The 56,647-nt window shown below is 70.3% G+C and carries 49 protein-coding genes, 2 tRNA genes, 1 rRNA gene, 1 other RNA gene and 1 pseudogene (1 of these 54 cut by a window edge); 21 read left to right on the top strand and 33 right to left on the bottom strand.

The window, feature by feature from the left end; all coding sequences use genetic code 11:
• The 3 genes from ACYQ77_RS06050 to ACYQ77_RS06040 all read left to right on the top strand — a co-directional run.
• Positions 1 to 851: the 3' portion of a BTAD domain-containing putative transcriptional regulator gene (locus ACYQ77_RS06050; protein ID WP_459708260.1), read on the top strand. It extends 2,038 nt beyond the left edge of the window; the window shows 851 of its 2,889 coding nt (coding positions 2,039–2,889); the start codon falls outside the window, past its left edge; its stop codon occupies positions 849 to 851.
• Between the two features lie 9 nt (positions 852 to 860).
• Complete coding sequence (locus tag ACYQ77_RS06045; protein ID WP_459708258.1) at positions 861 to 2,387, top strand: bifunctional 3-(3-hydroxy-phenyl)propionate/3-hydroxycinnamic acid hydroxylase; 1,527 nt, start codon at positions 861 to 863, stop codon at positions 2,385 to 2,387.
• 229 nt (positions 2,388 to 2,616) lie between these two features.
• On the top strand, positions 2,617 to 4,263 hold the full coding sequence (locus ACYQ77_RS06040; protein ID WP_459708256.1) for a family 43 glycosylhydrolase: 1,647 nt from the start codon (positions 2,617 to 2,619) through the stop codon (positions 4,261 to 4,263).
• Between the two features lie 4 nt (positions 4,264 to 4,267).
• Here the strand turns inward: ACYQ77_RS06040 and ACYQ77_RS06035 are convergent, their stop codons facing one another.
• The gene (locus ACYQ77_RS06035; protein WP_459708254.1) at positions 4,268 to 4,696 is read right to left on the bottom strand and encodes a nuclear transport factor 2 family protein; all 429 of its coding nucleotides are present in this window, start codon (positions 4,694 to 4,696) and stop codon (positions 4,268 to 4,270) included.
• Positions 4,693 to 5,781 carry an epoxide hydrolase family protein gene (locus ACYQ77_RS06030; RefSeq protein ID WP_459708252.1) on the bottom strand — a complete coding sequence of 363 codons (1,089 nt, stop codon included), beginning with the start codon at positions 5,779 to 5,781 and terminating at the stop codon, positions 4,693 to 4,695. Before ACYQ77_RS06030 ends, ACYQ77_RS06035 begins: the two co-directional genes overlap by 4 nt.
• 111 nt (positions 5,782 to 5,892) lie before the next feature.
• Here ACYQ77_RS06030 and ACYQ77_RS06025 point away from each other — a divergent pair, with 111 nt between their 5' ends.
• Positions 5,893 to 6,354 carry a MarR family winged helix-turn-helix transcriptional regulator gene (locus ACYQ77_RS06025; RefSeq protein WP_459708250.1) on the top strand — a complete coding sequence of 154 codons (462 nt, stop codon included), beginning with the start codon at positions 5,893 to 5,895 and terminating at the stop codon, positions 6,352 to 6,354.
• Here the strand turns inward: ACYQ77_RS06025 and ACYQ77_RS06020 are convergent.
• On the bottom strand, positions 6,342 to 6,554 hold the full coding sequence (locus ACYQ77_RS06020) for a hypothetical protein (protein ID WP_459708248.1): 213 nt from the start codon (positions 6,552 to 6,554) through the stop codon (positions 6,342 to 6,344). The two genes, ACYQ77_RS06025 and ACYQ77_RS06020, sit on opposite strands and share 13 nt — an antisense overlap.
• Before the next feature lie 188 nt (positions 6,555 to 6,742).
• On the opposite strand from ACYQ77_RS06020, the gene ACYQ77_RS06015 reads away from it, so the two are divergent.
• Entirely contained in the window at positions 6,743 to 7,282 is a 540-nt protein-coding gene (locus ACYQ77_RS06015; RefSeq protein WP_459708246.1) for an ArsR/SmtB family transcription factor, read from the top strand.
• On the top strand, positions 7,279 to 9,060 hold the full coding sequence (locus ACYQ77_RS06010) for an MFS transporter (protein WP_459708244.1): 1,782 nt from the start codon (positions 7,279 to 7,281) through the stop codon (positions 9,058 to 9,060). The genes ACYQ77_RS06015 and ACYQ77_RS06010 overlap by 4 nt, the downstream gene beginning before the upstream one ends.
• Here ACYQ77_RS06010 and ACYQ77_RS06005 read toward each other — a convergent pair.
• Positions 9,052 to 9,124 (bottom strand) — tRNA-Ala (locus ACYQ77_RS06005). The genes ACYQ77_RS06010 and ACYQ77_RS06005 overlap by 9 nt on opposite strands.
• Before the next feature lie 91 nt (positions 9,125 to 9,215).
• On the opposite strand from ACYQ77_RS06005, the gene ACYQ77_RS06000 reads away from it, so the two are divergent.
• The gene (locus ACYQ77_RS06000) at positions 9,216 to 10,541 is read left to right on the top strand and encodes a phenylacetate--CoA ligase family protein (RefSeq protein ID WP_459708242.1); all 1,326 of its coding nucleotides are present in this window, start codon (positions 9,216 to 9,218) and stop codon (positions 10,539 to 10,541) included.
• Here ACYQ77_RS06000 and ACYQ77_RS05995 read toward each other — a convergent pair.
• The 4 genes from ACYQ77_RS05995 to ssrA all read right to left on the bottom strand — a co-directional run bounded on the left by ACYQ77_RS05995 (position 10,530) and on the right by ssrA (position 12,947).
• Positions 10,530 to 11,315: a DsbA family protein gene (locus ACYQ77_RS05995; RefSeq protein ID WP_459708240.1), complete on the bottom strand. Its 786-nt coding sequence runs from the start codon at positions 11,313 to 11,315 to the stop codon at positions 10,530 to 10,532. The genes ACYQ77_RS06000 and ACYQ77_RS05995 overlap by 12 nt on opposite strands.
• Positions 11,316 to 11,363: 48 nt before the next feature.
• Positions 11,364 to 11,876 (bottom strand): MauE/DoxX family redox-associated membrane protein, encoded by a 513-nt coding sequence (locus ACYQ77_RS05990; RefSeq protein WP_459708238.1) that lies wholly within the window; start codon positions 11,874 to 11,876, stop codon positions 11,364 to 11,366.
• 23 nt (positions 11,877 to 11,899) lie between these two features.
• Positions 11,900 to 12,262 carry a hypothetical protein gene (locus ACYQ77_RS05985; protein WP_459708236.1) on the bottom strand — a complete coding sequence of 121 codons (363 nt, stop codon included), beginning with the start codon at positions 12,260 to 12,262 and terminating at the stop codon, positions 11,900 to 11,902.
• 310 nt (positions 12,263 to 12,572) lie between these two features.
• Positions 12,573 to 12,947, bottom strand: a transfer-messenger RNA (tmRNA) gene (gene ssrA, locus ACYQ77_RS05980).
• 165 nt (positions 12,948 to 13,112) lie between these two features.
• Between ssrA and ACYQ77_RS05975 the strand changes: the two genes are divergently transcribed.
• The 3 genes from ACYQ77_RS05975 to ACYQ77_RS05965 all read left to right on the top strand — a co-directional run bounded on the left by ACYQ77_RS05975 (position 13,113) and on the right by ACYQ77_RS05965 (position 15,696).
• Positions 13,113 to 13,829: a sensor domain-containing protein gene (locus tag ACYQ77_RS05975; RefSeq protein ID WP_459708234.1), complete on the top strand. Its 717-nt coding sequence runs from the start codon at positions 13,113 to 13,115 to the stop codon at positions 13,827 to 13,829.
• 152 nt (positions 13,830 to 13,981) lie between these two features.
• Positions 13,982 to 15,064, top strand: coding sequence for a sensor histidine kinase (locus ACYQ77_RS05970; protein WP_459709730.1), 1,083 nt, complete (start codon positions 13,982 to 13,984; stop codon positions 15,062 to 15,064).
• Positions 15,052 to 15,696 carry a response regulator transcription factor gene (locus ACYQ77_RS05965; RefSeq protein ID WP_459708232.1) on the top strand — a complete coding sequence of 215 codons (645 nt, stop codon included), beginning with the start codon at positions 15,052 to 15,054 and terminating at the stop codon, positions 15,694 to 15,696. Before ACYQ77_RS05970 ends, ACYQ77_RS05965 begins: the two co-directional genes overlap by 13 nt.
• A 20-nt stretch (positions 15,697 to 15,716) precedes the next feature.
• Here the strand turns inward: ACYQ77_RS05965 and ACYQ77_RS05960 are convergent.
• Positions 15,717 to 16,589, bottom strand: a pseudogene (locus tag ACYQ77_RS05960) (IS982 family transposase).
• Positions 16,590 to 16,671: 82 nt separating this feature from the next.
• On the opposite strand from ACYQ77_RS05960, the gene ACYQ77_RS05955 reads away from it, so the two are divergent.
• Positions 16,672 to 16,935, top strand: a complete 264-nt coding sequence (locus ACYQ77_RS05955; protein WP_459708230.1) for a DUF1883 domain-containing protein — start codon at positions 16,672 to 16,674, stop codon at positions 16,933 to 16,935.
• Between the two features lie 69 nt (positions 16,936 to 17,004).
• On the opposite strand, the gene lon is transcribed toward ACYQ77_RS05955, so the two are convergent.
• The 7 genes from lon to ACYQ77_RS05920 form a co-directional block, all read right to left on the bottom strand.
• Entirely contained in the window at positions 17,005 to 19,374 is a 2,370-nt protein-coding gene (lon, locus tag ACYQ77_RS05950; RefSeq protein WP_459708228.1) for an endopeptidase La, read from the bottom strand.
• A gap of 48 nt (positions 19,375 to 19,422) precedes the next feature.
• Positions 19,423 to 20,340 (bottom strand): amidohydrolase family protein, encoded by a 918-nt coding sequence (locus tag ACYQ77_RS05945; protein WP_459708226.1) that lies wholly within the window; start codon positions 20,338 to 20,340, stop codon positions 19,423 to 19,425.
• Positions 20,337 to 20,813, bottom strand: coding sequence for an SsrA-binding protein SmpB (gene smpB / locus ACYQ77_RS05940; protein ID WP_459708224.1), 477 nt, complete (start codon positions 20,811 to 20,813; stop codon positions 20,337 to 20,339). Before smpB ends, ACYQ77_RS05945 begins: the two co-directional genes overlap by 4 nt.
• A 32-nt stretch (positions 20,814 to 20,845) precedes the next feature.
• Positions 20,846 to 21,748 carry a permease-like cell division protein FtsX gene (ftsX, locus tag ACYQ77_RS05935; RefSeq protein WP_459708222.1) on the bottom strand — a complete coding sequence of 301 codons (903 nt, stop codon included), beginning with the start codon at positions 21,746 to 21,748 and terminating at the stop codon, positions 20,846 to 20,848.
• 48 nt (positions 21,749 to 21,796) lie between these two features.
• Entirely contained in the window at positions 21,797 to 22,486 is a 690-nt protein-coding gene (gene ftsE, locus ACYQ77_RS05930; RefSeq protein ID WP_396112647.1) for a cell division ATP-binding protein FtsE, read from the bottom strand.
• 424 nt (positions 22,487 to 22,910) lie between these two features.
• Positions 22,911 to 24,014, bottom strand: coding sequence for a peptide chain release factor 2 (prfB, locus tag ACYQ77_RS05925; RefSeq protein WP_459708220.1), 1,104 nt, complete (start codon positions 24,012 to 24,014; stop codon positions 22,911 to 22,913).
• 51 nt (positions 24,015 to 24,065) lie between these two features.
• Positions 24,066 to 24,566 (bottom strand): PadR family transcriptional regulator, encoded by a 501-nt coding sequence (locus ACYQ77_RS05920; RefSeq protein ID WP_459708218.1) that lies wholly within the window; start codon positions 24,564 to 24,566, stop codon positions 24,066 to 24,068.
• A gap of 2,779 nt (positions 24,567 to 27,345) precedes the next feature.
• Between ACYQ77_RS05920 and ACYQ77_RS05915 the strand changes: the two genes are divergently transcribed.
• Both ACYQ77_RS05915 and ACYQ77_RS05910 read left to right on the top strand, forming a co-directional pair.
• Positions 27,346 to 27,422 (top strand) — tRNA-Met (locus ACYQ77_RS05915).
• A 342-nt stretch (positions 27,423 to 27,764) separates the two neighbouring features.
• Positions 27,765 to 28,172, top strand: coding sequence for a histone-like nucleoid-structuring protein Lsr2 (locus tag ACYQ77_RS05910; protein WP_459708216.1), 408 nt, complete (start codon positions 27,765 to 27,767; stop codon positions 28,170 to 28,172).
• Between the two features lie 311 nt (positions 28,173 to 28,483).
• Here the strand turns inward: ACYQ77_RS05910 and ACYQ77_RS05905 are convergent, their stop codons facing one another.
• A complete protein-coding gene (locus ACYQ77_RS05905) occupies positions 28,484 to 31,426 on the bottom strand; it encodes a UPF0182 family protein (protein ID WP_459708214.1) in 2,943 nt (980 codons plus the stop codon).
• A 138-nt stretch (positions 31,427 to 31,564) separates the two neighbouring features.
• Between ACYQ77_RS05905 and ACYQ77_RS05900 the strand changes: the two genes are divergently transcribed.
• A complete protein-coding gene (locus tag ACYQ77_RS05900; protein ID WP_459708212.1) occupies positions 31,565 to 32,089 on the top strand; it encodes a PPA1309 family protein in 525 nt (174 codons plus the stop codon).
• 284 nt (positions 32,090 to 32,373) lie between these two features.
• Here the strand turns inward: ACYQ77_RS05900 and ACYQ77_RS05895 are convergent, their stop codons facing one another.
• Complete coding sequence (locus tag ACYQ77_RS05895) at positions 32,374 to 33,489, bottom strand: YlbL family protein (RefSeq protein ID WP_459708210.1); 1,116 nt, start codon at positions 33,487 to 33,489, stop codon at positions 32,374 to 32,376.
• A gap of 80 nt (positions 33,490 to 33,569) precedes the next feature.
• Between ACYQ77_RS05895 and ACYQ77_RS05890 the strand changes: the two genes are divergently transcribed.
• Complete coding sequence (locus ACYQ77_RS05890; RefSeq protein ID WP_459708208.1) at positions 33,570 to 34,898, top strand: zinc-dependent metalloprotease; 1,329 nt, start codon at positions 33,570 to 33,572, stop codon at positions 34,896 to 34,898.
• A 188-nt stretch (positions 34,899 to 35,086) separates the two neighbouring features.
• Here ACYQ77_RS05890 and ACYQ77_RS05885 read toward each other — a convergent pair whose 3' ends face one another.
• The gene (locus ACYQ77_RS05885; RefSeq protein WP_459708206.1) at positions 35,087 to 35,617 is read right to left on the bottom strand and encodes a M48 metallopeptidase family protein; all 531 of its coding nucleotides are present in this window, start codon (positions 35,615 to 35,617) and stop codon (positions 35,087 to 35,089) included.
• Between the two features lie 122 nt (positions 35,618 to 35,739).
• On the opposite strand from ACYQ77_RS05885, the gene ACYQ77_RS05880 reads away from it, so the two are divergent.
• The 3 genes from ACYQ77_RS05880 to ACYQ77_RS05870 all read left to right on the top strand — a co-directional run bounded on the left by ACYQ77_RS05880 (position 35,740) and on the right by ACYQ77_RS05870 (position 39,139).
• Positions 35,740 to 36,858, top strand: coding sequence for a TOMM precursor leader peptide-binding protein (locus ACYQ77_RS05880; protein ID WP_459708204.1), 1,119 nt, complete (start codon positions 35,740 to 35,742; stop codon positions 36,856 to 36,858).
• Entirely contained in the window at positions 36,848 to 38,155 is a 1,308-nt protein-coding gene (locus tag ACYQ77_RS05875; RefSeq protein ID WP_459708203.1) for an ABC1 kinase family protein, read from the top strand. Before ACYQ77_RS05880 ends, ACYQ77_RS05875 begins: the two co-directional genes overlap by 11 nt.
• A 102-nt stretch (positions 38,156 to 38,257) precedes the next feature.
• A complete protein-coding gene (locus tag ACYQ77_RS05870; RefSeq protein WP_459708201.1) occupies positions 38,258 to 39,139 on the top strand; it encodes a hypothetical protein in 882 nt (293 codons plus the stop codon).
• Between the two features lie 119 nt (positions 39,140 to 39,258).
• Here ACYQ77_RS05870 and ACYQ77_RS05865 read toward each other — a convergent pair whose 3' ends face one another.
• From ACYQ77_RS05865 to ACYQ77_RS05835, 7 genes are all read right to left on the bottom strand, one after another.
• Entirely contained in the window at positions 39,259 to 39,450 is a 192-nt protein-coding gene (locus ACYQ77_RS05865; RefSeq protein WP_459708199.1) for a hypothetical protein, read from the bottom strand.
• A 16-nt stretch (positions 39,451 to 39,466) separates the two neighbouring features.
• Entirely contained in the window at positions 39,467 to 39,868 is a 402-nt protein-coding gene (locus tag ACYQ77_RS05860) for a hypothetical protein (protein ID WP_459708197.1), read from the bottom strand.
• Complete coding sequence (locus ACYQ77_RS05855) at positions 39,811 to 40,353, bottom strand: methyltransferase domain-containing protein (protein ID WP_459708195.1); 543 nt, start codon at positions 40,351 to 40,353, stop codon at positions 39,811 to 39,813. The genes ACYQ77_RS05860 and ACYQ77_RS05855 overlap by 58 nt, the downstream gene beginning before the upstream one ends.
• Positions 40,354 to 40,377: 24 nt before the next feature.
• Entirely contained in the window at positions 40,378 to 41,010 is a 633-nt protein-coding gene (locus tag ACYQ77_RS05850; protein WP_459708194.1) for a DUF742 domain-containing protein, read from the bottom strand.
• 1,596 nt (positions 41,011 to 42,606) lie between these two features.
• The gene (locus tag ACYQ77_RS05845) at positions 42,607 to 42,834 is read right to left on the bottom strand and encodes a hypothetical protein (protein ID WP_459708192.1); all 228 of its coding nucleotides are present in this window, start codon (positions 42,832 to 42,834) and stop codon (positions 42,607 to 42,609) included.
• Positions 42,831 to 43,202 (bottom strand): WhiB family transcriptional regulator, encoded by a 372-nt coding sequence (locus ACYQ77_RS05840; RefSeq protein ID WP_459708190.1) that lies wholly within the window; start codon positions 43,200 to 43,202, stop codon positions 42,831 to 42,833. Before ACYQ77_RS05840 ends, ACYQ77_RS05845 begins: the two co-directional genes overlap by 4 nt.
• A 448-nt stretch (positions 43,203 to 43,650) precedes the next feature.
• A complete protein-coding gene (locus ACYQ77_RS05835) occupies positions 43,651 to 45,741 on the bottom strand; it encodes an ATP-dependent DNA helicase UvrD2 (RefSeq protein WP_459708188.1) in 2,091 nt (696 codons plus the stop codon).
• Between the two features lie 98 nt (positions 45,742 to 45,839).
• Between ACYQ77_RS05835 and ACYQ77_RS05830 the strand changes: the two genes are divergently transcribed.
• Positions 45,840 to 46,568, top strand: a complete 729-nt coding sequence (locus ACYQ77_RS05830; RefSeq protein ID WP_459708186.1) for a DUF4191 domain-containing protein — start codon at positions 45,840 to 45,842, stop codon at positions 46,566 to 46,568.
• A gap of 63 nt (positions 46,569 to 46,631) precedes the next feature.
• Entirely contained in the window at positions 46,632 to 47,225 is a 594-nt protein-coding gene (locus tag ACYQ77_RS05825) for a Uma2 family endonuclease (protein WP_459708184.1), read from the top strand.
• On the opposite strand, the gene ACYQ77_RS05820 is transcribed toward ACYQ77_RS05825, so the two are convergent.
• Both ACYQ77_RS05820 and ACYQ77_RS05815 read right to left on the bottom strand, forming a co-directional pair.
• The gene (locus ACYQ77_RS05820) at positions 47,203 to 49,215 is read right to left on the bottom strand and encodes a sensor histidine kinase (protein WP_459708183.1); all 2,013 of its coding nucleotides are present in this window, start codon (positions 49,213 to 49,215) and stop codon (positions 47,203 to 47,205) included. The genes ACYQ77_RS05825 and ACYQ77_RS05820 overlap by 23 nt on opposite strands.
• Positions 49,216 to 49,289: 74 nt before the next feature.
• Entirely contained in the window at positions 49,290 to 49,766 is a 477-nt protein-coding gene (locus ACYQ77_RS05815) for an RDD family protein (protein WP_459708181.1), read from the bottom strand.
• A gap of 174 nt (positions 49,767 to 49,940) precedes the next feature.
• Here ACYQ77_RS05815 and glnA point away from each other — a divergent pair, with 174 nt between their 5' ends.
• Positions 49,941 to 51,365 carry a type I glutamate--ammonia ligase gene (gene glnA, locus ACYQ77_RS05810; RefSeq protein WP_459708180.1) on the top strand — a complete coding sequence of 475 codons (1,425 nt, stop codon included), beginning with the start codon at positions 49,941 to 49,943 and terminating at the stop codon, positions 51,363 to 51,365.
• Between the two features lie 69 nt (positions 51,366 to 51,434).
• On the opposite strand, the gene ACYQ77_RS05805 is transcribed toward glnA, so the two are convergent.
• From ACYQ77_RS05805 to rrf, 5 genes are all read right to left on the bottom strand, one after another.
• Positions 51,435 to 51,854, bottom strand: coding sequence for an acyl-CoA thioesterase (locus tag ACYQ77_RS05805; protein ID WP_459708178.1), 420 nt, complete (start codon positions 51,852 to 51,854; stop codon positions 51,435 to 51,437).
• A gap of 9 nt (positions 51,855 to 51,863) precedes the next feature.
• Positions 51,864 to 54,827 (bottom strand): bifunctional [glutamine synthetase] adenylyltransferase/[glutamine synthetase]-adenylyl-L-tyrosine phosphorylase, encoded by a 2,964-nt coding sequence (locus ACYQ77_RS05800; protein WP_459708176.1) that lies wholly within the window; start codon positions 54,825 to 54,827, stop codon positions 51,864 to 51,866.
• Positions 54,828 to 54,831: 4 nt separating this feature from the next.
• The gene (locus ACYQ77_RS05795) at positions 54,832 to 55,581 is read right to left on the bottom strand and encodes a type 1 glutamine amidotransferase (RefSeq protein WP_459708175.1); all 750 of its coding nucleotides are present in this window, start codon (positions 55,579 to 55,581) and stop codon (positions 54,832 to 54,834) included.
• Positions 55,578 to 56,474: a GNAT family N-acetyltransferase gene (locus tag ACYQ77_RS05790; RefSeq protein ID WP_459708173.1), complete on the bottom strand. Its 897-nt coding sequence runs from the start codon at positions 56,472 to 56,474 to the stop codon at positions 55,578 to 55,580. The genes ACYQ77_RS05795 and ACYQ77_RS05790 overlap by 4 nt, the downstream gene beginning before the upstream one ends.
• A gap of 61 nt (positions 56,475 to 56,535) precedes the next feature.
• Positions 56,536 to 56,647: ribosomal RNA gene (gene rrf / locus ACYQ77_RS05785) — 5S ribosomal RNA — on the bottom strand; the annotation flags it as partial.

Genomic DNA, 56,647 nt, shown 5'->3' with positions numbered 1-56,647 from the left:
TGTGGGCGCTGGGCGAGGTCGCGTGCAACCACGCCGACTTCGCGGTGGCCGACGACCTCGCCACCCGGCTGTGCGCGGCGACCGACGACGGCACCGGCCTGGTCGCGGTCGGCGGCCACTACCTGCGCGGCGTGGTCGCCTACTTCACCGGCGGGCTGGCGGCCGCCGAGTCCTTCCTCGACACCGCGCTGGACCTGCTCGCCGAGGCCGGCCCGGTCCCGCCTGCCCGCACCCCCACCTTGACCGTGCACCACTTCCGCGCCCTCGTCCGCTCCCTGCGCGGCGACCGCACCGGCGCGGCGGCCGACCTCGCCGAGACGCGCGCCGCCGTGGACCCGCACGGCCGCGCCAACGCCGCCCTGTTCGCGGGCTGGGCAGCGCTGCAGGAACGCGACGGCGACGCGGGCCGCGTCGCGGGCGCGCGCTGCCACGCGGTGGGCGTCGAGGAGAACATGCCGCACTTCGTGCACACCGGCGCGTTCCTCACCGAGTGGGCGGCGGTCCGGCGCGGCGAGGTGGGCAGGCTGGCGGCGATGCGGGCGGCAGGCGATGGCGTGTACCGGCTTGGCCTGCGCTCGACCCGCACGATCACGGCGGCCGCCATGGCCGACACGTACCTGCTGGCCGGTGACACCGCGACCGCTGCCGGGCTGGCGGACGAGGCGCTGACCTGGGCGGACACCACCGGTGAGCGGGTGCTGGCCGCCGAGCTGCACCGGATCCGGGGCGTCGCCACCGGTGACCACGCCGCCCTGCGCACGGCCGCCGGGCTGGCCGCGGCGCAGGGCGCCCGCCTGCTGTCGGCACGGGCGGCGGCCGACCTCAACAGGATCTCCACAGCCGCGGGCTGAACTGGCGGCATGCACACGGAAGACGTTGACGTACTGGTGGTCGGCTGCGGTCCGGTCGGCGCGCTGACCGCGAACCTGCTGGGCGTGCGCGGCGTGCGCACGCTGGTGGTGGAGCACAGCACCGAACCGCACGGGCAGCCGAGGGCGTTCTCGTGCGACGACGAGGCGCTGCGGATCTACCAGCAGGCGGGCCTGCGCGACGAGGTCGTCGCCGACATGCACGTCCCGTCGGCCGCCGAGTACGTGAACGCGAAGGGCAGGGTGTTCGCGCGCATCGCACTGGACGAGATCGACTTCGGTCTCGGCGCCCGCCCGCTGTACTTCTTCGACCAGCCGAGGCTGGAGGCGACGCTGCGCGCGGGCCTGGACCGGTTCGAGCACGTGACGCTGCGCACCGGCGTGACCATGGCGGCGCTGTCCCAGGGCAGCTCGACCGTGACGGCCGTGCTGCGCGACCGGGCGACGGGCACGGAGAGCAGGGTCCGCGCGCGGTACGTGCTGGGCTGCGACGGCGCCCGCAGCGAGACGAGGCGCGCGGCGGGCATCGCGCTGACCGGCTCGTCCTACGCGGAGCAGTGGCTGGCGGTGTCGGGCACGGTGCCGACGGCCGCGGTCCGCGTCGGCACCACGCGTTTCGTGTGCGACTGGCGCCGCCCGGCGTTCGTGTCGCCGGGCGCCCACGGCACGTACCGCCTCGAGTTCATGCTGCACGCGGGCGAGACCCCGGAGGCGATGGACGTCGCGGCACTGGTCGCCCCGTACGTGGACCCCGGCCGCTTCACCGTGACCAGGTCCACCGGCTACACCTTCCACCAGCTGATCGCGTCGCGCTGGCGGTCGGGCCGGGTGTTCCTCCTCGGCGACGCGGCGCACCAGATGCCGCCGTTCCTCGGTCAGGGCCTGTGCAGCGGCCTGCGCGACGCGGCGAACCTGACGTGGAAACTGGCGCTGGTGCTGGCAGGCGACGCGGACGAGGCGCTGCTGGACACCTACGAGGTGGAGCGCAGACCCCACACCGAGGAGATGGCGGCCACGAGCGTGCGCATGGGCCACGTGTTCCTGGTGCGCAACAGATTCGCGGCGGCCGCGCGTGACCTGGCACTGACGACGATCCAGCGCATCCCACGAGTCCACCGCTTCATCAGCCGGTTCGAGTTCAAACCCGTCCCCGCCCACCGCGAAGGCCTCATCGCGGGCGGCCACCGCACAGGCGTGCTGGGCACGATGTTCCCCCAGCCGAGGGTCGGCGGGCAGCCACTGGACGACCTGCTGGGCCCGGGCTTCGCCGTCCTCGGCCCGGCGGTCACCCCGTCGACGGCCGCTGGCTGGGCAGGCCCACCCGCGACCTTCCACCACGTGACCCCGGCCCCGACCGGCGCGGCAGGCGAACTGGCGGACGAGACATTGGCCGCGTGGTTCACCCGGCACGGCGTCGACATGGTCGTCCTACGCCCGGACCGCTTCGTGTACGCGACCTCGGTGTCCGACGTGACGGCCCCGCTGACCACCTGTCCACACCGGACACCAACGCCCTAGACAACGCCCCCTTTGTTACGCGATGCCCGACGCGGGCGACTCCCTGTACAGCGGGGCAACCTCCTGGTCATCACCGAGGAGTTCGGCGATTTCGAGGGCAGCGAACGACTTCTGCTGGACGTCACCCAGCTCATCTCGTTGCCCGAGGCGGAGGAGTTCACCATCCGGCAGCGCCGTAGCCGGCGCTGCCGTTCCCCGCGCACGCCGTCCCGGCGGCAAGATGGAACGCATGCGAAGGAACGCCCTGCTCGTCCTCGTCGCCGCCCTGGTGCTGATCCCCGCTCCTCAGGCCACGGCCCATCCCGGACGCACCACCGACGCGACCTACCACAACAACGCCGCCACCCCCGGCGCCGACCCGCACGTCCTGTTCGACGCGGCGAGCGGCTACTACTACGCCTACTCCACCGAGGGCGCCGACCCCGGCCACCACTTCGGCATCTACCGCTCCCCCGACCTCGCGACCTGGGAACACGTCCCCGGCGGCGCGCTGAAGGCCGGGCAGGACGGCGACTGGGCGCACGACTGGTTCTGGGCGCCGGAGGTCTACCACAACACCGACACCGGCCTGTACTTCCTGTTCTACGCGGGCCGCATGAACCGGAACGTGGCGGCGCACTTCCGGTACCCGGACTTCGAGGAGGCCAGCAAGGTCGGCGTCGCGGTGTCGCGGTCGCCCGCGGGGCCGTTCCACGACATCGCCGAGGCGCCGCTGGACTACTACCCGTACGACCCGGCCTACCACGACGTCAACCTGATCATGGACGCCGAGCAGAAGAAGCCGCCCGCCACGTTGGAGGAGGGGCGGACGGCGCCGCTCGGCACCTACCTCCCGTTCATCGACCCGAACGTGTTCTTCGACGCCGACGGCCGGATCTACCTGTACTACTCGCGCAACGCCTACCGGAACTGGGTGTGGGACGCCGAGCTCGGCAAGTACATCGAGGAGTCCAACATCTACGCCGTCGAGCTCACCGGCGACTGGTGGCGCGACCCGGCCGGGCGGACCATGCCCGCGATCGCACCCGCGTACCGCAACGCGAACCTCGCCCCGGGCGACCCGGCGGGCACGCGCAAGGACGGCTTCGTGCCGATCCTGAACTACGGCGCCGACCCGCAGGACTGGGAGAACGCGCACGTCGACGACTACGCGAAGAGCGGCGGCGCGAAGAAGGACCGCCGCTGGGCCGAGGGCTCGACGACGCTGCGGACCGTCGACGCGCAGGGCAAGCCGCTCTACTACCTGACCTATTCGGCGAACAACTTCGAGAACGAGTTCTACGGCGTCGGCTACGCCACGTCCCGCGGCCCGCTCGGCCCGTGGCGGAAGAGCCCGGCGAACCCCGTGCTGTCGCAGGACCCGGCGCAGTCGCTGTACTCGACCGGGCACGGCAGCGTCATCGCCTCCCCGGACGGCAGCCGGCTGTACTACGTGCACCACGGCAGGCCGTCCACGACGTCGCCCCGCGCGCTCTACACGTCGGTCATGTCCATCGGCCACGGGCTGTCGATCCACGCGACGACGGCGGACCAGCCGCTGCCACCCGGCGTCGGACCGCTGACGATCAGCGCGGCCGACCGCGTGCTGCGGACCGAACCCGGTGTGCCGGTGACGACGACGGCACACGTGCGGAGCGCACCCGGCGCGGAGTTCGACCTGGCGAACCCGCTGAACCGGGTGCGCGCCACGCTGCGGCCCGCGACCGCGGGCACCGTGACGGTGACGGGCAACCGGGTGACCGTGACCATGACCGGCCACGGAACGGCGCGGCTGACCATCGTGTACCAGCGGCACCTGGCCGCCGGTGGCTACCGGGACGTCACGAACACCCCGCACGTGCCGGTCGCGGTCACGGTCCCGGTGATCAGCCGGTAGCCGCTCAGAGCGCGCGCTCGAGGGCCCCGGTCAGCGCGACCGGGGTCACCACGAGGTGGTCGAAACGCCACCCGTGCTCGGTGCGGCGCGCCCGGTAGTCGTGGCGCCCGGCGGCGACGGCCTCGGTCGCGTCGTCGATGACGAACACGGCGATGTCGTGCGCCCGCACCGCGGCGGTGTCCCCGTCGAGGTCGATGACGACGTTGGACTTGCTGTGCAGCGTGCGGACGTACCGGTCGTGCCCGGCCCGCACGAGCGCGACGAGCGCCTCGATGCCCCGGGCCTCCCCGCGCGGCGAGCTGACGACCACGTCGTCGGTGAACAGCAGCCGCGTCTCGTCGTACCGGCGTTCGTCGATCCACAGGCTGTGGCGGGCCACGAGGTCGGCGAGTTCGGCGCGGTCGGCGAGGTCGCGGACCAGGATGTCGGTCATGACGGCTCCAGGTGGTCGAGGAAGAAGTCGCGGATGTCGGAGGCGAGCAGGTCCGGCATCTCCATGGCGGCGAAGTGCCCACCGCGGTCGAACTCCGACCAGTGCCGGATGTCGTAGCGGCGCTCGGCCAGCGGCCGCACCGCCTGCGTGATGTCGTGCGGCAGCACCGCCACCCCGACGGGCACCGGGCACGGCTCCGTCCGCCGCGGCGCGTCGTGGTGCAGCCGCGCGGAGGAGGCGGCGGTGGCGGTCAGCCAGTACAGCGAGATGTCGGTGAGCATCCGCTCGTCGCCGATGTCCGAGCGCGGGTCGGTCCACTGCGCGAACCGCTCGGCGATCCAGACCAGCTGCCCGACCGGCGAGTCGGTCAGCGCGTAGCCGATCGTCTGCGGCGTGAGCGCCTGCAACGCCTGGAACGGCGGCCTGTCGGCCATCAGCTGCCGAACCTTGGCGAGCCGTGCTTCGTCCTCTGCGGAGAGTGCGACGTCCGCGTCCGGATCCGGCCGCGTCGGCAGGTAGTTGACGTGCACCCCGACGACGTGTGCCGGCGCCACCGAGCCGAGCGCCAGCGAGATCCCCGCCCCGAAGTCACCCCCGTGGGCGCCGTACCGCTCATACCCGAGGCGGCGCATCAACTCGGCCCAGGCCCGCGCGATCCGCACGACGTCCCAGCCGCGCTCGTGGGTCGGCCCGGAGAAGCCGTAACCGGGAATGGACGGGATGACGAGGTGGAAGTCCCGCGCCAGCAGCGGTATCACGTCGAGGAATTCGAGGAACGATCCGGGCCACCCGTGGGTGAGCACCAACGCGAGCGCGTCGGGTCTGGCGGAGCGCACGTGCACGAAGTGGATGCGCTGCCCGTCGATCGAGGTGGTGAAGTGCGGCAGCTCGTTGAGCGCGGCCTCGTGCGCACGCCAGTCGTACCCGGTGCGCCAGTACTCGACCAGCTCCTTGGCCCTGGCCAGCGGAAACCCGTAATCCCACCCGGCACCGGTGACCTCGTTGGGCCACCGGGTCCGCGAGAGCCGGTCGGCGAGGTCGTCGAGGTCACCCTGAGGGACGTCAACACGAAACGGCGTGATCATGCCAGCACACTCCCAAGTCCGTTCGACACCAAAACGTTCGTACGTCGAACGTTTATGACCCGAACGATACCACGGTCGTTAGTCCGACCAACGACTTGTTACGCTCCCCCCATGGAGACCCAGCCCGGGCCGACGGCCTGGGAGCACCTGCCCAGCTGGCTGCTCACCCAGACCGCCGCCCACGCACACCGCCTGGTCGGCGAGGGTTTCGCGAGCGCGGGCGCCCGCGGCTACCACTACCGCCTGCTGGCGACCCTGGAGGAGCACGGCCCGGCGAGCCAGGCGGCGCTGGGCCGCCGCAGCGGCATCCACCTGAGCGACATGGTCGCCGCGGTCAACGAGCTGGCCGACCAGAACCTGGTCGAACGCACCCCGGACCCCACCGACCGCAGGCGCAACATCATCTCCCTGACCACCGCGGGCAAACGCAGGCTGCGCCGCCTGGAAAAACAACTGAGCAAGATCCAGGACGAACTACTGGCCCCCCTGTCCGCCGAGGAACGCCGGCAGCTGACGGCACTGCTGTCGACACTGCTGGCCCACCACACCACGAACGCCGGTCACAGCGGATAACGGCCGAGCAGCCGGTCGGCCTTGCGCAGCACCTCGTCACTGCGCCGGTCCCACGGCAGCAGGTGACCGAACGCCCGGTCGACCACCGCCCGGATCGTTCTCGCGGGCACACCGGGCAGCAGGTCACCCCCGGTGCGGTAGACCTTCTCGCCGATCGGCCCGTCCGGGCCGGTGGCCTGGACCAGGATCTCGAGGTCCACCGCGGCCCCGTCCGCGATGCCCTGCGCCAGGATCGGTCGCCGCGAACGGCGAGTGGCCCCTGCTGGCGAACCAGGTGTCCGCCCTGCTGTTCCGGCACCTGGCCGCCCGCGCGCACCACCACGACGCGACCGGCTGATCTCCGGCAAAGGATTTGCGCAATGGTCAAGAATCGTTGACCATTGCGTCCGTGCCCACCGAAGATCGCCCCGAGACGTTCCACGTCACCACTGACGAGCAGCTGCGCGCCGTCTCCAACCTCACGCGTCACCGGATCATGGCGATGCTCCGCTTCGAGCCGGCGACGATCACGCAGATCGCCAAGCGGGTGGGCCTCGCGAAGGGGAGTTCCAGCTATCACGTGCGGCTGCTGGAGCGGGCCGGCTTGGTGAAGGTGGTGCGGACGCGGAAGGTCCGGGGGGTCACCGAGCGGTACTACGCGGTGGCCGCGGGGTCGATCGAACTGCCGGATCCGGGGCCGGGGCAGCCGGACGTGCTGCTGCGCAACGCGGTGGCGGACCTGGAGGCGTCGCCTGCCGATGGCGAGCGGCACGTGCGGATGGCGCACCTGCGGCTCACCGACGAGCAGTTCGCGGAACTGGGGGCGCGGCTGGACGCGCTGGCGGACGAGTACCGGGCGCTGTCCGATCCGTCGCTTCCGGACGCGTCGCTGGTGTTCGCGCTGTTCCAGCCGGCGCAGCGCACGCGGGCCGACGAGGAGGCGGAATGACCACGACGCCGGTGCGTGCCGTGGCAGGGTTGCCGACCGGCTTCGGGCGGTTGTGGACAGCGCAGACCGTGTCCTCGCTGGGTGACGGGGTGACGCATGCGGCGCTGCCGCTGATCGCGTTGACCCTGACGCGGGATCCGTTGGCGCTGGCGGTCGTCACGGCGGCCGGGACGCTGCCGTGGTTGCTGTTCGGGGTGCTCGGCGGTGCGCTGGTGGACCGCTGGGACCGCCGCCGCACGATGTGGATCGCGGACACGGTGCGCGCGGTGCTGCTCGTGGTGGTGGCGGCCGCGGCCGCGCTCGACGTGCTGACGATCGCGCTGCTGTCGGTGGTCGCCTTCCTGCTCGCGCTCGGCGGGCTCTTCTTCGACACGGCGGCCACGGCCTACCTGCCGGATCTGCTCAGCCGTGACCCGGTCCTCCTGGAACGCGCCAACTCCCGCCTGCGCGGCGCGCAGACCGCCGCGTCCGGTTTCGCCGGCCCGCCCGCGGGCAGTGCGCTGCTCGCGTTGGGCCGGGCGGTCCCGCTGCTCGCCGACGCGGTGTCGTTCGGGCTGTCCGCGCTGCTGGTGCGGTCGTTGCCCGCGGTGCCGGCGCGTGCCGCGGGTGGCCGGGAGTCACTGCTGCGCCAGGCACGGGCCGGGGCCTCGTACGTCTTCCGCGACCGGCTGCTGCTCGGGCTCGCGCTCCGCCCGGCGGTCGGCAACGTCGCCTTCCTCGCGGTGGAAACGGTTCTGGCCCTCTTCGCGCACGAGCGTCTCGGCATCGGCGCCCTGGGTTTCGGTCTGCTCCTGACCGCCGAGGCCGCGGGCGGCCTGCTCGGTGCGGGCATTGCCTCCTTCGTCGGCAGACGCCTGGGCACCGGCACTGCGCTGACCTGCACCGCCACGGTCGAGGGCCTTGCCATCCTGGCGCTCGCCCGCCGCGCCGAACCCCTACGTGGCCGGGCTTTCGCTCGCCGTCTGCGGGGCGGGAATGGGCGCGACGATGGTGCTCGCGCCCTCTCTCCGGCAGGCCATCGTCCCGGCCCACCTGATCGGACGGGTCGCGTCCACCTCGCGGATGCTCGCCATGTGCGCCGCCCCGCTCGGCGCCTTCCTCGGCGGCTGGCTGGCCACCACCTACGACCTGCGCACCCCGGTCTACGTCGCAGGCGGCCTCCTCCTGACGATGACCATCGTCACGGCCACCATGACCAGCAACCGCCGAGTGGAAGCAGCACTGGAAAGAAGCGCCCCCGAACCAGGACCACCGACCGAGGTATCAGCACACTGACCCGGACCATCCCAAGCACCACTGTCCACAAGAAACGACCAGAGGTCGAAGCCCGGCCAAACCTGGGCCACCCCGACCAACAGAAATCCGACCCAACAAGGCGACCACAGCCGGATCCGGAGACGAAGCCCACCGGGTGCGCGCAAGGGACGGCACCCCCACCCAAAAAAGCGGAAACCCCACTCGAACAAAGCGACCACAGCCCACGGGTCCGGAGCCGAAACCCGACAGGCACACCCGGGGTCACACCCCACCCAAAACAACGGATACCTGACTCGAACAAAGCGACCACAGCCCAGGGGTCCGGGCCCGAAACCCGCCAGGCAAACCCGGGATCGCACTCACCCGAACAACGGAACCCCGACTCGAAAGGCGACCACAGCCAGGGGGTCCGGGGGCGAAGCCCGCCGGGCGGGCCTGGGGTCGCACCCCAGAAAACACAGAGGAGCGAGCAGGTCCACGCATTCCGTGGACACAGCTCGCCCCTCGCGACGTGGAGCTGAGGGGGTTCGAACCCCTGACCCCCACACTGCCAGTGTGGTGCGCTACCAGCTGCGCTACAGCCCCTTGTGCGAGTACAAGATACCTCCCCGGCCGGAGGGCGTTGCAGCGGGGTCGGTCCTTCCGCAACGGGCTGGTCCCGTGCTACACCCACACCGTGGTCGCTGATGCCCTCGTGGTGCCCCTCGTCGAGCCGGACGCGGAGGGGACGGATCCCGCGCGTCGCCGGGAGCTGCAGGAACGGCGGTTGCGGGGGCTGGTCGACCGGCTCCTCGCGGCCGGTGGGCTGCAGGCGCGGCGGCTGTCGGACGCGGGGGTGCGGGCCGGCGCGGACGTGTCGCTGGACGACATCCACCGGTTGCCGACGGTCACGAAGCGTGACCTGTGGGATCACTACCCGGAGGGCCTGCGGGCGGTGCCCGTGGAGGACGTCGTGTGCGTGCACGGCTCCTCGGGGACCGGCGGGCGGCCGACGCTGGTGCCGTACACAGCCGCCGACGTGGATGTGTGGGCGCAGGTCATGGCCCGTGCGCTGGGTGGCGCGGGCGCGACGCGGCGGAGCCTGGTGCACAACGCGTACGGCTACGGCCTGTTCACCGGCGGGCTGGGCGTCCACCACGGCGGCATGCGGCTGGGCGCGACCGTCCTCCCTCTTTCGGGTGGGATGACGGACCGGCAGGTGCGGATGATCGTCGACCTGAAGCCGGACATCCTGACGTGCACGCCGTCGTACGCGATCTTCCTCGGGGAGGCGATGGCCGCGGCGGGGATCGTGCCCGCGAGCCTGCGGGCGGGGCTGTTCGGCGCGGAGCCGTGGACGAACGAGATGCGGGCGCAGATCGAGCGGCTGCTGGGGCTGCGGGCGCTCGACATCTACGGCCTGTCGGAGATCATCGGGCCGGGTGTGGCGGCCGAGTCGCTGGACTCGGACGGCATGTTGAACGTCGCCGAGGACCACTTCTTGGTGGAGGCGATCGGCGCGGACGGCAGGCCGGTGCCGGACGGCACCCCCGGTGAGCTGGTGTTCACGACGTTGACGAAGACCGGCATGCCGCTGCTGCGTTACCGCTCCGGCGACGTCGCGACGCTGGCGGGCCCGGTGCCGGGCGCGCCGAGGACGCTGCGCCGCATGTCGAAGCTGCTGGGCCGCACCGACGACATGCTGGTGGTCCGCGGCGTGAACGTGTTCCCCACCGAGATCGAGGCGGTGCTGCTGGCCGACGACCGGGTCAGCCCGCACTACCTGGTGGTGGAGGACCGGCGGGACCCGGCACGGCCGGAGCTGCGGGTGGCGGTGGAGCAGACGGGCGGCGACGCCTCGCTCGCCGCCGACCTCGACGCGGCGCTGCGGGAGCGGCTGGGCATCACGTGCGTGGTGCACGTGGTGGCCGCGGGCAGCGTGCCGCGCACCGAGGTCGGCAAGGCGAAGCGGTTCGTGCGCTGGTCGGAGGGACCCGCGCCGCTGGCCGGGCTAGGCGGCTGAGTCGACGAGCTTGTCCAGCCAGTCGGACTTGGACGTGTCGACGACCTTCTCGCCGACGGCGAGGGTCGGCGTGCCGAAGCCCTTGGACCCGTCCGGGAACTCCTGCCGCAGGTAGGGCGCGGCCTTGACCTCGTCGAAGTTCTTCTGGACCAGGTCGTCGTAGGTGCCGTTGACGACGCATTTCTCGAACGTCGTGCCCGAGATGCCGAGCTTCTCGCCGAGCGCGGCGAGCTGCCGGCGGTCCCACCCTCGGCTGCCCTCCTCGGGCTGGTCGCCGAAGAGGCTCTTGTGGAACGCGGGGAACTGGCCGGCGTCGGCCGCGCACAGACCGGCGTTGGCGGAGTCCATGGAGTAGCCGGGCGGATCGGAGCGCTCGTTGAGCATGGGCAGCATGTGGTAGCGGACCTTGACGGTGCCGTCGGCGACGTGCTTCTCGATGGCGTCGCCGTAGGTCTCCTCGAAGACGCGGCAGGCCGGGCAGAGGAAGTCCTCGTAGACGTCGAGGGTGACCTTGGCGTCGTCCTCGCCGACGACGACGATCCCGCCGTCGCGGGTCACCGGGTAGTCGGCCTCGGCGGCGGACTGCTCGGAGGTGTCGGGCCGGGCGGCCTGGATGTCCTGGCCCTCGGTGGCGTTCTTCTGGTTGTTGTAGATCAGCACGCCGCCGATGACGGCGATGGCCACGACGACGACCACGACGGCGCCGACCGCGAGCTTCTTGCGGTCGTTGCTCTTGCGGGCGGCGGCGACCGCCGTGCTCCGGCCGGCTGTCATCTGTGCCTGGCGCTTCTTGCGAGCGTTGCGCTCAGCTCCACCCACCGATCAAGTCCTTCCCTGTGTGTCCACGGTCTCCACCTCGGGTCCGCGGACGGTAAGCCAACCATCGAGTGACGCCATGGTGCGCGGCCGCACCGTCAGCCACCCGGCGAGCAGCAGGAACCCGATGTCCCGTGCGAGTTCCTGCGGGTAGTTCGTCTCCCCGGCGGCGACCTGCCCGCCGCCGCCGAAGCACCCGCAGTCGATGGTGAGCCCGCGCGCCCACGACTGCGCGACACCGAAGATGAACGCGACCAGCACCACCGCCGAGGCGATGGCCACGAGCCGGGTGCCGAGCCCGGCGAGCAGCAGCACCCCGAGCAGGAGCTCGAGGAACGGCAACCCGGCGGCCACGACGCTGACGGCGCCGGAGGGCAGCAGGTCATACGCCTGCACGGCGATGTAGGTCTGGTTGAGGTCGCTGACCTTGATCGCGCCGGACACCAGCCACACAGCGGCCAGGCCGACCCTGACGAGCAGGCCGATCACGTCGAGCGCCCGCGCGGACGGACGAACCACGCCACGAAGCTACCGAACGTGCCTTAGCGCAACCTGAGAGCCCGTCGCCGCAGGTAGGCCCCCACCACGGCGCCGAACACGACGTGGTCCACGACCTGCGGGAAAACCGGCAAAGCACGCACCGCAGCCACCCGCCGCCCGGGCAGGGAGAGGTCGAGCACCGCGACAAGCCCCCCAGCGAACGCCCCCGCGAGCACCGTCCGACGCCGAGGCAGCACGCGCGCCAGCACAACCCCCCACCAGGCGGAAACCCCGAAATGCACAGGCAGCGCGGCGACGAGCAGCGGCAGGTCCCGCTCCTCCCCAGGCAGCAGCACCTTCCCAGCAGCCCGGGCGGCACCGAGCACATCCCGCCGGGTCACGAGCGCGTGCAGGGTGGAGGGCACCCCACCGACAACCCCGGCAACGACCCCAGCCCGAACCCCGAAACCCCACGCACCACGGAACACACCGCCATGATGCTCCCCCGAAGCACGGACGCAGCCGAAACAAACAAAGAAACACGCTGGTCCAGCACCCCAGCACCCGAGCAAGCCTCAACCCCCAGGTCATGGCACAAGCCCACACCGAACGAGGCAACCACGCTGGGTCAGGAGAGAACGCACCGTGGGGGGTTTGGGGGGGCTCGGCCCCCCAGCATGACGACGACCGACCCGGCGAGGTTGCCAACGGCAACCGAGCAGGGTCGGCCAGAGGTCGTGGAGGTGCCGGGAATCGAACCCGGGTCCTCTGTCGCCTCAACAAGGCTTCTCCGTGCGCAGTTCACTGTGCCTCTACTCGACCCCACCGGTCACGTGAACTAGCCGGTGTGACGGGCCCAGCCGCTGTGAATGTCCCGCCACAGTTCCGCGGCCGATCTGTGGCGGTAAGCCTCCTAGCTGATGCCGGCGAACCGGGTCGGAGGCGACCCCGGGCCGACAGACATCGCTACTCGCTCAGGCGGCGAGGGCGACGTCGCGCTGGTTACTAACCTTGGCGCTTATTGGTTTGCAGCGACGCTTGAGGTGGTCATCTGCCTGCACCTGCACGCTTCCCTTGAATCAACGTCCAGAGTCGAAACCGTTCACCCCCTAGTCGGGACTGTGTTCCCGACCAGCATAACGCGCGACGGCCGTCAGATCATTCCGGTTAACGGGGGTAGGGATAACCCCACCCCGAAGTCTGCGGTCCTCCTCATGGTCCCGGCCCCCGCCGTCGCGGGATCCTGGTCGTGCGACACGACGAAGGAGACCAGAGATGACCACCACCACTGAGCGCGACGGCACCCGGCCGAACCCCCCGCTGCTCGGCGCGCTCGCGTACCTGGTGATGAACCTGCCGGTGGGGATCGCGTCGTTCGTGTTCGTCGTGACGACGATGGCGGTCGGTGTGAGCACGGTCATCGTCTGGGTGGGGCTGGCGGTGCTGGCGCTGTCGGCGCTGGGCATGCGGGGCATGGCGCGGCTGGAGCGGATGCGCGTGCACGGCATGCTGGGCACGTACGTGGCCTCGCCGTACCGCCCGGCTGGGCAGAAGTCCCGCTGGCTCGCCGGCGTGAAGGACCCCGCGACCTGGAAGGACATGGTCTACCTGCTGCTGTTGCTGCCGGTGGGCATCGCGGAGTTCACAGTCATGGTGGTGCTGTGGTCGGTGTCGCTGTACCTGACATTCCTGCCGGTGTACTGGAACTGGATCCCGGACGACTGGCAGATCGTGCTGTGGGATCACCCGGTCGTGAGCATCGACTCGTGGATCGGCACGCTGCCGTTCGCCGGGCTCGGTGTGCTGCTGCTGGCGCTGACGGTCGTCGTGACGAAGGGGCTGGGTGTGCTGCACGCCCGGTACGCGCGGGCGATGCTGGGCCCGAGCGAGCGTCACATCGCGAAACTGGAGGGGCTGTCGACGGCGGGCGCGATCGACTGGTCGAACGAGTGGCCGTCGAACTCGGTGAACTTCGGCCCGGTGACGCGATGAGCAGCCCCGCTCCTGACCAGCCGCAGCTGTATTTGGTCCCCGCGGACGAGCGGGTGGATGCTGGCACCGTGGCAGCGCCCGTCGACAACCAGCCAGAACCGGGGACCGCGCAACCGACGCTCGTGAGCAGGGGTTTCAAGGCGGCGGGCTTCATGATCGCCGGGTTCCCGATCAACGTGCTGGCGTTCGTCCTGATCGTGGCCCTGTTCTCGGCGGGCATCGGCACGCTGGTGGTCTGGCTGGGCCTGGCGATCCTGTTGCTGGCGACGAAGGTGGTGTTCGGGTTCGCGGCGGCGAACCGCTCGCTGATCCGCGGGATGCTGGGTGTGGACATCCCGACGCCGAAGATCTCCTACGACGACTCGGGCACGTTCTGGCAGCGCTACCTGCGCAAGCTGACGCACCCGCAGATGTGGCGCAACCTCACGTACCTGCTGATCGCGTTCCCGCTGGCGTGCTTCGAGCTGCCGCTGGCGCTGGTCGGCATCGTGATCCTGCCGGTGGGCCTGTTCGTGCTGCCGGTGGTGGCGGCGCTGCACATCCTGCTGGCGAGGTGGCTGCTCGGCCCGACCGAGACCGAGGAGCTGACGCAGAAGGCGGAGCGCCTGCAGGCATCCCGTGCCCGCGGCGTGGACGCGGCGGAGGCGGAGCGGCGGCGCATCGAGCGCGACCTGCACGACGGCGCGCAGCAGCGGCTGGTCGCGGTGGCCATGGGCCTGGGCAGGGCGAAGACGAAGATGGAAGCCGACCCGGAGGCGGCGAAGGCGCTGATCGACGAGGCGCACGCGGACGCGAAGCTCGCGGTGTCGGAGCTGCGTGACCTGGCGCGCGGGATCTACCCGGCGGTGCTGGGCGACCGCGGCCTGGACGCGGCGCTGTCGTCGCTGGCGGCGAAGTGTCCGATCCCGGTCGAGGTGAACGTGCTGATCGACCCGCGGCCGCCCGCGGCGGTGGAGTCGACGGCGTACTTCATCGTCGGCGAGTGCCTCACCAACATCGCGAAGCACTCGGGTGCGCGGCAGGCGAAGGTCAACGCGTGGCGGGAGGACCGGCCGACGGGCGCGCTGGTGATCGTGGAGATCACCGACGACGGCACCGGCGGCGCGTCGATGCGGCCGGGTGGTGGGCTGGCGGGGCTCGCGGACCGGGCTGCCACGATTGACGGCGTGATGACGGTGGTGAGCCCCCTCGGCGGGCCGACGGTGATCAGGGCGGACCTGCCATGCGTGTGGTGATCGCGGAGGATTCGGTACTGCTGCGCGCGGGCATCGAGCGTCTGCTGGCGGACGAGAACATCGAGGTGGTGGCCGCGACCGAGGACGGGGACGGCCTGCTGGTGGCGGTGAGCGAGCACCGCCCGGACCTCGCGATCGTGGACGTGCGGATGCCACCGACGTTCACCGACGAGGGCCTGCGTGCGGCGTTGAAGGCACGCGAGCACCAGCCGGGTCTGCCGGTGCTGGTGCTGTCGCAGTACGTGGAGGAGCGCTACGCGGTGGAGCTCCTGTCCGGCGGCGCGGGCGGCGTCGGCTACCTGCTGAAGGAGCGGGTGGCGGACGTCGCCGAGTTCGTCGACGCGGTGCAACGGGTCGCAGGCGGCGGCACGTGCATCGACCAGGAGGTGATCGCGCAGCTCATGGCCAGAGGCCGACGAAACCCGATCGACGTGCTGACCCCGCGCGAGCGCGAGGTCCTCGGACTGATGGCGCAGGGGTTGACGAACGTGGCCATCGCCAAGTCGCTTACCGTCTCGGACGGCGCGGTCGAGAAGCACGTGGGGAACATCTTCTCGAAGCTGGGACTGGAACCGAGCGCGGAGGAACACCGGCGTGTCCGGGCGGTGCTGACGTTCCTGGAACGCGGCTAGACGAGTAATGCGTAGCTCGGTCAGTGGTCGTAGGCGGTCATGGATCGGGTGACGGGTTGGCCGGTGGCGCGGTTGTGCCAGATGGTGCGGGTGAGCGCGAGGATGCGTTGGGCGATGCGGACTCCGACGCCCTCGATGGTGCGTCCGCCGTGTTGTTCGAGGTTGAGCTGGCCTGTGAGGGTGTCGTTGACCGACTCGATGAGCTGGCGGATCGAGTTGAGCAGTGGCTCGCCGGGGTGTGGTGTGCGGTTGCGGTAGGAGGACCGGATCAGCCGGACCCCGCGTGCGGCAAGGTAGTGATCGAGTTCGCGGGAGACGTAGCCCTTGTCGGCGATGATGAGCAGTCCGGGGCGGTCGGCGAGCAGGCGGGGTTCGTGGTCGCAGACGGCCATGAGGACCTGCCGCTCGTCGATCTTGGGGTCAGCCAACGCTCACGTGATCGGAAGCCCGCCGGGGGTACAAACCAGGTGCAGCCGCAAGCCCCAGAACCAGCGGGAGTGTCAGCGGCAGAGGCCGTATTTCTGCCCAGCCGGCCAGCTCCGAACGCTTCACGGTGGGTCGGGAGCGACCGCACTCGACCGGGGTGGAGTCCACGACCCAGACTGGGTCGGTCCACAGGTCGGTGTCGGCGGCCAACCAGCGTGTCACCTGCTTGCCCAGCGGCAGAGCTGCCCGTAGGCGGCGGTTGTAGCCAGACTGGCCGGGCAGGTAGCGGAACGCGCCGGGCATTCGGGATCGTAGCCAGCGGGCCTCCGAGGTGAACCCGAGCAGGGCCTGGGCCACCGCGAGGGTGACCAGCTCGGCGTCGGTCAGTCTCGGCGGTCTGCCCATGCGGGGCCTGTCCGCGAGGTGGTCATCGATCTTGACGTAAGTGTCGTGAGAAGGGTGTTCAGGTTTGTCGTCGCAGACGGATCTTGAACGTCCTTCGTCCGTCTCTGACTACCGCCTCGACTTACGCATTACTCGTCTAGGGGTGTGGAATACCTCCACCGGGCACTCGGCCCGCTTGCCGGTGGCGCCCGATTCGACGTGACCTTGCGTGGAGCGGCCGCCAGGGTCTGCCTCATCGACGACGAGAACTACCCGGCGTACCTCGACGGTGCGGAGTACGAGCACCACGGCGGCTTCCACGACGTCGGCACCGTCGTCGTGGAAGTGCCCTACGACGGCTACTGGTACCTCGTCGTCGACGGCAGTGAACGGCGGATCACGGTCCAGGTCAGCGAAGTCATCGACTGACCGGCGCCGGGTGCGGCAGTGAAGGGGCCCTCGCCCGGGGGATCGGCGAGGGCCCCTTTCAGCTTTCGGTCAGGCGGCGACGGTCGCGGCGGTCTGTGCCGGGGCCAGGGCCACGGCCAGCACCTCCCGCACGTCGCTCGCCAGGTGCACGGTCAGCTCGTCCAGCACCGACTCGGGCACGTCCTCGAGGTCCGGCTCGTTGCGCTTCGGCAACACCACGTCCGTGATCCCGGCCCGGTGGGCGGCGAGCAGCTTCTGCTTCACGCCACCGATCGGCAGCACCCGCCCGGTCAGCGACACCTCACCGGTCATCGCGACGTCGGCGCGTACCGGGCGGCCCGACAGGAGCGACGCCAGCGCGGTCGTCATGGTGACGCCCGCGGACGGCCCGTCCTTGGGGACCGCGCCCGCCGGGACGTGGATGTGCACGCCCTGGTCGGCGAGCGACGCGACCGGCACGTCCAGCACGTCGCCGTGCGACCGCAGGTACGACAGCGCGATCTGCGCCGACTCCTTCATCACGTCGCCGAGCTGGCCGGTCAGCGTGACCCCGCTGGCGCCCGAGTCCTTCGACGCCACCGACGCCTCGACGAACAGCACGTCGCCGCCCGCGCCGGTCACCGCAAGGCCCGTAGCCACACCGGGCACCGCGGTCCGCTCGGCCGACTCCGGCGTGAACTTCGGCTGGCCGAGGTAGGTGCGCAGGTCACCGAGGTCGACCGTCAACGGCAGGGACACCGACTCCAGCGCCAGCGACGCGGTGATCTTGCGGAGGACCCGCGCGATCGACCGCTCCAGCTGCCGCACCCCGGCCTCGCGGGTGTACTCCCCCGCCATCAGCCGCAGCGCGTCGTCGGTCAGCTTCACCTCGTCGGGCGCCAGGCCCGCGCGTTCGAGCTGCCTCGGCAGCAGGTGGTCGCGTGCGATGGTGACCTTCTCGTCCTCGGTGTAGCCGTCGAGCCGCACGAGTTCCATGCGGTCCAGCAGCGGCGCCGGGATGGACTCGATGACGTTCGCGGTCGCCAGGAACACGACGTCCGACAGGTCCAGCTCGACCTCGAGGTAGTGGTCGCGGAACGTGTGGTTCTGCGCCGGGTCCAGCACCTCGAGCAGCGCCGCGGTCGGGTCGCCCCGGTAGTCGGAGCCGACCTTGTCGATCTCGTCGAGCAGCACGACCGGGTTCATCGAGCCGGCCTCGGCGATGGCGCGGACGATGCGGCCGGGCAGCGCGCCGACGTAGGTGCGCCGGTGCCCGCGGATCTCCGCCTCGTCGCGGATGCCACCGAGCGCGACCCGCACGAACTTGCGGCCCATGGCCCGCGCGACCGACTCACCCAGCGACGTCTTGCCGACCCCGGGCGGACCGGCGAGCGCCAGCACGGCACCGCTGCGGCGGCCGCCGACGATGCCCAGGCCGCGCTCCTCGCGCCGCTTGCGCACCGCCAGGTACTCGATGATGCGATCCTTCACGTCCTCGAGCCCGGCGTGGTCGGCGTCCAGCACGTCACGCGCGCCCTTGATGTCGTACGCGTCGTCGGTGCGGGTGTTCCACGGGATCTCCAGCACCGTGTCCAGCCAGGTGCGGATCCAGCCGACCTCGGGCGACTGGTCGGCGGTCCGCTCGAGCTTGTCGACCTCCGCCAGCGCGGCTTCGCGCACCTTCTCCGGCAGGTCGGCGGCCTCGACGCGGGCGCGGTAGTCCTGCTCCTCGGTGTCGGGCTTGCCGTCCAGCTCGGCCAGTTCCTTGCGGATGGCGGCGAGCTGCTGGCGCAGCAGGAACTCCCGCTGCTGCTTCTCCATGCCTTCCTTGACGTCCTTGCGGATGGTCTCCGCCACGTCCAGTTCGGCGAGGTGCTCGCGGGTCCACTCGAGCAGCTTCTCGAGCCGCGCGGTCACGTCCGCGGTCTCCAGCAGCCACAGCTTCTTCTCGTCGTCCAGCCAGGACGCGTAGCCGGCCATGTCGGCGAGCGCGGACGGGTCGGCCTCGGACTGCACCGAGTCGACGACCTGCCACGCGCCACGCTCCTGGAGCATGGTGATGACCAGCGCCTTGTACTCCTTGGCCAGCTCCTGCGTGCGGCCGGTCACGGCGGGCTCGTCGGCCACCTCGACCTCGACCCACAGCGCGGCGCCGGGCCCGGTCGTGCCCGCTCCGATGCGGACGCGCTGGGTGCCGCGGACCACGGCGGCCCGCTCCCCACCCGGCATGCGCCCGACCTGCTCGACGACGCCGAGCACACCGGCGCGTGCGTACTTGCCTTCCAGGCGCGGCACCATCACCACGCGGGGCCGTTCCCCCTCGGTGGCCGCCTGCGCGGCCTCCACCGCGGCCCTGACCTCGGCGCCGTCGGTGCCGGCCATGCGGATCGGCACGACCATCCCCGGCAGCAGCACCGTGTCGTCCAGCGGCAGCACCGGAAGCGTCAACGACTCTGCCATGAGTCCACCCTCCAAAGTTGAGTCTGACCTACTCAACCTCGGCGGGGCTCAGGATGTTTCCGCTGTGTGTTCGCTCAGAGAGAGCAGGCGGCGCGGGGTCTCCCACAGCACCGCACGCAGGAAGTTCTCGCCGAGGCGGTCGTCCGCGGCGGCCCACCCGGCGATGGCGCGGAGCTGCGTGGCGTAGTCGTACGGGATGGACGGGAAGTCGGTGCCGAGCGCGATCCGGTCGGGATGCGCGGCGAGGCGGGCGGTCCAGTCCGGGGGCAGCGCGGCGTCGGCGCCGTTGAACGGGACGCCGACCATGGTGGTGTCGAGGTGCACGCCGTCGTGGCGGTCGACGAGGTCGAGCGCGAGCGTGAACTCGGGTGCGCCGGCGTGCGCGAGCACGGCGACCAGCCGCGGGTGGCGGCGCAGCACGTCCTCGAAGACGTCGAGCCCGGTGTACTTGCCGGCGACCGGCCCGTGCCCGCAGTGGACGACGACCGGCACCGCGGCTTCGGCGAGCAGCCCCCACACGGGGTCGAGCAGCTCGTCGCGCGGGTCGTAGTCACCGACCTGGACGTGCGACTTCACGCAGCGAACGCCCTGGTCGAGGGCGTCGGCGAGGTAGCGGGCGGCGCCGGGCTCGGGGAAGAACGTGGCGGTCGGCACGGCCTCCGGGGTGTCCGCGGCGAAGTCGCGGACCCACTCGTTCAGCCACGCGGCCATGTCCGGTTTGTGCGGGTACACGAGCGGCGCGAACCCGCGAACGCCCAGGTCACGCAGGATGGCGAGCCGCTGGTCGACCGGCAGCCGGTAGTGGATGGGCCACTCGGTGCCGTACTCGGCGCTGGCCCGGTCGAAGAACGCCCACACCTTCTTCTGCACGGCGTCGGGCAGGAAGTGGACGTGCAGGTCGGTCAGCCCGGGGAGGCCCAGCGCCCTCGCGAACGCCGGGACCTCCGCATCGGACCCGGGTATCAATAGCGGCCCTTCAGCGCCCTGCCGTGGGCGCGCGCGATCTCGCGCTGCGCGTCCCGCTTGGCCAGCGTCTGCCGCTTGTCGTATTCCTTCTTGCCCCTGGCCAGCGCGAGCTCGACCTTGACCTTGCCGTCCTTGAAGTACATGGACAGCGGCACCAGCGCCGTACCGCCCTCCTTCGTCTTGCCGATCAGGCGCTCGATCTCACGCCTGTGCAGCAGGAGCTTGCGGGTGCGGCGCGGCGTGTGGTTGGTCCACGTGCCGAGCACGTACTCCGGGATGTGGAGGTTGCGCAGCCACACCTCGCCGTCGTCGACCGTGGCGAACGCGTCCACGAGCGACGCCCGGCCGAGGCGCAGCGACTTGACCTCGGTGCCCATGAGGGCGATCCCGGCCTCGTACGTGTCCAGGATCGTGTAGTCGTGCCGCGCCTTGCGGTTCTGCACGATTACCTTCTGGCCACGTTCTTTCGACATGGTGACAACTCTACGTGTCCACGCACGCCGTTTTACTGGCGCACGTACAGGCGGAGTGTCACGTAGCCGGTGATCGCCGTGATGCCGACCGCGGTGAGCACCAGCCATGGCGAGACCAGCAGGATGTCGATGCCGTCGATGCGTCTGAGCACCCCGGATTCGAACAGGCCACCCAGCGCGCGGTCGATGAACCACGACTTGACGAACACGAGCAGGCCGATCCCGAGGAAGGCGCCGAGTACGCCGGCGACCACCGCCTCCAGGAGGAACGGCAGCTGGGTGTACCAGCGGGTCGCGCCGACCAGGCGCATGATGCCGACTTCCGTCCGCCTCGTGAACGCGGACATCTGGACGGTGTTGGAGATCAGCAGGAGCGCCGCGACCGCCTGGATGAGCGCGATCACGAACGTGAAGTCCCGGCCGCCGTTGAAGCTCTCGAACAGGCCCTCGAGGTACTGGCTCTGGTCGGTGACGGAGTCGACCCCGACCCGCCCGGAGAAGGTCTGGATGATCACGTCCGAGCGTTCCGGCTGGTAGAGCTTCACGCTGAACGAGGCGGGCAGCGCCTCCGGCCGGGCCAGTTTCACCAGCTCGGGCTGCGCTTCGAAGATCTGCTTGAACCGCTCGTAGGCGTCGTCACGGTTCTGGTAGGTGACGCGCTCGACGGCCGGGTCCTTCTCGAGGTCCGCGCGCAGCGTGCGACAGGGGTCGTTCTGGCATTCCTTGTCGTTCGCGCTGATGTCGTTGGTCAGGAAGACGTTGACCTGGACCCTGTCTTCGTAGACCTCCTGGGTCTTGTCGATCATCCGCACGACCACGAGCCCGATACCAAGCATCAATAGCGAGATCGAGGTGGTGAGGATCATCGCGATGGTCATGGTCACGTTCCGGCGCAGGCCGGTCAGGACCTCGCTGAGGACGAAGCTGGCACGCATCGGGGGAAGGCGTCCTTGTGGTCGGGAGGGCGGGTGTGCGGGGTGTTTCTAACGGCCTACGCCGTAAACCCCTCGTGAGTCGTCGCGCACGACCTGGCCGAGCGACAGTTCCACGACCCGGCGCCGCATGGAGTCGACGATCGAGTGGTCGTGGGTCGCCATCAGCACGGTCGTGCCGGTGCGGTTGATCCGCTCCAGCAGCAGCATGATGTCCTGGCTGGTGTCGGGGTCCAGGTTTCCGGTCGGCTCGTCGGCGAGCAGCATCAGCGGCCGGTTGACGAACGCGCGCGCGATCGCCACGCGCTGCTGCTCACCACCGGACAGCTCGTGCGGCATGCGCGCGGACTTGCCCTCGAGACCGACGAGTTCGAGGACCTCCGGGACCACCTTGCGGATGGTGTTGCGCGGCTTGCCGATGACCTCGAGCGCGAAGGCGACGTTCTCCGCGACGGTCTTGTTGTGCAGCAGCCGGAAGTCCTGGAAGACGCAGCCGATGGACTGGCGAAGGCGGGGGACCCTGCGCCGCGCCATGCGGACGACGTCGAAGTTGGCCACGTAGACGCGCCCCTTCGTGGGCACCTCTTCGCGCAGCAACAGGCGGAGGAAGGTCGACTTGCCCGACCCCGAAGCACCGATGAGGAAGACGAACTCCCCCTTGTCGATCTCGACGGAGACGTCCTCCAGCGCGGGGCGCGTGGAGGTCTTGTACACCTTCGAAACGTGTTCGAGCCGGATCACGAGGCGCGAGTCTACCTACATCCGTTATCGACCTGTTGCCTTGGGAGCCGAACACGCTGACCAGGCAAGATCAGGACGGATCAGACAAACGGCGGCCGCCGGCCCCCCGAATCCCAGCGTAGTGCCGGTCACCGACATGATCGGCACCGTCGAGGGCGCCCTGTGGACAACCCCCCAGACTGTGGACAACCCCACACAAGCGCGGCGGCGATGTCACCCCTCGCCACTACGCTGGAAACCGGGGGCCGGCGGCCGCCCGGGCACCGAAACGGCCCGGTCGTGAACCGGACAACCGATCGTTACGTGATCAGCGGTGCGGCACCCACCGCGAGTTGTCCACAGCCCTCACCCAGCGAGCCCGAAAATGTCGGTCCCACGTCGTAGGCTGGAAACCGGGGGCCGGAGGCCGGCCCCCGGCCGCGGATCAGGCCGCCTGCGTCCGCCGCCAGCGGATACCGGCCTCGAGGAACCCGTCGATCTCCCCGTCGAGCACGCTGCCGGGGTTGCCGACCTCGTACTCGGTCCGCAGGTCCTTGACCATCTGGTACGGGTGCAGCACGTACGACCGCATCTGGTTGCCCCACGACGACCCGCCGTCACCCTTGAGCGCGTCCATCTCGGCGCGCTCCTCCTGCCGCTTGCGCTCCAGCAGCTTCGCCTGCAGCACCCGCATGGCGGCGGCGCGGTTCTGGATCTGCGACTTCTCGTTCTGGCAGGACACCACGATGCCGGTCGGCAGGTGCGTGATGCGCACGGCCGAGTCGGTCGTGTTCACGCTCTGCCCGCCGGGCCCGGACGACCGGAACACGTCGATCCGGATGTCCTTCTCGGGGATGTCGACGTGGTCGTTGGTCTCGACGAACGGCAGCACCTCGACCCCGGCGAACGACGTCTGCCGACGCCCCTGGTTGTCGAACGGGGAGATGCGGACGAGCCGGTGCGTGCCCTGCTCGACGGACAGCGTGCCGTAGGCGTACGGGGCGCTGACCTTGAACGTCGCGGACTTGATGCCGGCCTCTTCCGCGTACGAGGTGTCGTAGACCTCGGTCGGGTAGCCGTGCCGCTCCGCCCAGCGCAGGTACATGCGCAGGAGCATCTCGGCCCAGTCCGCGGCGTCGACGCCGCCCGCCTCGGAGCGGATGGTGACGATCGCGTCGCGTTCGTCGTACTCGCCGGACAGCAGGGTGCGGACCTCGATGGACGCGATGTCCGTGTGCAGCCGCTCACGCTCCGCTTCCGCCTCGGCACGCGCGTCGGCCGACCCCTCCTCCTCGGCGAGCTCGTACATCACACCGAGGTCGTCGAGCCGCTGTCGCAGCTCCTCGATGCGGCGCAGTTCGCTCTGCTTGTGGGAGAGCTGGCTCGTCACTTTCTGTGCCGACTCGGGGTCGTCCCACAGGTCCGGACGGGCCGCCTGCTCCTCCAGATCCGCGATCTGGGCACGCAGGGCGTCCAGGTCCGACACGGCCTCGACGCTGGCGAGGGTGTCGGACAGTTCCTTCAGGTCAGCTGCGACGTCCGGGTTCACGTCTTCAGAATCTACCGTGAACCCGCACGCCGTCCGCTTGTGGCGACCCTTTCAGGAGGTGGGAATGGAGTCGAGCAGCTTCAGGACCGCCTTCGCCCGTGCCACCCCGAACTCAGCGATCGCCTTCGAGTAGGCGCCGTCCGCGGCCTTGACCGCCGACCTCGCCGCGTCGTGTTCGTCGGAATAGACCTTCTTCGCCGACTCGATGAGCGCCGCCCGCTGTTTCGCCGTCAGCGCGTCCGCGTGGACGAGCCGCAGGATCAACGGGCTGCGGAGATGGTCGGGACCGGGCTCACTGCCCAACCACGCTTTGAACGCCTTCTTGCCCGCGGCGGTCACCAGGTATTGCTGGCTCGACCGCGGTCCCTGCTTGCCGAGCCGGACCAAACCGGCATCGGCGAGAGCGGGGAGCTCGCGGTAGACCTGACTCCGCGTGACACTGAAGAACGACCCAAATCGATCACGGGCGGCCGAGACCAATTGCCCACCAGTAGCCGGACCTTCGTGCAGCAGCCCCAAGAGGGCAGCGGCAGTTGCATTCAGTTCAGACACGTTACCACCGTGCCACGAACAGAAGCCGGTGTCCACAGTGGCCGGGACATCTGTCCACAGTGGCTTGTGCTATTTCTGGGGGCTGTGCCGGGGAGTTCCAGTCGAACAGTACGCCGAGATTCCGGATCCCCCTGGCAGCCAAGGAATCCTTCGCACCGCGAAAGAACTTCACGATTCGGGACGGCTGCCAGGCCTCGTACCAGCACAAATGCGGAAGCGCCCCCAAGCCGCCATCGATCACGGAACGCCCGAGACCCCACTCACGACACCCGCGACCGGCTCTGGAACCACGCTTCTCCGCGTGGTTTCCGCCCTTCAGCGAGCCCCGAGAAGGCCACTACTCCATCCGGGTAAAACATCCACAGGGCCCCCTCGACAATGGCCGTTCTCATGCGAGACACGAGCGCCCGATGGCGACGGTCGCACGTGCACAACGCCCGTCCAGTCCTGTGTGGACGAGCAGCAGGCGTCTCATTAGCGCCTTCGCACGGTCATGTGCACGTGCATGCGCCGCGTGCAGCCACTGTCCGAACTGGAAATCCCCAAGACCGACTTCTCTCAGAGCCGAAACTTCCGCCCCCGCAGCGACTTCAGTGGTTCAGACCTCCGCCAAATGGAGGAGTGTCTTTCGTCCACATCGCTCACACCGCCGCTCCCACCCGCCGAAGACCGCCCGTCCCAGACATTCCCAGGCCGGGCCTTCTCTCGCATGGCTGCGCTCCTCTTTGTCCCTTCCCTCCGCCAGCCACCCAATCAGGCCGTTCCCCGTCTCCGATCTGCCCGGCGCATCACGAGCACCCCGCTCCGCGACTCAACCCACCCTTCCCGCAACGCCGAACTCCCACACTCATCTCCACCCACGCATCTTCAGTGTCGATCAATGCTGACCAATCCGGCCCGTCTCCACTGCCAACTCCGCCCCCAGGTCCTCGACCCACCACCGCTCCCCAGCGCTGATCTAGGCCAGCCAACTCCCACTTAGCTTCACCGCACCGCCGTCCATTCCCGTCACCCGTCCATCTCCACCACCTGCCTCCACCGTCCCAACTCGCTCCCAAGCTCCATTGCTCATCCCCGCCCCCTCCCCGCAGCCCTTCCCACCGCTCGCCCGGCTGGACATCTCCGCAACACCGCCCCTGACTCACCATCAAGTCCGCTGCACCCGTTCCTTCCCCTCGCCAGCTCCTCACCCTCGCCGCACTTCCCCCACAGCCCTCCTGTCTCGCCCGCACATCCCCTCTCTGCTCTTCCACTTGCCCCGGTCCCCTCGCCGCCTCCCCGGACCGCTCTTCCCCGCACCACTCTTCCCCGGCGCTGCCTCCCCGGGCTGCACTTCCTCACGCGCTCCTCCCGCGCTGCCTCCCCGGCTGCACTTCCTCACGCGCTACCTCACGGCTGCTCTTCCCACGCTGCTCTTCCCCACGCCGCTCATCCCCACGCCGCCTCCCCGGGCTGCACTTCCCCACTCCGCCCTTCCCCGCACTACCTCCCCGACCACACTTCCCACGCCGCTCTCCCTCTGCCTCTTCAGCTGCACGTCCCCGGCACTCTCCCCCCGAACCGCATCCCGCGGCTGTCCTTCCTCTCGTCGGCCTGAACCTCGCCGACCATCCCCCTTCGCCGCCTCCTTGGCTGCACCTCCCTGCGCCGCACTTACCCTCACCGCCTCCGCGGCCGCACTCCCACTCGCCGACATTCACCTCATCCCCCTTGGCCTCGCCATCCCCCGCCTCGGCATCCCGACCTCACCGCCCCCACCTCACGTCCATCCCCTCACCGCCTTCCCCTCCGTCGCTCCCCCTGAGAGCACTTCTCTTCGCTGTTCTTTCGCCCCATCACTCTTCTGTCGCCACGCCTTCCCCCACCGCCTTCCCTGGCTGCCCGTCCCCCACCGCCTTGCCTGACGGTTCTTCCCTCGCCGTCCTTCCCATTCGCCGCTCCTCTGACCGCTCTTTCCCTCGGCACTTTTCCGCTCGGCACCGCTCCCCCGACCGCCTCCCCCGCCGCCCTTCCTCTCCCCACCATTCCCCCTCACCACCCTTGACCTCGCCACCTTGACCTCGCCGCTCTTCCCCCGCGTCGCCCTCCGCTCGCCGCCATTCCTCTCGCGGCCTTTCCGCTCACCGCCTTTCCCCTCGCTGCCCCTTGACCTCACCGCCTTCCCCCTCATCGCACTTCCGCTCTCCGCCCTTCGCCGCGTCGCCCTCCGCTCGCACCCCTTCCTCTGGCGTCCTTACCGCTCGCCGCCCTTCCCCCGCTGCTCCCCCTGGCCGCTCTTCTCTTCGCTGCTCCTCTCACTGCCGCCCTCTCACTGCCCTCCTCTCACTGCCGCCCTCTCACTGCCGCCCTCTCACTGCCGCCCTCTGGCCGCCGATTCCCCTAACCGCTCTTCCCCAGCCCCTCGGCCGCTCCCTCGCCGCACCTTCCCCGACCCCTCCCCTCACCCCTTTCCTCACTCGCCTTTCCGCACCCGTCCCCACAGCCGCCCCAAGCCCCTTCCCCGGCTCATCTCCCCGCCCTTCCTCACACCGCTTTCTTGTCCCCCATTTCCCACACCACCTGCCCCACATCCCTCCCATCCCCGCGCCGTCGCCCTCCACCTCGCGACCCACCCGCCCCTCGCCGCCCACCCCCATCCCGTCGCCCCCGCCCCCCGGCGACCCCACATCGCCGGCGAGCCCACCCCTCCCCGAAACCCCGCCTTTGCGCAGGTCAGAGCACAAGTGACCCCCCGGTGGAAACCCCCTCGAAACCACGCGTATAGTTATGAACACAACGACGCGGGGTGGAGCAGCTCGGTAGCTCGCTGGGCTCATAACCCAGAGGTCGCAGGTTCGAATCCTGTCCCCGCTACCAGGGACGATGGCCCCTCGGAGATCCTCCGAGGGGCCATCGTTCTTTTGCGTGCACCCGTAATGCGCGTCACATTCATGTCCGCTCACCGCTCCCGTGTGGACACCCGGCGCAATTGGGCGGCCGTTCATCGATCGAGTGAATTGAATCCGGTAAGTCGCCTTGCATCCGCTGGAAATGGCGCCGGGAAGGTGCTCACGGCGCGGAGTCGCGTTCGGACAGTGCGGAACCAGGAGCGATCCCGGTTCGTTTCGGTTCCAGGCCGCTTATTTGCTAGTGTGCCGACACAAACCAACGGGTGTGCACGCATGTCTCGTGCAACGGCGTCCAAGGGAGAGCAGCCAGATGGCTCAGAAGGTATTGGTACAGCTCGTCGACGACCTGGACGGCACCAGCTCGCAGGACGTTTCCACCGTCCTGTTCGGCCTGGACGGCGTGAGCTACGAGATCGACCTCTCGGAAGCCAACGCCGAAAGGCTGCGGGAAAGCCTCTCCGAGTTCGTCGAGTCGGCGCGCCGCACCGGTGGCCGCATCAAGCGCGGCACCCGTCCTGGCCAGGCCGGCAAGTCCGCGAACGCCGGTGAGGCCGGCCAGATCCGCGAGTGGGCGCTGGAGAACGGTTACGAGCTGGCCGGCCGCGGCCGCATCCCGTCGCACGTCGTCGAGGCCTACAAGGAGGCGCAGGCCGAGTCGAAGCAGGCGAAGTCGGCCAAGCCCGCCGCCAAGCGCAGGACGCGCGCGAAGAAGAGCTGACCTCCGGAAGTTTCGCGGGCGCGGAACCGCGCCCGGAGCCGGCCGGAATTGACAAATGGCATCGCGGTGTCACTGTTGCGTGCTCGTGCGTCCACAGTGGATAACTTGGCTCTCCCTGGCTCTGTTCGACGACACCCGATGTCTTGAAGCGGTGAAGCAAGCACGGTCGTCCGCACCGCGGACGGCCGTGCTTTTTCGTGTCCGGCGACGTGACATTCGGCGCAATGCCGGATCGCGCTAGCCCTTCCAGACGAAAAACGCGACCTCCCGATTCGAGTCGGGAGGCCGCGTTTTCGGTCAAATCGGTCGACTCAGCCGCCGCCACCCGACGGCGGGTTGGCCTTGGCGGACTCGTAGGCGGCGACGGCCTTCTCCAGGTCGGACAGCGCCTGGCCCTGAGCGGCGAAGTCACCGGACTGCTGGGCGTTCTTCAACGCCTCGAGCGCGTTGCCGATGTCCTGCACGGCCTTGTCCATCCCGGGGTTCTCCCCGCCGGAGGACGGCGGCGGCGTGGTCGTGCCGGGTGGCGTGGTCGGGGTCTCGGTCTCCGGCGGCTGCCCGCCTTCCTCCGGCGGTGTCACCTCGCCGCCTGCGCCTTCGCCGAAGATCTCCTCCAGCGCCGCCTGCAACGTCGGCGCGAACCCGACGCGGCCGCCGAAGTACACGAGCACGCGGGCGAGCTGCGGGAACGCGTTCTCGTCCTTCTGCTCGATGTAGATCGGTTCGACGTAGAGGAGGCCGTCCGCGACCGGCAACGTCAGCAGGTTCCCGTAGATGACGTTGACGTTCGGGTTCTGGAACAGAGTTCTGTTCTCGGTCACCTCGTCGGTGGTCTCGAACTCGTTCTGGACCTGGCCGGGACCCTTCGTCTGGTCCTGCGCGGGTAGTCGCAGGACCCTGAACTGGCCGTAGTCATCCGGGTCGGACGACACCGACACCCACGCGGCGAGGAACTGCCTGCGCAGCAGCGTCATGGCGCTGGTGAGCTGGAACGTCGGCTCGGCCTGCCCTGGCGCCTGCGCGAGCACGTAGTACGGCGGCTGGTTGGGCGCTGCCCCACCTGCCTCGTTGTTGCTGCCCGTCGGGTCGGACGGCACGTCCCAGAACGTCTGGGTCGAGAAGAACTGTCCGGCGTTCTCGACGTGGTACTGCGCGAGCAGCTCACGCTGCACCTTGAACAGGTCCTCCGGGTAGCGGAAGTGCTCGCGGAGCGACTCGGGGATCTCGCCGTGCTTCACGGTGCCGGGGAAGACGCTCTCCCAGGCCTTCAGCACGGGGTCCTTGTCGTCGATCGCGTACAGGGTCACGGTCCCGTCGAACGCGTCGACGGTGGCCTTGACGGAGTTCCGGATGTAGCTGATGTCCCGGTTCTCCTGCCGCGCCACACCGGTCAGCGAGTCATTGGTGACCTCGCCGAGCGGGGTGCGCTGCGCGTACGGGAAGTTGTCGAGCGTGGTGTAGCCGTCGACGATCCACTGGATGCGGCCGTCGACCACCGCCGGGTACGGATCGCCGTCGACGGTCAGCCACGGCGCGACACGGCTGACGCGGTCCCGGGGATCACGGTTGTACATGATCTTCGAGCCGTCGCTGATGTCGCTCGAGAACAGGATGTTCCGCTCGCCGTAGTGGGCGAAGAAGACGAACCGGTTGAACCAGCCGTCGACGGGCACGCCGCCCTTGCCCTTGTAGCGGTAGTCCTGGTTGAGCGGGGTGTCGTACTCGCCGCGCGCGTTGACGATCGCGTAGTCGGTGGCGAGTTCGCCGTAGTAGATCCGCGGTTCGGTGACCGGGATGTCCATGTCCGCGTTGTTCTCGAGCGCCTCGAGGTCGCTCACGGTGAAGACCGGGTAGCCGCCTTCACCGCTGGACTCGCCTTCGGCCAGCGCGCGGTTGATGCGGTTGGCCGGCGCGGCGACGAAGCCGTTGCCGTGGGTGTAGACGAGGTGCCGGTTGATCCAGGACGTCTGGTTGGCGGCGAGCCGCGTGGAGTCGAGTTCGCGGGCCGCGACGATGTAGTCCTGGACCTTGCCGTTGACCTCGTAGCGGTCGACGTCGAGCTTGCTCGGGAAGCCGTAGAAGTTCTCGCCACCTTCGCGCTGGGTGAAGGTGCGGGACAGGATGCTCGGGTCGAGCAGGCGGATGTTGGGGATGGTGCCGGTGTCGGCCTTCACCTTCTCGGAGGTGGCGGCGTCGACGGAGGCGTCACCCTGGTAGTCCTCGAACGTGACCTTGTCGTTGGTGAGCCCGAACGCGTACTTGGTCGCGTTGATGTTCCGTTCGATGGACATCGCCTCTTTCTCCGCCTCGTTCGGCTTGACGGAGAACTGCTGCAGCACGGTCGGCCACGCCCAGCCGACGAGGATGCTGGAGAGGATGAGCAGCACGATCGCGATGGCGGGCAGCTGCAGGTTCCGCACGAACGCGCCGACGAAGAACGCGACGGCGCAGAACCCGGCGATGAACATCAGGATGAGCTTGGCGGGCAGCACCGCGTTGAGGTCGGTGTAGGTGGCGCCGTCGAACAGGCCGTTGCGGGTGGAGAACAGCAGTTCGTAGCGCTCGAAGAAGTAGTCGACGGCGAGGACGACGACGAACAGGCCGGCGGTGACGGACAGCTGGACGCGGGCGGGGACGGAGAAGTTGTCGCCCTTGGTGCCCAGGCGGATGCCGCCGAAGATGTAGTGCGTGACGAGCGCGCCGATGCCCGCGATGGCGAGCGCGACGAACAGCCAGGTGATGAGCCAGCTGATGAACGGCAGCGTGAACGCGTAGAAGCCGACGTCCTTGCCGAACTCGGGGTCGGTCTGGCCGAACGGCTGCGCGTTGAGCATCAGCTGGACGGGCTGCCACTCGCCCTGGCCCGCCGCCCCCGCGATGGCCCCGACGACGAGCGGGACGCCGATCCCGAACAGCCGGACGCGCTGCACGATGGTCGACCGGTAGCGGGCGAGCGGGTCGTCCGCGCCGGAGACCGGCACGAACACCGGCCGCGACCGGTAGGCGATGGCGAGGCTCACCGCCAGCAGCCCGCCGACCAGCAGCCCGATCGCGAAGAACAGGATGATCCTGGTGACGATCACCGTGGTGAAGACCGATCGGAACCCGACCTCGCCGTACCAGAGCCAGTCGACGTAGGTGTCCAGCAGCCGGGCGCCGACGATCAGCACCAGGATCAGGACACCGGCGATGCTCAGGAGGATCTTGGCGCGTCGGGACAGCTTCGGCATGCCGATCGGGGGCCTGGTGGCCACGGTGCACTCCCTGTGTTGACCAGTGTTCGCAGGACTGCCGAGGGCTGTCCTAGATGTCCAACTCTATTCCGGCCCTGTCAGGTTCCCGTTCGGGTAGGTCGAAATAGCCGATCGCGAGAATAGGCGAGGATGGCAGGTATGCCCGCGAGCCATGCCCAGCACCTGTCCGCCGCCGCCCGGGAGGTCGACGACTTCGTGTCGACGGCCGGGTGGGACCAGCCCCCGCAGCTGTTCGCCCTGGTCCCGACCGCCGAGTTGGTGGAGGCGAACCCCGAACTCGCCGCCCAGGTCGACGCGGGCGCGTTCCTGACGCCGGTCGCCCAGGACCAGCTGCCCAACGAGGACCTGGCGGAGGCGCTGGCGGGGATCATGTGGCCGGACGCGGTGCAGGGCTGCGCCGTGGCGCAGGAGATCGTGGTGCTGCCGCCGGACGCGGAGGACACCCTGCCCGACGGGCACGAGACCGGTGACACGGACGCGCTGCGCCGCATCGCCGCCGAACACCCGCGCCGCCGCGAGGCCCGCCTGGTGGCCGCCGTCCTGCGCGACGGGACGGCCGCGTGCGTGCTGCGCCTGCGGAGCCAGGAGGGCGACGACGAGATCATCGAGCACCCGGAACTGGCCCCCAACCTGACCGACGCCCTGCTGGACACCCTCCGCTGACCTGGGCGAACACCGTCGAAGACCAGGGCACCGCCGGTCCCCCATCACCAGGACCGGCGGCCCCCTGAAAGCCCGTCAAGACCCCGTCGAGCCCTCGAACGCCCTCGAACGCCCGACGAACGCTCGTCAATCCGCGGCCAGAACCGCCCACCGAACCGCGACGCGCCCGGTTGGCAAACCCCACCCGATCCCGGGGGCCACCCGCCTTGCCAGTCTACCGGTACCCACCGACAATCCCCCCGATGTCGATCTTGCCTGTGGACAACTCACCGGGCTGTGGACAACTAGCAGCTCGGCGGCGTGCGCCCCGCGTCGAGGTCCTTGAGCGCCTCGACCGCGCCCGCCAGCGTCTCCACCTTCACCAGCTGCAGGCCGTCGGGCGTGTTCGACTTCGCTTCCGCGCAGTTCTCGGCGGGCACGAGGAACGTGGTCGCCCCGTCCTCCTTCGCGGCGATCAGCTTGAACGGGATGCCACCGATGGCCTGGACGTTGCCCTTCACGTCGATCGCGCCGGTGCCGGCGACGGTGCGGCCGTCCTCCATCTCACCGGGCGTGAGCGTGTCGACGATCGCCAGCGCGAAGATCAGCCCGGCGGACGGGCCGCCGACGTCCTCGAGGTGGATGGTGGTCTCGAAGTCGACGTCGGCGCGGTCGGCGGGCGCGAGGCCCATGAACCCCTCCGCCCGGTCGTCGCTGCCGAAGTCGCTGGCCTTGCCGAGCTTGATGTCGACGGTCTTCTTCGGCTCGTCCTCGTGCTGGAACGTCACCGAGACGGTCTGCCCGGGCTTGGTGCCCTTGAGCGCCTCGCGCACGTCCTCCTGCACGGCGATGTTCTTCCCGTTCACCACCCACAGGCGGTCACCCGGCTGGATGACACCATCGGCCGGCGCGTCGCGGGTGATCTCCTGGACGACGACCTTGACCGGTTTGTCGAGCAGCCGCAGCGCCGCGGTCTCGGCCGCGCTCTGCGAGTCCTGGAACATGATCTTGTTCTCGCGCTCGAGGTCTTCCTGGGTCTGGCCGGGGCCGTAGTACTCGTCGCGCGGCGCGAGCGCGTAGCGGCCGCTGACCCACCTGGCGAGCGCGTCGAACAGCGTGACGTCGTCGTTGATCGACACGGTGGTCATCCGCAGCTGCCCGCTGGTCGGGTAGGTCTTGGTGCCGTCGACCTCGATGACGGCCTGACCATCGACGTCGCCGAGCGTGTCGTAGGTCGGGCCGGGGCCGATGGAGACGTACGGGACCTTCACGAACCCGCCGATGAGCGCGAGCGCCGCCACCAGGACGAAGCTGATCGCCACGGTCCATCCGCGCCGGGTCATCCCGCGTGGGCGGTCTGTGCCCGGTTCGTAACCGATCGTCCGCGGGGCCTCGGCGTGGGAGCTCGGGGTGTCACTCACGGGTTGACAGGGTACGGCGTGTTCTCGATGAGCGAATCACCGCGCGTTACTGGCGTGGCGTGTCCGCGTACCGTGGACACATGACCGAGTTTCCCTTTGGCTTCGGACCGCCGAACCCGGACGACCGTGGCAAGAAGGAGCCCTCAGGGCAGGGCGAGAACCCCGCTGAGGCGTTCAACCAGCTCGGCCAGATGCTCAGCCAGCTCGGGCAGATGCTCAGCCAGGCCGGCAGCTCGGCCGGGCCGGTGAACTACGACTTGGCGAAACAGATCGCGATGCAGCGCCTGACCTCGGGCGACGTGGGTTTCCGCACGTCGACGGAGTTCCAGAGCGCGGTGACCGACGCGGTGCACCTCGCGGAGATGTGGCTCGATCCGGCGACGATCCTCCCGACGGGGGCCACGGCCGTGAAGGCGTGGACGCCGCGCGACTGGGTGGAGAACACCCTGCCGACGTGGCAGCGCCTGTGTGACCCGGTGGCCCGCCGCGTGTCGGGCGCGTGGGTGGAGGCGCTGCCCGCGGAGGCGAAGCAGGCTGCGGGGCCGCTGCTGTCGATGGTCAGCCAGATGGGTGGCATGGCGTTCGGTTCGCAGCTGGGCAACGCGCTGGCGCAGCTGGCGTCGGAGGTGCTGACGTCGACCGACATCGGCCTGCCGCTCGGCCCGCCTGCGACCGTGGCGCTGCTGCCGCAGAACATCGAGGAGTTCACGAACGGCCTGGAACGCCCGAACAGCGAGGTCCTGGTGTTCCTCGCGGCCCGGGAGGCAGCGCACCAGCGCCTGTTCGCGCACGTGCCGTGGCTGCGGCAGCGGCTGCTGGCGACGGTCGAGGAGTTCGCGAGCGGCATCCGCGTCGACACCTCGGCCCTCGAGGAGCTGGCGACGCGCATCGACCCGGCGAACCCGCAGTCGATCGAAGAGGCCATGCAGTCGGGCATGCTCGAACCGCAGACCACCCCGGAGCAGAAAGCGGCTCTGACCAGGTTGGAGACGCTGCTGGCCCTGGTGGAAGGCTGGGTCGACGTGGTCGTCGGCGACGCGGTGACCGAGCGGCTGCCCGGCGCGGACGCGCTGCGCGAGACGCTGCGCCGCAGGCGTGCCAGCGGCGGCCCGGCCGAGCAGACGTTCGCCACGCTGGTCGGTCTCGAGCTGCGCCCGAGGCGCCTGCGTGCGGCCGCGGCCCTGTGGCGCCTGGTCGGCGACCAGCACGGCCTCGAAGCCCGCGACGGCATCTGGGCCCACCCCGACCTGGTCCCCACCGCGGAGGACCTGGACGAGCCGATGGACTTCGCCGAGCGCGTGGGCAGCAAGCCCGCGCTGGACGACGACCCGATCGCCGCGCTGGAGCGCGAGGAGCAGGCCAAGCGCGACCGGGAGGACACCGGCAAGGACGCCGACGAGCAGGGCTGACCCCGCTCAGAGCTGAGCATCACGCGAAGGGTTCTTCGAGACGCGGCCACGTCCCGGAGGACCCTTCAGTGCGTTCCGGCTCGCCCGGCCGCGCCCACCAGCGCGGCCGTCGAGCACGAACCGCCGGACCTCGTCACCGGCCCCGAACCGCCATCCCCAGTCCCCCACCCCCACGCCACGTTCCCCCCTCAGTCCTCGGCCACCACCCCCAGCCCAGCGGCCGCGGACAGCCCCTCGAGGTACCCGATGGCCCGGTCGGTCTTCGGGTACTCCCGCACCAGGTCCCAGAACTTGGCGTTGTGCGAGGGCACCAGCAGGTGCGCCAGCTCGTGCACGAGCACGTAGTCCAGCACCCAGCCGGGCACGGACTTGAGGTGCTCGCTCACCCGGATCGTCTTGTCGACGGGCGTGCAGGACGCCCACCTGGTGCGCATGGGCGGCACCCACCGAACACTGTTCGGCACGGCGCGACCCTGAAGATGTTTGGCCGACAGCTCGGCACAGCGACGTAACAGCGCCTCGTCCGACGGCTTCGTCGGTGGGAGCTTCCGAGGCTCGCCCTTCAGCAGCTTCCGCTGCATCTCGGCGACCCAGTGCGCCTCCTCGGCCTTCGACAGCCGGGCAGGGATCAACACGACCAGCGTGTCGCCGTCGCGATACGCGGTCACGGTGCGCGTGCGGCGCTTGCTGCGCCGCACTTCGACTCTGGATTCGGCCACGGCTGCCACGTTACGACGCCCCACCGACAATTCGGAGGGCGTTCCCCGACAGGGCCTTGGTCACCTGCGGAGCCTGTGGATAACGATTTCGTCGCCGGCCCGAAGTCGGTGAATCTGTCCACATGACGAAACAACTGCCGGTCCGCCCCCGGGTCGTGGCAGGCCTTCCCGTGCTGCGCCGCAAGCGCGGTGAGCTGCAGATAGGCCTTGATCCACGGCACGCGAAGGTGGTCGAGGGCCTGTCGGACCGGGTGATGGCGGCCGCCTGCCGCCTCACCGGCGACCGCACATGGGACGAGCTGGCCGCCGGTCTTGCCGACCGGGACCGCAGGCAACTCGCTGAGCTGCTCGGCAGCCTCGATGACCAGGGACTTCTGGAGGACGCGACCCCGACACCGGCCCGGTTGGCGGGTGAGGTGGCGGCGGCGAAGGTCCACGCCCTCGCGAGGGGACTGCCGCCGAAGGACCACCCGATCGGGCGAAGTGAGGTGGCGGTCGCCGTGCAGGGCGACGGCAGGCTGGCGCTCGCCATCGGCTGCCTGCTCGCGTCGGTGGGGGTCGGCTGGGTGCACGTCGCGGCGACGGGTGCGGTCCGCCCGGAGGACGTCGGGGCCGGCTACCGCGCGCAGGACGTCGGCACGCCGCGTCTGGTGGCCGCGCGCCGCGCGCTCCGCAGGGCGGAGCCGGACGTCCGCACCACCCACTTCGACGCGACACGGGCACCTGACCTGGTGGTTCTCGCCGACACGCTGGTGCCGAGACCGGAGCGGGTCGACCTGGTGATGCGCGCGGCGATCCCGCACCTGTTCGTCCGGGTGCGGGACACGATCGGCATCGTGGGCCCGTTCGTGGTGCCCGGTCTCACGAGCTGCCTGCGATGCGCTGACCTGCAGCGATGCGACCGGGACGCGTGCTGGCCGCAGCTCGCCGTCCAGCTTTCGGGCCAGACGCAGCTCACGGATCTGGCCGGCACCCAGGCGACGGCGGCGTTCGCGGCGTCCCAGGTGCTGGAGGCCGCGGCGTGGCTGCGGGGCGCTGCGGAGCGCCCCGCGACATGTGAGACAAGTGTCGCAGTGGAGCCGCGCACGGCCGCTGTTCGGCATCGTTCCTGGTCAGCGCACCCGCAGTGCCCGTGCGGGGCCGCCGCTCGGCAGCGTGACGGGTTGGTGCACTGCGCCAAAGTTGCTGCGGACACCGACGATGAGTTGAGACAATCGGATCGTGACGGAGATGCCTCGTAAGACCGCGGCACGGACTGCGCGGCTCGCCAGCATCCCGCTCGGAGTCGCCGGCCGAGCGGTCGGCGGGTGGGGGAAACGCCTGGTCGGCCAGAACGCCGAGCAGGTGAACGCCGAGTTGTCCGCGCGGACGGCCGAGCAGCTGTTCGCCGTGCTCGGCACCCTCAAGGGCGGCGCGATGAAGTTCGGGCAGGCACTGTCCGTGTTCGAGGCCGCGGTGCCGAACGAGATGGCGGAGCCGTACCGGGAGGCGCTGACGAAGCTGCAGTCGGCGGCGCCGCCGATGAGCAGCCAGACGACGCGCCGGGTGCTCGCCGAGCAGCTGGGCCGCAGGTGGGAGGAGCGGTTCGCGTCGTTCGACGACGAGCCCGCCGCCGCGGCGAGCATCGGCCAGGTCCACAAGGCGGTGTGGCACGACGGCCGGGAGGTGGCCGTCAAGGTCCAGTACCCGGGCGCTGACCAGGCATTGATGTCCGACCTGCGGCAACTGCAGCGGTTCAGCAAGCTGTTCCAGGCGGTCGTGCCGGGCACCGAGGTGAAGCCGCTCCTGCAGGAGCTGTCGGACCGGATGAGCGAGGAGCTCGACTACCGGTCGGAGGCCGACAACCAGCGGGCGTTCGCGAAGGCGTTCGCCGGTGACGAACACGTGCTGGTGCCGAGGGTCGTGGCCAGCGCGCCGAAGGTGCTGATCACGGAGTGGGTCGAGGGCAGGCCGCTGTCGTCGGTCATCCGTGACGGGTCGCGTGAGGAGCGTGACCTGGCCGGGTTGCGGCTGGCGGAGTTCCACTACTCGTCGCCGGCACGGGCGGGCCGCCTGCATTCGGATCCGCACCCGGGCAACTTCATGCTGATGGCCGACGGCCGTCTGTGCGTGATCGACTTCGGTGCGGTGGCGCAGCTGCCGGACGGACTGCCGCCCGCGCACGGCCGGATGATGCGGCTCGCGCTCGAGGGCCGGTCGTGCGAGCTGCTGGAGCTGCTGCGGGAGGAGCACTTCATCCGCGCGGACGCCCGCCAGCAGCCGGAGGCGGAGCACGTCTACGCGTACCTGGCGCCGTTCGTGGAGCCGTTGAAGACGGAGACGTTCCACTTCACGCGACGCTGGATGCAGAAGCAGGCCATGCGTGTCAGCAACATGCGCGGCCAGGACTTCCGCACGGGCCGCACGCTGAACCTGCCGCCGCAGTACCTGCTGTTGCACCGGGTCCTCGGTGGGTCGACGGGCATCCTGTGCCAGCTGGACGCCGAGCTGCCGGTGCGTGAGCTGATCACCCGCTGGCAGCCGGGTTTCGCGGCCTGAGAACACGGCCCAGACGAACGAAAGTCCCATTCGCTCGCACACGTTGTCCCCAACTTCGCCCAGCCCATTCAGCTCGCGGCCCCACGCGCCGACGAACCGGGCATGCACCACATCTCCGCCCCCGACAACGTCACCACGATCGCCGAGTTGCGCGCCCGCGGCGTGACGAACCACGCGATCACGACCCGCTGCCGACCGTCAGGTCCATGGCAGCGCGTACTGCCGGGCGTGGTGTTGATGAGCGCTGCCCGCCCGACGAGACGACAGCGGTTACGAGCCGCCATCGCCTACGCGGGCCCGGGCTCGGTGGTGTCCGGGGTCGACGCGATGCGTGCGCACGGCGTGGACGTGCCGCTGTCACCGGACGTGCTCGTGCTCGCCCCGGCCGAACGCAGGCTGGCGAGCCGCTCGTACCTGACGGTCGAACGCACCACGAGACCACCGGACCCCGCGGTCTGCGCGGGCCTGCCGTACGCGCCGCTGGCGCGGGCGGCGCTGGACGTGGCGAGACGGTCGGCGGACCGTGAGCAGCTGCGCGAGCTGCTGATCTCGGTGATCGGCCGGTGCACGGTGACCGAACTGCGGGCCGAGCTGGACGCGGGCAGCCAGCGTGGCTCGGCCGCCGTCCGAGCGTTACTGACACCGGACCTGACCGGCACGGCGGAGGTCGTGCCGGAGGAGGTCACGCTGGCCCGCCGGTTGGTGCGCGACACGGCGCTGCCGACACCGCAGTGGCAGCAGCCGGTCCACGACGACACGGGCATGCTGCTGGGCATCCCGGACGCGTGGTGGCCGGAGGTCCGGCTGGCGTGGGACGTGTCCCCGCACACCCGCCACCACGACCCGCGGTTGTGGTCGCTGGCGGGCATCGCCCTGCACCGCACGGACCCGCACCGCCTGTCCACCGTGCCGGTCGTGGTGACCGACGAGCTGGTCGCGGCGTTCGCGTCAGCGGCCGCGAACGTTCACCGCCGCGCGAGCTGACGCCCTGATCACGAGTCTTCCAGGAGCACGAACATGAACCACCGACACACGCTTGTCGCGTACCTGCGCACCGCCGGACGACGGCTTCTCCTCCGGCTTGCCAAGGCTCGCGCCGGGGATCACCAGTATTCGTCGGGCAGCTTTCCCTCGATGTCGCGCGCGTGGGTGCGTGCGCATGCCGGGCACAGCCAGGTGCGGCCCCGCTCGTCGTGGGTCATGGCCCAGGCGAGTGCTTCCGCGGGTGGCGCCTCGGCGCGGGACCGGCCGCAACGCACGCAGTGCGCGGCGGCCGGTTCGGGATCGTCAACCATGGCGCGGAAGCTTACGTCAGGCGGCTTTCCGTCCAAGGTAGACGGTCGAGGCGCTGAGGATGAACACGTCGTCCCGCGCCCCGGCGTAGGCCTCGTCAGCGGGGTCGACGAGACGGGCGACGGTCGCCCGGTCGGTGTCGGACAGCTCCACCTCCCCCACGCCGGCCATCCATGCGATCCAGTCCACAACGGACAGTCGGACGGCTTCGGGCGCGGGGGCGGGGTGGTCGATCACGTAGCTGAACGAGAACACGTCGGTCAGCCCGGCCGCCTCGAGGGCCTTGTTCCAGCCGACCGGCAGCGACCGCACATCGGGCATTTCGGCGCGCATGCGGACGAACCAGGCGTCACGTGCCGCGGTCAGCCGGTTGCCGAGCCCGGGTTCGCCGATGCCGAGGTCCCACGGCAGGCAGCGCATCGCGAGGCCGCCTCGGACAACGCCAGCCAGCCACCGGGCGCGAGCACCCGCGCCAACCGGTCGATGGCCGCCTGCTGGTCAGGGAGGTGGTGCACCACGCGTGACGCCCACACCAGGTCGGCCGGTGGCAGCAGGTCCGCGAGCTGGTCGTCGGCGGCGTCGGCCCGGACTGCGTCGACGGCGACCGAGGTGCCGGCCGCAGCCTCCTGGACGAGCGCGGTAGCGGGGTCGAGCAGCTCACCGACGGCGTCGCTGAGCACGACCCGGCCACCGCCCCGCGCGGCGAGGGCCTGGGCGAAAGCGACGCTCATGCCACCACCGCCCGAGCCGACGTCGACGACCACCGGCTTGGTGTCGGCACCGAGGAGGTCGACGAGCCGGTCGGCGACCTGGCGGTCATAGCGAGCGTCAAGCTCGTCGGCACGACGAAGGGAGGAGAGACGAGCAGGCCAGTTGATGTTGTCGTGGGTGTGCTTGTGCGCCATGCGAGCGACGGTAGCGGTCGCGCGTCACAGGCGTCGTAGGCCGACGAGCACGCGGCGCATGAACGCGAGGTCGGGTTCACCGTCACCGCTGGTACCGGCGGTGGGGTGAACGACGACGAGGCCCGCGGTCGCGAGGTCGCCGAGCAGGACCCGCGCGACCCCGAGCGGCACGGACAGCAACGCGGCCACCTCGGCGACCGACCGCGGCTGGACGCACATGTCGACGATCATCCGCCGGTGGTGGGTGGTGAGCGCGGCGTCGCCGGCGCCGGGATGCCGACTGCTGGAGACGAGCGCCTCGAGTTCGAGGGTGTGACTGGAGCGGGTGCGACCACCGGTGTGCGCGTAGGGCCGGACGAGAGCACCAGCCCACGGTTTGATCAGCGGCACGGTGCGCTCGGCGGACTGCTCGGGCGTCGGCTCGCCGGGCGGCGTCTCGACGACCGGGTCGTCGACAACGGGGGTGCTCCCGGCGCCGGCTGCCTTGGCCCGCTTGGGTTTGCGCACCGAGTACGGCCCGAACCGAGCCCCGGTACGCCCGACGAGTTCGACGTCGCCGTCGGCACCGTCGTCGCCCGACCCGTCAGGGACCACCGCGTACTCGACGAAGGCGTGTTCGGCTGAGGCGTGCCCGTCCAGCACGTGCCCGGACAACACGTCACCCGAGGACGCGTCGTCCCCCGAGGCACGCCCGGCCGGAAGGCCACCAACCGAGGCGTGCCCGGAGGAGACGCGGCCAGCCGCACCAAGCCCCGCCGACGAGTACGCCGAGGACACCTGGCCCAAAGACGCACCACCCGAAGACAGACGGCCCGACGACCCGTCACGTGAGGTCACGTCCTCCCCCGAAGCGTGCCCGGCCGGAAGACCACCGCCCGACGCGTGCCCGGAGACACGGCCAGCCGCACCAAGCGCCGACGAATACGCCGAGGACACCTGGCCCGAAGGCAGGTGGCGTGACGACCGGTCACCTGACGAAGGGTGCTCGGAAGCCGGGTAATCCGAGGTCCCATGGCCCGACGGGCGGGCAGCCGACCCCCGGGAGGGCGAGGCATGAGCGGAGGAGGGGCGAGCGAGCGAAGAGGAGGTGGAGGCGGCGGGTGGGAAGGGGGCGGGGGCGGGGCCCGGGGGTGGCCCGTGTGCGGCTTCGACGGCGCGGGCTTTGCGAGCGACCGACGCTGTGCGAGCGACCGACGCTGTGCGAGCGACGGACGCTGTGCGAGCGACGGACGCTTCGCTGGTTGCCCAACCTTCGCCGCGGCCAGGCACTCCGCCATGGGCTGAGGCCTCGCCATGGCCAGGGGCTTCGCCGCGGGCTGACGCTTCGCCATGGCCAGGGGCTTCGCCGCGGGCTGACGCTTCGCTATGACCCGAAACTCCGCCGCGGCCTGACGCTTCGCTATGACCAGGAACTCCGCCGCGGGCCGAGGCTTCGGCATGGCTGATGATGTCGCCGCGGACAGGAGCTTTGCGGCCGGGGACTTCGCCGCGAGCGGAGATCTCGCCATGGTCGGAGACTTCGCCTCGGGCCCAGGGCTCGTCGTAGCCGGGAACTTCGCCCGGGGCCCAGGCGTCATGGCCCGGAACTTCGCCCCGGGCCCAGGCGTCGTGGCTGGAGACTTCGCTTCGGGCCCAGGCGTCGTAGCCGGGGACTTCGCTTCGGGCCCAGGGGGCGTCATGGCCGGGGACTTCGCTTCGGGCCCGGGCGTCCTGGCTGGGAACTTCGCTTCGGGCACCGGCCTCGCCATGGTCGGGTGCTTCGCTGCGGGCGAGGGCGTCGCCGCCGGGGGCTTCGCTCGGGGCGACGGTGCCGGTATCGGGGGTTTCGTCTGTCTCGTCGGGTTCGTCGTCGTGGAAGGCTGGGAATCGGGCGCCTGTGCGGCCGATGCCCTTGGTTCGTTTACGCGACCGCCGCCTGCCGGCGGTGGCCGAGTTCTGCGAACCGTCGTCTCGTGTCATCTCCGCCCCGCTCGGGGAACTCCGGGTCGAACCAACCCAGCACGATACGACGGATTTCGGTGGCTTCGGTGACAACCGTGTTTCCGGCACGTTCCGCGCCCGATAACCGGGGGCATCGCGATTCGGCATGGCACGCGGAAGCCTTGTGGGGCAACGAAGTCACACGCGATGGCAGTAGGCGGGAATTCCGCGCGTCGCGGGAAAAAAATCAGGCGTGCCGGGTGGTAATGACGACAGCACCGCCCGCCCTGGCACGGTGCCGGGGCGGGCGGTGCTGGTCGTGTGCTGGTTGAACTAGAGCAGGTCCTGAGCGCGCCTCGCTCGTCTGGCTGCCCACGCCGAGAGCCTTTCCCAGCGGCGTGCGGAGTTCAACCGGCGGCCCAGGCGCTGCTCAGCAGCGTCCTGTTCCGCCTCGCGCATTCGTTCTCTTGCCAGATTTTCGTAGAGCAACATTGTCTTGGTTCCCTCCGGGAGGATCAGATCGAGATGGTTGGCCGGTGTGGCGACCTGGTGGCGGGTCATGCCGCTGCCTCCTGTGCACGGGCAGCACGCTCGGCCGCCTCACGAGCGACGTCCTCCTTGCGCGGACGGCCACGCGGCCGCTTGCGTGCGATGACCACGCCGCGCTCGAAGATCTCGCCACCCCACACGCCCCACGGCTCCTGCCGCGCAAGCGCGCCGGCCAGGCACTCCGAGCGGACCGGGCAGTCCACGCAGAGCCGCTTGGCCTGCTCGAGGTCGGACGGGGTGTCGGCGAACCACAGGTCGGGGTTGTCGCCCGAGCGGCACGGCAGGTCGAGACCGGCCGAAGGTGCCACGTCGAGCAGTTCGCTCACGCCGAGAAGGTCCGGTGGTGCCCCGCGCTCGAGCGGGACAGTCGCGGTACTCATCAGGGTTTTCTCCTTGTAGGTGTTCTCTTGTCGCGGTTTGACCTGAAAAAACACGAAGGCCGCGGATCCGTTTCCGGGTCCGCGGCCTTCGTGAGCCTTGGTTCTTGACCTGTCGGTCAAGGCCTTCGCTCGTGAGGTGGAGCGGACACAATGGACGGGAGATCGATGGTCTGGGTCTGCACGCGGACAGCCGTCAGCTCGCGGGCGAACCGCTTGCGCTCGACGATGACCGGCAGGTGGGCAGCAGCCATGGCACCGCCACCGAAGACAGACGGGTGCCCCGAGGACATGGGGTAGCCCGGGGTGCACTTGATGAGAGTCAAGTTCCTCACGATGGCCACCTCCCCACTGTCCTAGAGATCTTCAGGCCCTCCCGGCCTGGCTTATGCAGGCTATTAGGCCCGATCAGACCCGCGCAACAGGTTTTTCGGGACTTCTTCCCGATGCGTTACACGTCACCCGATCGGTCGGTGCCCGCGAGCAGCGCGAGCACCTCCGATCCGAACTTCTCGAGCTTGCTCGCGCCGATGCCCGCGATGGACACCAGCGCCGACGAATCGGCGGGCCGCTGCTCGGCGATCGCGGTCAGGGTGGCGTCGGTGAACACCACGTACGCAGGCACTTTGAGCATCCTGGCGCGCTTGGCCCGCCACTCCTTGAGCCTCGCCAGCAGGTCCTCGTCGATGTCCGCCGGGCAATTCGGGCACCGGCCGAGCTTGGTCGCGACCGCCCCGACGAGCTGCCTGCCGCACACGCGGCACAGCGTCGGCGCGACGCCGGCCTGCTGGCGAGCCCGGGTGAGCCGGGACGTCGGGTGGTCCTCGGGGATCAGCCCGTAGAGGAACCGGCTCCGGCGGCGCGGGCGGCGGTTGCTCTCCGAACGCGTCAACGCCCACGAGAGTGACAGGAACTGCCGCGCGCGGGTGACGCCGACGTACAGGAGCCGCCGCTCCTCCTCGATCGCCGCGTCGTTGCCGTCGGCGTGCAGGATCGGCAGCGTGCCCTCGACGAGCCCGACGAGGAACACCGCGTCCCACTCGAGACCCTTCGCCGCGTGCAGCGACGCGAGCGTGACGCCCTCGACGGTCGGCGGGTGCTGGGCGCGGGCCCGCATGTCCAGCTCGACGACGTACTGGGCGAGGTCCGCGCCCTCGACGGTCGCGGCCAGCTCCTCGGCCAGTTCGACCAGCGCGAGCAGCGACTCCCAGCGTTCGCGGGCCGCGCCACCGGTGGGCGGCTCCTCGGTCAGGCCGAGCGGGGTGAGCAGCTCGCGCACCAGCTTCGGCAGCTCACCGGTCGGCTTCTGCGCCGCCGCCGTGCGCAGGGCGGCCGTCGCCTGCCGCACCTCCGTGCGCATGAAGAACCGTTCGCCGCCGCGTACCAGGTAGGGGATCTCCAGCTCGGACAGCGCCTGCTCGTAGGTCTCCGACTGGGCGTTCACCCGGTAGAGAACGGCGATCTCGCTGGCGGGGGTGCCGGAGTCGAGCAGCTCGGAGATCTTCCGCGCGACCGCCGCCGCCTCCGCCGCCTCGTCCTCGTGCTCGGCGAACGCGGGCGCCGGGCCCGGTTTGCGCTGGCCGATGAGCTTCAGCCGCGACCCGGCGGGCCGGTCGCGGGCGGCGCCGATCACCCGGTTCGCCAGCGCCACGACCTCGGGGGTGGACCGGTAGTCCCGCTCGAGCCGCACGACCGTGGCGTGCGGGAAGCGGCGGGTGAAGTTGAGCAGCGGGCGCGCCGACGCGCCCGCGAACGAGTAGATCGTCTGGTTCGCGTCACCGACCACCGTCAGGTCGTCGCGCTCCCCCAGCCACGCGTCGAGCACGCGCTGCTGCAGCGGCGTCACGTCCTGGTACTCGTCGACGACGAAGCAGCGGTAGCGGTCCCGGAACTCCTCGGCGACCGTCTGGTGCTCCTCCAGCGCGGCCGCGGTGTGCAGGAGCAGGTCGTCGAAGTCGAGCTGGTTGGCACGGGTCTTGAGCGACTCGTACCACCGGTACACCTGCGCGACCTGCTCCGCGGGCGCGGGCGGCTGCCTGCGCAGCTTCGCCACCTCGGCGGCGTAGTCGTCCGGGCTGACCAGCGACGCCTTCGCCCACTCGATCTCACTGGCGAGGTCGCGCAGCACCTCGGACTCGGTGCCGGCACCCGCCTTGTGCGCGGCCTGGCCGACCAGCCGGAGTTTGCCTTCGAGCAGGTCCCACTGCTGGCCACCGACGACCTGGGGCCAGAAGTACCGCAGCTGGCGCAGCGCGGCGGCGTGGAACGTGCGTGCCTGGGCGCCGTGGATGCCGAGGCCGCGCAGCCGGGTCCGCATCTCCCCCGCCGCCCGGGCCGTGAACGTCACGGCGAGTACCTGACCTGCGGCGACGTGACCCGAATGGATGAGGTGCGCGATGCGGTGGACGATCGTGCGGGTCTTGCCGGTGCCCGCGCCGGCCAGGACGCACACCGGTCCCCGTGGCGCGCGGATCGCGGTCAGCTGCTCGGGGTCGAGTCCGGTGTCGCCCTGTTCGCCGGAGGAAACAGCTACCGCACCCATGCCCGGCATCCTGACAGATCGGCGGCCGGAAGCGTTCGACGGACACGGGGTGCGGCCGCCCGAGTCGAGTGCTAGGCGGGCCCCGTATCCTGGTATTCATGGCTCAGAAGGTGGACAAGGCAGCGGCCGCCGAGGCGAAGAAGGCCCGGAAGGAAGCTTCCAAGGCCAAGCGCAAGCAGATCTTCCAGGCGTTCAACATGCAACGCAAGGAGGACAAGGCGCTCGTGCCGCTGATGCTGCTCGCCTTCGTGGTGGTGGCGGGCGCGTTCTTCGGGCTGGGCCTCATCTGGGGCATCCACTGGTTCCTGCTGCCGGTCGGCATCGCGTTCGGCCTGCTCGCGGCGGTGATCCTGTTCGGCCGCCGGGTGCAGAAGAACGTGTACTCGAAGGCCGACGGCCAGCCGGGCGCGGCCGCGTGGGCGCTGGAGAACATGCGCGGCCGCTGGCGGGTGACGCCGACGGTCGCGGGCACCACGCAGCTCGACGCCGTGCACCGGGTGCTGGGCCGCCCGGGGGTCGTGCTGGTCGCGGAGGGTGCGCCGCACCGGGTGAAGACGCTGCTCGCGCAGGAGAAGAAGCGGGTGGCGCGGGTCATCGGCGACACCCCGATCTACGACTTCATCGTCGGCAACGAGGAGAACCAGGTCCCGCTGCGCAAGCTCCAGCAGACGATCATGAAGCTGCCGAACAACCTGAAGCCCGCGCAGATCGACACGATCGAGAAGCGCATGTCGGCCCTCGCGGCCCGCGGCGCCCAGCTGCCGAAGGGCCCGATGCCGCAGGGCGCGAAGATGCGCAACGTCCAGCGCACGATTCGCCGCCGCTGAGCAGATCCTCCAGAATTGTCGGTGCCTCGTGAGAACGTGGCCGGCGGACAGGAAGGAGACGCCATGACCATTCAACCGCTGGATGAGTTAGACGACGGCTCCGTCCACCTGCTGACCATCGGGGAGTACGCCGCGCTCGGCGAGACCGAGCACGGCTACACCGAGCTCGTTGAGGGCCGTCTGTTGATGTCACCAAGTCCCGCGTTCAAGCACAGCCGAGCTATGGGCAGGCTGTACTCGGCGCTGGTCGAACAGGGTCCGGCGGAATTCGAAGCCGTTCAGGAGCTGGACGTGGATCTCGGACTCGTGCCGCCTGACGAGCCGGGGTCGAGCCGGCGTCCCGACATCATCGTCGTCCGCCAGGAGTTCGGCGATCGGCTTGCGGAGGAAGGCGGCATCGTCCCGGCGTCCGAGGTTCTGTTGGCCGTGGAGATCGTTTCGCCGAGTTCGAAGCGGATCGACCACGTGCACAAGCGCAACGACTACGCCGACGCCGGGATCCCGAACTACTGGATCGTCGACATCGACGAACCGATCTCGTTGACGGCGTGCCGGTTGACCGAGCAGTTCGGGTACCAGGACGACCAGACCGCGACCGGGACCTTCCGGACCGACGCGCCGTTCCCGGTGGAGATCAACCTCGACCGTCTGGTGTGACCGCCGGGAGCACGGCCCGGACCGCGGTGCCGGTCCCGTCGCTCTCGTAGGAGAACTCGCCGTCGATCTCGCGGGCTCGTTGCGCCATGAAACGCAGGCCCATGCCGTTCTTGCCCGGGTTCGGGGGCACGCCGACGCCGTCGTCGCGGACGGCGACCGACAGGCGGCCGTCCGACAGGGCCACCGTGATCTCGGCGCGGGTGGCCTGGGCGTGGCGGACGACGTTGGTCAGAGCCTCCGCGACGATCCGGTACGCCGCCACCTCCACCTGCTTCGACAGCGGCGACAGCTCCGTCGGCAGCGTCGTCTCCACCTTCAGTGACGGGCCGGACAGGAACACGGCCAGTTCCCGCAGCGCGCCCGACAGGCCGAGCGCGTCGAGCTCGGGTGGGCGCAGGCCGTGGACGACCCGGCGCAGCGTGCGGAGCGCGTCGTCGATGCCCTGCATGGCGCGGTCCATGAGCGCGCCCGCGCCGGAGTCGGCGGGCAGCTTCGCGCGGACCGCCTCGATCTGCAGGCGGGTGCCCGCGAGGGTGGGGCCCACGTTGTCGTGCAGTTCGCGGGACAGGCGGGACCGTTCCTCCTCCCGCGCCGTCACCACCTGCTCGCGGGAGCGCAGCAGTTCCTCGTCCAGGCGCAGCGCCGCGACCACCGGCGCCACCTGGTCGGCCAGGGACGCAAGCGCTTGCGCCATGCGTTCGTCCAGGTAGGGGTGGCCGTCGGACGGGAGGATCATCAGCTGGCCCACGCGCACGCCGCGGTACCACAGCTCGAACGTCTCGGGGTTCGCGCCGCCGGACCGGTCCATCGACCCGACCTGCGCGAGTCGCCGCAGGCCGCTGTCGGTCTCCAGGTCCAGGCGCGCCATCCGCAGCCGCAGCGACCGCACCAGCTGCTCGCACACCACGGCCGGGACCTCCGCCGAGTCGAGCTGGTCACGCATCCGGTTGCCGAGCCCGACCGCCAGCTCCACCACGTCCACCCGCCGCCCCCACAGCATGGTCCGCACCCGGCGGATCAGCAGCAGCGTCACCGGGAACAGCAGAGCGCCGGTGACCCCGACCGCCAGCACCGACCCCGGCACGACCGACGGGAACAGCGCGGCCAGCGCCGCGAACCCACCGAGGTAGCACGCCAGCAGTGTGCCGACGGTGGCCACGCCGACGATCCCGCGCCGCACCGTCTGGTCCAGGTCGTACAGGCGGTCCCTGGTCACGGCCACCGCGATGGCCAGCGGCACCAGCACGAACGCCAGCACCTCCAGCCCGCGGTCCAGCACCAGCGGCAGCTGCCCGGAGATGCTGTCGCGCACCACCGCCTGCACCGCGCCGAACGCGTACGCGCACAGCAGCAGCGTCATCCGCCGCCTGCGCACCCCGGTCGCCCGCAGCCACCGCCACACCAGCCCGCCGACGGCGAGGATCGTCGCGGCGAGCAGCAGGTACTGACCGGTCGTGAGCAGCGGCGCCGCCAGTGCGGGCCGGGCCAGCGGGTTCACCACGGTCCGGGTGCCGACGAAGTCGGCGTCCTCGAACGCGAGCCCGACGCAGTACACGACGGTGCCGACGGCGGTCAGCGCGACCGCCCACCACCAGCGGCGGCTCGGCAGGCGGCTGTCAGGGTAGATCATCGGCAGCAGCGTGGTGACCGCCCAGATCGGCGGCGCCCACAGCCACGCCTGCAACCACATCAGCACCGGCGACCCCGATGCTCCGGTCAGGACCGTCAGGAGCAGGCCGGTGCCGTCCCACGCGGCGATCGCGAGCATCGTCCAGCCGAGCGCGTTGCCGGGTTTCTGCCACACGACCAGCACGCCCATGGCGGAGAAGAAGACGGCGACCGCGATGTTCAGCGGCACCGGGTCGTACGCCGAGTACCCCCAGCCGTCGTCGATCTGCGTGCGCACCGCGGACGCGATCGCGGTCCCGAGGCCGACCGCACCCAGTGCGACGGCCAGCGAGAGCACATGCCCACGCCGGCGGCTGCGCATGTCGGCTCCTCAGGCAGCGGTGATCTCGACCAGCCGGGAAATCGTAATTGGTCTGACCGGTGATCCACAGCGCCCTAACGGGTGCGCACGACGACCGTCCCGGTTGCCTTGTCGTGCAGTCCTCGGCCGTCCGCGTCGCCGATCGCCGCCGGCAGGAGCAACGCGGTCAGCGCCGTGCGCGGCACCGCGCGGAGCGGGCCGACCATCGGCTTGCCGTCCAGGCGCACGACCCGCAGCCCGAACAGCGCCTTCCCGGCCGTGAACCCGAACAGGCTGATCATGACCGAGGTGATCACGAACCACACCAGCACGGACAGGTAGTTGAACTGCTGCATCACGTCCGGCCGGTTCACGTCGACCTCGACGAACAGGCTGGTGACCAGCGCCATCAGCGCGAGGTCGACGAGCAGCGCGAGCAGGCGGACACCGCGGGTGGCGATCGACCCCGGGCCCTCCTTGGGGAGCCCGAGCCGTTCACCCGGCCACTCCTGCGGGTCGTCACCGGTCTCACCGATGCCACCGGACAGCCACGACCCCGTCACCTTGCTCACGGCGTCCAGGGTAGGACGTGTCGCGTTCGGGCCATGAGACTGGCATGCTCGACCTCGGCTCGGCCCCGCCGCGCGTCGTTAACACCGGCGAAACATCGGGGTGATGGCCGGGCAACACCGCACTCATAGCTTGACCGCGAGCGCCCCGGAGTACCAGGTAAGGAGCCAACGAGCGTGTTCAAGAATTCCGACGAGGTCCTGAAGTTCATCTCCGACGAAGAGGTGAAGTTCGTCGACGTCCGGTTCTGCGACCTCCCGGGCATCATGCAGCACTTCACCGTGCCCGCGCAGTCGTTCGACCAGGGCACCATCGACGACGGCCTCGCGTTCGACGGCTCCTCGGTGCGCGGCTTCCAGGAGATCCACGAGTCGGACATGCTGCTGCTGCCCGACCTCGCGACGGCGCGCGTCGACCCGTTCCGCGTGGAGAACACGCTCATCCTGAACTTCTTCGTGCACGACCCGCTCACCCGCGAGGCCTACAGCCGTGACCCGCGCAACATCGCGCGCAAGGCCGAGCAGTACCTGGCCGAGTCCGGCATCGCCGACACCGCGTACTTCGGCCCGGAGGCCGAGTTCTACGTGTTCGACTCGGTGCGGTTCGACTCGGCGGAGAATGGCTCCTTCCACGAGATCGACTCGATCGAGGGCTGGTGGAACACCGGCGCCGACGAGGAGGGCGGCAACCGCGGGTACAAGACCAAGTACAAGAGCGGCTACTTCCCGGTGCCGCCGGTCGACCACTTCGCCGACCTGCGCGACGAGATCTCGCTGAACCTGATCAACGCCGGTTTCACCGTGGAGCGGGCGCACCACGAGGTGGGCACCGCCGGTCAGGCCGAGATCAACTACAAGTTCAACACGCTGCTGCACGCGGCGGACGACCTGCAGCTGTTCAAGTACATCGTCAAGGGCACGGCGTGGGAGGCGGGCAAGACCGCGACCTTCATGCCGAAGCCGCTGTTCGGTGACAACGGTTCCGGCATGCACTGCCACCAGTCGCTGTGGAAGGACGGCGAGCCGCTGTTCCACGACGAGTCCGGCTACGCGGGCCTGTCCGACACGGCGCGCCACTACATCGGTGGTCTGCTGCACCACGCGCCGAGCCTGCTGGCGTTCACCAACCCGACCGTGAACTCGTACCACCGGCTCGTGCCGGGCTTCGAGGCGCCGGTCAACCTGGTGTACTCGCAGCGCAACCGCTCCGCGTGCGTCCGCATCCCGATCACCGGTGCCAACCCGAAGGCCAAGCGCATCGAGTTCCGCTGCCCCGACTCGTCCGGCAACCCGTACCTCGCCTTCTCGGCGATGGTGATGGCCGGCCTCGACGGCATCAAGAACAAGATCGAGCCGCCGACGCCGATCGACAAGGACCTCTACGAGCTGCCGCCCGAGGAGGCCAAGGACGTTGCCACCGTGCCGGCGTCGCTGGACGCGGTGCTGAACAACCTCGAGAAGGACCACGAGTTCCTGCTGGAGGGCGGCGTCTTCACGTCCGACGTGATCGAGACGTGGATCAACTTCAAGCGCGAGAACGAGATCGACCCGCTCCGCCTGCGCCCGCACCCGTACGAGTTCGCCCTGTACTACGACGTGTGATCCAAGCCGATCCCACGGACACAGGCCGGCGGTCGAGGGGAGAACCCCGACCGCCGGCCTGTTCTTCGTCTACGGGGCGAGCAACACCGACGTGTCGAGGCCGGCCGACTCCAGGGCCGCGCGCGGGTCCGGGAACAGCTTCCGCGCGTCCAGGTCCATCACGCCGAACACGCCGTACATCTCGGCCGACAGGGTGCCGTCCGCCTTGACGATCTCCTGTTCCAGCGTGAACGTCTTGCCCGTGCCGAACTTCGCGCGGCAGGTGACGTCCACCACGTCGTTGCCGCGCAGTTCGCTGCGGAAGTTGACCGTCGTGCTCAGCAGGACCGGGCCCACGCGGCGCCGCATCAGCTCGTCCCAGTCGCAGCCCGCCTCGGCGAACGCCTTCATCCGCGCGACCTCGCCGTACTGGTGGTACACGGCGTGGTTCACGTGCCCGAGCGAGTCCAGCTCGTAGCCACGCACCTCGATCCTGGTGCTGAAACCCATGAGCCCACCTCAGTCGTCGTAGAAGATCCGTTCCACCACACCACGGGCGCGGCGCAACGTGCGACGGTATGAGTCGAGGAACTCACCCGGATCCGCCTCCACGTCCTGCCGGATCACCGCGGCGACCGCCGCCAGCTCCCGGCCCGACGTGGGCGGCTGGTCGGTCTGCTTGCCGCGCACCAGCGTCGCCGCGTTGCGGACGCGGGTCGCGAGCAGCCACGACTCCCGCAGCGCGGTCGCGTCGACCTCGTCGACCAGGCCCGCCTCCACCGCGGCACCCAGGCAGTCCACCGTGGACGTCGTGCGCAGACCCGCGTGGGCGTGCGCGTGCCGCAGCTGCAGCAGCTGCACCGTCCACTCGATGTCGGCGAGACCGCCGCGGCCCAGCTTCGTGTGCGTGGCCGGGTCGGCGCCGCGCGGCAACCGCTCGGTGTCCACCCTGGCCTTGATGCGGCGCACCTCGCGGACGCGGTCGGCGTCCAGCCCGTCGGCCGGGTAGCGGATCGGGTCGATCAGCTCGACGAACCGGGCGCCGAGGTCGTCGTCGCCGGCGATCGGGCGGGCACGCAGCAACGCCTGCGCCTCCCACACCTCCGACCACTGCGCGTAGTACGCCCGGTACGACTCCAGTGTCCGCACGATCGGGCCCTGCCGCCCCTCCGGCCGCAGGTCGACGTCCACCTGCAGCGGCGGGTCCTGCGACGGCGACGACAGCAGCTTCCGCACGCTCTGCGCCACCCGCGACGCGTACTTCACCGCGTCCTCGTCGGACGCGCCGTTCGCCGGCTCGCACACGAACAACACGTCCGCGTCCGACCCGTACCCCAGCTCCGCGCCACCGAGCCTGCCCATGCCGATCACCGCGATCGTCGCCAGCCGGCCGCCCGCGGCCACCGCCTCGGCCCGGTCCACCGCGGCCAGCACCGACTGCAGCACCGCGGCCCACACCGTCGACAACGCGTGGCACACCGACAGCGTGTCCATGAACCCGAGCAGGTCCGCCGACGCCACCCGCAGCAGCTCGTGCCTGCGGAACGACCTGGCCGCGGTCACCGCGTTCGGCAGGTAGCCGTGCCGGTTCACCGCCTGCCGCAGCGACCGCGCCACCTCGTCCGGGTCGCGGCCCGCGAGCTTGTCGACGTCACCGAGCAGCTGCAGCACCTCGGGTGCGCGGGCCAGCAGCTCCGGCACCATCTTCGACGTGCCGAGCAGCTGCGCCAGCCGCTCCACGACCGCGCCCTCGTCCCGCAGCACCCGCAGGTACCACGGGGTGGCGGCGAGCGCCTCGGACACGCGCCGGTACGCGAGCAGCCCGGCATCCGGATCGGGGGTGTTCGCGAACAGGTCCAGCAACGCGGGCAACAACGCGCTCTGGATCGCGGCCCGCCGGGACACACCCGTGGTGAGCGCCTGGATGTGCCGCAGCGCGCCGTCCGGGCCCGCGAAACCCAGCGCGGCCAGCCGTGCCTCCGCCTGCTTGGCCGACAGCCGCAGCGCCTCGGTGGGGACGCGGGCCACCGCCTCCAGCAGCGGCCGGTAGAACAGCTTCTCGTGCAGCCTGCGGATGCGGCGCACGTGCCTGCGGAAGTCCTCGAGCAGCACCTGCGACTCGGGTTTGCCGCGCGCGGGCTTCACCCCGGCGGCACGCGCGAGCCAGCGCAGCTCGTCGACGTCGGTGTCGGCCGGGAACAGGTGGGTGCGGCGCAACCGCTGCAGCTGCAGCCGGTGCTCGAGCGTGCGGAGGAACCGGTAGCTCTCCCCCAGCTCGGCCGCGTCCGTGCGGCCCACGTACCCGCGGTCCCCGAGCATCGCGAGCGCGTCGACGGTCGACCCGAGGCGCAGCGCCTCGTCGTTGCGGCCGTGGACGAGCTGCAGCAACTGCACCGCGAACTCGACATCCCGCAGACCGCCGCGACCGAGCTTCAGCTCGCGGTCCACGATCTCGGACGGCACGTGTTCCTCGACGCGGCGGCGCATCGCACGCACGTCGTCGACGAAGTTGTCGCGGTCCGCGGCCGTCCACACCATGGGGCGCACGGCGTCGAGGTAGTCCTGGCCCAGCTCGGGGTCACCGGCGATGGGCCGGGCCTTCAGCAGCGCCTGGAACTCCCACGTGCGGGCCCACCGCTTGTAGTAGCTGACGTGGCCGTCGAGGGTGCGGACCAGCGGGCCCGCCTTGCCCTCCGGGCGGAGCGCTGCGTCGACCTCGAAACACGCATTGGTGGCGACCCGCATCGTGGTGGTGGCGAGCCGGGTCGCGACGTCCAGGTCGCCGTCGGCGACGAACAGCACGTCCACGTCCGACACGTAGTTCAGTTCGCGGCCGCCGGTCTTGCCCATCGCGATGACCGTGAACCGGCACTTCTCGCTCGCGTCGCCCACCTCGGTCTCGGCGACCTCCAGCGCGGCGCGGATCGCGGCCTCGGCGAGGTAGGTGAGGCGGGCGGTGGTCTGCTGGTAGTCGAGGCTCGGCAGATCCGGTTCGATGAGGTGCGCGAGGTCCTCGGCCGCGACCTCCAGCAACAGCCCGCGATAGGCGGCGCGGAGTTCGCGGACCGCGTCGGACAGCGTCACGTTCTCGACAGCGGCCAGCAGCGCACCCGGGTACTGCACGGGTGAGGTCTGCCGGTCGGTGAGCAGCCTGCGCCACTCGCCGGGCCGGGCGATGACGAAGTCCCCGAGCGCGGTCGACGCGCCGAGCACCGACAGCAGCCGGGCCCGCAACCCGCGGTCGGTCGCGAGCGCCTGGTTGAGCCCGGACCAGCCCGCCTCGTCGCCGGTGCGCATGCGGTCGACCGCCAGCAACGCGAGGTCCGGGTCGGGGCTGCGGGACAGGGCGACGAGGATCGGCTCGTACTCCTTCACCGGCGCGCCGTCGGCCCACCAGCCCGCGGCACGCAGGTGCTCGCCCGCACGGTCGTCGGTGAGGCCGTAGCGGGCGATGGAGACGACGGAACGAACGCGGTCGGCCATGGCGTCAGTGCTGGATCAGCGGCAGCGGCGTACCGGCGGCCGCGGCGAGCTCACCGGTGACGAGCTTGACGAACTGCGCCGCGAACGGCCGCCACGTCTCCTCGAGGTCGGCGTGCGCCTGGACGAGCCGGTCGTGCGACAGGTCGCCGGGCCGCGCGAACTCGGCCGTGTGCGGGGCGTTCGCCGCCCAGCTCTCCACCAGCTCCGTCGTCGTCTCGATGTGGAACTGCAGCCCGTAGACCGCGCGGCCGACCCGGAACGCCTGGTTCGGGTAGAGCGTCGACGCGGCCAGGAGCGACGCCTTGGGCGGCAGCTGCTCGATCACGTCGGAGTGGAACTGCATCACGTCCGGCATGAACGGCAGGTCCGCGAACAGCGGGTCGTTCCAGCCGAGGTCGCGCTTGGCGACCAGCAGCGGCCCCACCTCGGGCCCGTCCGGTCCCGTGACGACCCGGCCGCCCGTGGCGACGGCGAGCAGCTGCGCGCCGAGGCAGATCGCGAGCGTCGGCAGGCCCTTGGTGGTGGCCTCGGCGAGGAGGCGGCGGACGTCCGCGAGCCACGGGTGGTCGAGGTCGTCGTAGGCGCCCATGTGACCGCCGAGCACGACCATGCCCTGGTGGTCGTCGGTGTTCGCGGGGATGTCGCCCGGCTTGCGAAGGTCCAGCTCGGCGCCGGCGTCGACGAGCCAGTCACCGAGCGGACCGATCGGGTCTTGCTCGTCGGGCTGGATGACGAGCAGGCGTGGAGGTGTCACGTTGTCGAGGGTAGCCGGGTGAATTCGAGCTCCGTCGCGTCGTACACCGGGCGGTAGCCGATCTTCTGGTAGATCGAGTTGGACACCGGGTTCGTGAGGTCGGTGAAGAGGATCACGTCACGGGCGCCCGCGTCCATGGCGTGCTGGGACACGGCCGCGGTGACCGCCGAACCGTAGCCGTGCTCGCGGTGTTCGGGCGGCGTGTAGACGGGGCCGACGCGGGACATGCCGCCGATGGGTGCGCTCGCGACCGCCCATGAGACGGGCACACCGCGGTCCTCCCACAGGATGATGCTGTCGCGGTTCTCGAACATGCGCCGGACGGACGCCGGCCCCTCCTCGGGGGCGCGCTGGAAGCCGAGCGCCTCGATCTCGAAGTCGCCCCGCCACCGCACGAGCAGATCGAGGTCGTCCAGGGTCGCGTCGCGCGCCCGGCCGGGGACGGCAGGCGGCATCAGGTCGTCGAGGCGGAACAGCCGGCTGGACATCGTGACGTTCGTCGTACCGCCGGTGCGCCGTGTCCACGCCTCGGCCACGGCGTGCGCGTTCTCGACCGGGCCGCTGACACCGGGCAGCTCGGGGTCGGCTTCGAGCCACTGGGTGAGGAAGCTGTCGAGGAGTCCGGGATCGGTCGGCAGACCGGAGACGATGACCGGCCACGGCGGTGTGCGAAGTGCCACACCGACGAGTTCGCCGTTGTCGTGGAGGGTGCCCATGAGGACGGGCTTGTCGCGCCGCATGCCGATGAACCGGGCCATGACGGTCAGCGCGACCGTGTGCCGCAGGGTGTCAGTGCCGTAGAACGGATCGGCGAGCGCTGTGAACGCCCGCGGATCGTCGTACATCCGCAGGTCCATGCCCAAGGGTGCCGCGTGCCGTTCGTCACGGTCCACTCAATTATCCGGGCATGCCAAAAGGGCCCCACTGTTACCAGTGAGGCCCTTTGGAAAGGATGTCCGGCGGTGTCCTACTCTCCCACACCCTGGCGAGTGCAGTACCATCGGCGCTGGTGGGCTTAGCTTCCGGGTTCGGAATGGGACCGGGCGTTTCCCCACCGCTATAGCCG

The organism is Actinophytocola sp. KF-1 (assembly GCF_054661535.1).
The sequence above is the reverse complement of the archived record's forward strand: the minus strand, read 5'-3'. Positions and strand labels throughout refer to the sequence as shown.

What these genes read in the sequence shown, in the direction of transcription:
- ACYQ77_RS05900 (WP_459708212.1), top strand. Translation starts at nt 31,565, where the DNA reads ATGCCCGCGAGCCATGCCCAGCACCTGTCCGCCGCCGCCCGGGAGGTC.
- ACYQ77_RS05875 (WP_459708203.1), top strand. Translation starts at nt 36,848, where the DNA reads ATGCCTCGTAAGACCGCGGCACGGACTGCGCGGCTCGCCAGCATCCCG.
- ftsX (WP_459708222.1), bottom strand. Translation starts at nt 21,748, where the DNA reads ATGCGTGCCAGCTTCGTCCTCAGCGAGGTCCTGACCGGCCTGCGCCGG.
- ACYQ77_RS05825 (WP_459708184.1), top strand. Translation starts at nt 46,632, where the DNA reads ATGACCATTCAACCGCTGGATGAGTTAGACGACGGCTCCGTCCACCTG.
- ACYQ77_RS05860 (WP_459708197.1), bottom strand. Translation starts at nt 39,868, where the DNA reads ATGCGCTGCCTGCCGTGGGACCTCGGCATCGGCGAACCCGGGCTCGGC.
- ACYQ77_RS06040 (WP_459708256.1), top strand. Translation starts at nt 2,617, where the DNA reads ATGCGAAGGAACGCCCTGCTCGTCCTCGTCGCCGCCCTGGTGCTGATC.
- smpB (WP_459708224.1), bottom strand. Translation starts at nt 20,813, where the DNA reads ATGTCGAAAGAACGTGGCCAGAAGGTAATCGTGCAGAACCGCAAGGCG.
- ACYQ77_RS06035 (WP_459708254.1), bottom strand. Translation starts at nt 4,696, where the DNA reads ATGACCGACATCCTGGTCCGCGACCTCGCCGACCGCGCCGAACTCGCC.
- ACYQ77_RS05890 (WP_459708208.1), top strand. Translation starts at nt 33,570, where the DNA reads ATGACCGAGTTTCCCTTTGGCTTCGGACCGCCGAACCCGGACGACCGT.
- ACYQ77_RS05805 (WP_459708178.1), bottom strand. Translation starts at nt 51,854, where the DNA reads ATGGGTTTCAGCACCAGGATCGAGGTGCGTGGCTACGAGCTGGACTCG.
- ACYQ77_RS06010 (WP_459708244.1), top strand. Translation starts at nt 7,279, where the DNA reads ATGACCACGACGCCGGTGCGTGCCGTGGCAGGGTTGCCGACCGGCTTC.
- ACYQ77_RS05910 (WP_459708216.1), top strand. Translation starts at nt 27,765, where the DNA reads ATGGCTCAGAAGGTATTGGTACAGCTCGTCGACGACCTGGACGGCACC.
- ACYQ77_RS05840 (WP_459708190.1), bottom strand. Translation starts at nt 43,202, where the DNA reads ATGAGTACCGCGACTGTCCCGCTCGAGCGCGGGGCACCACCGGACCTT.
- ACYQ77_RS05835 (WP_459708188.1), bottom strand. Translation starts at nt 45,741, where the DNA reads ATGGGTGCGGTAGCTGTTTCCTCCGGCGAACAGGGCGACACCGGACTC.
- ACYQ77_RS05855 (WP_459708195.1), bottom strand. Translation starts at nt 40,353, where the DNA reads ATGGCGCACAAGCACACCCACGACAACATCAACTGGCCTGCTCGTCTC.
- ACYQ77_RS05995 (WP_459708240.1), bottom strand. Translation starts at nt 11,315, where the DNA reads ATGACAGCCGGCCGGAGCACGGCGGTCGCCGCCGCCCGCAAGAGCAAC.
- ACYQ77_RS05880 (WP_459708204.1), top strand. Translation starts at nt 35,740, where the DNA reads ATGACGAAACAACTGCCGGTCCGCCCCCGGGTCGTGGCAGGCCTTCCC.
- ACYQ77_RS05820 (WP_459708183.1), bottom strand. Translation starts at nt 49,215, where the DNA reads ATGCGCAGCCGCCGGCGTGGGCATGTGCTCTCGCTGGCCGTCGCACTG.
- ACYQ77_RS06045 (WP_459708258.1), top strand. Translation starts at nt 861, where the DNA reads ATGCACACGGAAGACGTTGACGTACTGGTGGTCGGCTGCGGTCCGGTC.
- ACYQ77_RS05865 (WP_459708199.1), bottom strand. Translation starts at nt 39,450, where the DNA reads ATGGTTGACGATCCCGAACCGGCCGCCGCGCACTGCGTGCGTTGCGGC.
- ACYQ77_RS05800 (WP_459708176.1), bottom strand. Translation starts at nt 54,827, where the DNA reads ATGGCCGACCGCGTTCGTTCCGTCGTCTCCATCGCCCGCTACGGCCTC.
- ACYQ77_RS05845 (WP_459708192.1), bottom strand. Translation starts at nt 42,834, where the DNA reads ATGACCCGCCACCAGGTCGCCACACCGGCCAACCATCTCGATCTGATC.
- ACYQ77_RS05965 (WP_459708232.1), top strand. Translation starts at nt 15,052, where the DNA reads ATGCGTGTGGTGATCGCGGAGGATTCGGTACTGCTGCGCGCGGGCATC.
- ACYQ77_RS05975 (WP_459708234.1), top strand. Translation starts at nt 13,113, where the DNA reads ATGACCACCACCACTGAGCGCGACGGCACCCGGCCGAACCCCCCGCTG.
- ACYQ77_RS05970 (WP_459709730.1), top strand. Translation starts at nt 13,982, where the DNA reads ATGATCGCCGGGTTCCCGATCAACGTGCTGGCGTTCGTCCTGATCGTG.
- ACYQ77_RS06030 (WP_459708252.1), bottom strand. Translation starts at nt 5,781, where the DNA reads ATGATCACGCCGTTTCGTGTTGACGTCCCTCAGGGTGACCTCGACGAC.
- ACYQ77_RS05870 (WP_459708201.1), top strand. Translation starts at nt 38,258, where the DNA reads ATGCACCACATCTCCGCCCCCGACAACGTCACCACGATCGCCGAGTTG.
- ACYQ77_RS06025 (WP_459708250.1), top strand. Translation starts at nt 5,893, where the DNA reads ATGGAGACCCAGCCCGGGCCGACGGCCTGGGAGCACCTGCCCAGCTGG.
- lon (WP_459708228.1), bottom strand. Translation starts at nt 19,374, where the DNA reads ATGGCAGAGTCGTTGACGCTTCCGGTGCTGCCGCTGGACGACACGGTG.
- ACYQ77_RS05830 (WP_459708186.1), top strand. Translation starts at nt 45,840, where the DNA reads ATGGCTCAGAAGGTGGACAAGGCAGCGGCCGCCGAGGCGAAGAAGGCC.